This window comes from Klebsiella sp. PCX, assembly GCF_021869705.1.
In the GTDB taxonomy this organism is placed as follows: Bacteria; Pseudomonadota; Gammaproteobacteria; order Enterobacterales; family Enterobacteriaceae; genus Klebsiella; species Klebsiella quasipneumoniae.
This window is the reverse complement of the sequence record NZ_CP091527.1, coordinates 4,621,434-4,678,757: the sequence shown is the minus strand read 5'-3', so window position 1 is coordinate 4,678,757 and position 57,324 is coordinate 4,621,434. Positions and strand designations below refer to the sequence as shown.

Below are 57,324 nucleotides of genomic sequence, written 5' to 3'. Positions count from 1 at the left end.
TTAGCAGGGGAAAAAAGGGGGCGGGAGGCTGGCAGGATGGAAAATTAGCAATAATGTGCGCCGCTGGCGCGGGTTTGCCATCCAGCGTCTAAAATTAAAGCGCTTCTGGCGCAGGCCGCAGGCGGGCGGCGATTGGCAAATTTTTTCTGCCGACTATACTCGCTATCGGCATACTTTCGCCGATAATACGCATTCCATTGCCAGACTCGCCATCTTTGATAGTATGCGTCGCGCTTTAAAAGGTTAATGCTAGCGTCAAGGCGCGCGCCGGCACGGGAGCCTGATGGTTCATCGGGCAGTCATTCACTCGCGGAGTTAACACAGGGATGCGATTAACGACGAAGTTCTCAGCCTTTATCACGCTGCTAACTAGCCTGACCATCTTTGTCACGCTGATTGGCGCTTCGCTGAGTTTTTACAACGGCATTGAGAACAAGGTCGAAAACCGGGTTCAGGCGGTGGCGACCATGCTGGATAACCGGCTCATCACCACCTCTTTTGATAAGCTTGAGCCGCAGCTGGATGAGCTGATGACGCCGATAGAGATCGTGCATATCGATTTCATGCTTAACGGTAAACCGCTCTACAGCCACTCCCGAACCGACAGCTACCGCCCGCTGGGCAGTCATGAGCAATTCCGTGAGATCACGGTCCCGTCGTTGAAACATCCCGGTATCACCCTGCATCTGGTCTACGTTGACCCGATGGTGAACTATTTCCGTTCGCTGTCAATCACCGCCCCGCTGTCGATCTCCATCGGCTTCATGGTGGTGATTATTTTCTTCGCCGTCCGCTGGATACGCCGCCAGCTGGCAGGTCAGGAGCTGCTTGAGCTTCGTTCCACGCGCATCCTGAGCGGCGAGCGCGGGCCGCAGGTGCGCGGGTCAGTCTATGAATGGCCTGCCAGCACCAGTAGCGCGCTGGATATGCTGCTGTCGGAGCTGCAATTCGCCAGCGATCAGCGCAGCCGGATGGATACGCTGATTCGCTCCTATGCGGCACAGGATTCCAAAACCGGGCTGAACAATCGCCTGTTTTTTGACAATCAGTTGGCCACGCTGCTCGAAGATCAGGAGAAGGTGGGGGCGTACGGCATCGTGATGATGATCCGTCTGCCGGAGTTTGATCTGCTGCGGGACAACTGGGGACGAGCGGCGGCCGAAGAACATTACTTCACGCTAATCAACCTACTCTCTACCTTTATTATGCGTTACCCTGGCGCGCTGCTGGCCCGCTATCACCGTAGCGACTTCGCCGTGCTGCTGCCGCACCGCACGTTAAAAGAGGCGGATAGCATCGCTGGACTGTTGCTGAAGGCCATGGACGCGCTGCCTCCGACGCGCATTCTCGATCGTGACGATATGATGCATATCGGCATCTGTTCTTTCCGCAGTGGACAATCGGCGGCGCAAGTGATGGAACATGCTGAAGCAGCAACGCGCAACGCGGTGCTGCAGGGCAGCAACAGCTGGTCGGTCTATGACGATACCCTTCCGGAGAAAGGCCGCGGCAACGTTCGCTGGCGGACGCTGATCGAACAGATGCTGAGCCGCGGCGGGCCGCGGTTGTATCAGAAACCCGCCGTCACTCGCGATGGCCGGGTGCATCACCGTGAACTGATGTCGCGGATGTACGACGGTAAGGAAGAGGTGATCGCCGCCGAGTATATGCCGATGGTGCTGCAGTTTGGCCTGGCGGAGGAGTATGACCGCCTGCAGGTGACGCGCCTGCTGCCATTTTTAGGCTTCTGGCCCGAGGAGAATCTGGCGCTCCAGCTGTCGGTGGAGTCGCTGATCCGTCCGCGATTCCAGCGCTGGCTGCGTGATGCTCTGATGCAGTGCGAAAAATCGCAGCGTCAGCGGATTATTTTTGAACTTGCTGAGGCAGATGTTTGTCAATATATCGGCCGTCTACAGCCGGTTATGCGGTTGGTTAACGCGCTTGGCGTTCGGGTGGCGGTGGTTCAGGCAGGGTTAACCCTGGTGGGAACTAGCTGGATCAAGCAGCTGGATGCGGAGCTGATCAAACTGCATCCGGGGCTGGCGCGCAATATCGAAAAGCGCAGCGAGAACCAGCTGCTGGTGCAAAGCCTGGTGGAAGCCTGTAAAGGCATGCCTATGCAAGTTTTTGCGACGGGCGTACGCAGCCGCAGCGAGTGGCTGGTACTGTCCCAATGCGGTGTCACGGGCGGGCAGGGGGAATTTTTTGCCGCCTCACAGCCACTTGACACAAATGTGAAAAAATATTCGCAAAGATACTCGGTTTGATCTGCCGTTTAGCGTGATTTCACGTAGAATAACGCGCGCCATCGTGAAGGGGGTGTGCTTGTCTACCTGCCGGATCATCGCAATGTAAATGCCAGTGACCCTCCTTTGACAGGTTACAAATTCAGGCGTGGAGCGCTGCTGAAGATTTCAGCAATGAACGGAGTCGGAAAAATTTGTAACAAAGGAAATGAACTGCACTAATTTTCACCGCAGCAGGTGATTTTTGCGCCTTGTCGCTGCTGCGTGTGGTTGGTAAAGTAAGCGGATTTTGTTTTCCGCCCCAGCTTTCAGGATTATCCCTTAGTATGTTAAAAAAATTTCGTGGCATGTTTTCCAATGACCTGTCCATTGACCTGGGTACCGCGAATACCCTTATTTACGTAAAAGGACAAGGCATCGTATTGAATGAGCCTTCCGTGGTGGCCATTCGTCAGGATCGTGCCGGATCGCCGAAAAGCGTCGCCGCCGTGGGTCATGAAGCGAAGCAGATGCTCGGCCGTACCCCGGGTAATATCGCGGCGATTCGCCCGATGAAGGACGGCGTTATCGCTGACTTCTTCGTGACGGAAAAGATGCTGCAGCACTTTATCAAACAAGTGCACAGCAACAGCTTTATGCGCCCGAGCCCGCGCGTACTGGTCTGCGTGCCGGTTGGCGCCACCCAGGTTGAGCGTCGTGCTATCCGTGAATCCGCGCAGGGCGCAGGCGCTCGCGAAGTGTTCCTGATTGAAGAACCGATGGCGGCCGCGATCGGCGCTGGCCTGCCGGTTTCTGAAGCGACCGGTTCCATGGTGGTGGATATCGGCGGCGGTACCACCGAGGTGGCGGTTATCTCCCTGAACGGCGTGGTTTACTCTTCTTCCGTGCGTATCGGCGGCGACCGTTTCGACGAAGCCGTCATCAATTACGTGCGTCGTAACTACGGCTCCCTGATCGGTGAAGCGACCGCTGAGCGTATCAAACATGAAATCGGTTCGGCTTATCCGGGCGATGAAGTGCGTGAAATTGAAGTGCGCGGCCGTAACCTGGCGGAAGGCGTGCCACGCGGTTTCACCCTGAACTCAAACGAAATTCTTGAAGCGCTGCAGGAGCCGCTGACCGGCATCGTGAGCGCGGTCATGGTTGCCCTTGAGCAGTGCCCGCCGGAACTGGCGTCTGATATCTCCGAGCGCGGGATGGTTCTCACCGGCGGTGGTGCGCTGCTGCGCAACCTGGACCGTCTGTTAATGGAAGAAACCGGTATTCCAGTCGTGGTTGCTGAAGATCCGCTGACCTGCGTAGCGCGTGGCGGCGGCAAGGCGCTGGAAATGATCGACATGCACGGCGGCGACCTGTTTAGCGAAGAGTAGTCAGCCTGAAGGTCCGGGGTGGCTTACCCGCTGCCCCAGGTCTTTACTGACACGAGAATACGCATAGCCTATGAAGCCAATTTTTAGCCGTGGCCCCTCGCTACAGATTCGCCTTATTCTGGCGGTGCTGGTGGCGCTTGGCGTGATTATCGCCGACAGCCGCCTGGGTACGTTCAGTCAAATCAGAACGTACATGGATACAGCCGTCAGCCCTTTCTACTTTGTCTCTAATGGTCCCCGGGAACTGCTCGACAGCGTATCGCAGACGCTGGCTACCCGTGACCAGCTCGAACTGGAAAACCGCGCGCTGCGTCAGGAGCTGTTGTTGAAAAACAGCGATCTGCTGATGCTGGGCCAGTACAAGCAGGAGAACGCGCGCCTGCGTGAACTGCTTGGCTCGCCGCTGCGCCAGGACGAGCAAAAAATGGTGACCCAGGTCATCTCAACGGTCAACGACCCCTATAGCGATCAGGTGGTTATCGATAAGGGCAGCGTCAACGGCGTCTACGAAGGCCAGCCGGTTATCAGCGATAAAGGCGTGGTGGGGCAGGTCGTGGCGGTAGCGAAAATGACCAGCCGGGTACTGCTGATCTGTGATGCCACCCATGCGTTGCCGATCCAGGTCCTGCGTAACGACATTCGCGTCATTGCCGCCGGTAACGGCTGCACCGACGACCTCCAGCTTGAGCATCTGCCGGCCAATACCGATATTCGCGTCGGCGATGTGCTGGTGACCTCCGGTCTTGGCGGCCGTTTCCCGGAAGGGTACCCGGTTGGGGTTGTCTCTTCAGTGAAACTGGACACCCAGCGCGCCTACACGGTGATCCAGGCGCGTCCGACGGCCGGTCTGCAGCGTTTGCGCTATCTGCTGCTGCTGTGGGGCGCCGATCGCAATGGCGCTAACCCGATGACTCCGGAAGAGGTTCATCGCGTGGCTAACGAACGCCTGATGCAGATGATGCCGCAGGTGTTGCCTGCGCCGGATGCCATGGGGCCGCAGATGCCGGCGCCCGCCACCGGGCTGACGCCGTCTCAGCCGTCTCAGCCGTCTCAGCCGTCGCAGCCTGCAGGGGGGCAATAGTGGCAAGTTACCGTAGCCAGGGACGCTGGGTTATCTGGCTCTCGTTTCTTATCGCGCTATTGCTGCAAATTATGCCCTGGCCGGCGGACATCAGCGTTTTCCGGCCCAACTGGGTATTATTGATCCTGCTGTACTGGATCCTCGCGCTGCCGCACCGGGTGAACGTGGGGACGGGCTTCGTGATGGGGGCTATTCTTGATCTCATCAGCGGCTCGACGCTGGGCGTTCGCGCGCTGTCCTTGAGCATCGTCGCCTATCTGGTGGCGCTGAAGTATCAGCTGTTCCGTAACCTGGCGCTGTGGCAACAGGCGCTGGTGGTCATGCTGTTATCCCTCGCCGTGGATATCATTGTTTTCTGGGCAGAGTTTTTAGTGATCAACGTCTCTTTCCGTCCGGAAGTATTCTGGAGTAGTGTAGTAAACGGTATCCTCTGGCCATGGCTCTTCCTGCTGATGCGTAAAGTGCGTCAGCAATTTGCAGTGCAATAAGGTTGATATGACAACTCTGTATCTTGCTTCTGGTTCCCCGCGTCGGCAGGAACTGCTGACTCAGCTTGGTCTCGCGTTCGAGCGTCTGGTTCCTGGTATCGAGGAGCAGCGCCAGCCGCAGGAGAGCGCACAGCACTATGTCGTCCGTCTGGCGCGTGAAAAGGCGCAGGCCGGAGTGGCGCTGGCATCGCGGGATTTGCCGGTGTTGGGAGCGGATACGATTGTTATTTTGAACGGCGAAGTGCTGGAAAAACCGCGCGACGCCGAACACGCTGCAGCGATGCTGCGCCTGCTTTCCGGCCAAACCCATCAGGTCATGACCGCGGTGGCGCTGGCGGATAAGCAGCAGACGTTGGATTGTATGGTGGTCACGGAAGTGACCTTCCGAACGCTCAGCGAGCAGGATATCGCCGATTATGTGGCCAGCGGCGAGCCTTTAGATAAAGCAGGTGCATACGGTATTCAAGGGTTGGGTGGCTGCTTCGTCAGGAAGATTAATGGCAGCTATCACGCCGTAGTCGGCTTACCGCTGGTGGAAACGTATGAGTTGCTCAGTAACTTTAACTCACTGCGTAAAGAAAAGGGATAAAGATGACGGCTGAATTATTAGTGAACGTAACGCCATCCGAAACGCGCGTTGCGTATATTGATGGCGGTATTCTGCAGGAAATCCATATTGAGCGTGAAGCGCGACGCGGAATAGTAGGCAATATCTACAAAGGTCGTGTTAGCCGAGTGCTGCCGGGAATGCAGGCGGCTTTTGTAGATATTGGTCTGGATAAGGCGGCGTTCCTCCACGCCTCCGATATCATGCCGCATACCGAATGCGTTGCCGGTGAGGAGCAAAAGCAGTTTACCGTGCGCGATATTTCGGAGCTGGTGCGTCAGGGCCAGGACCTGATGGTTCAGGTGGTTAAAGATCCGCTCGGTACCAAAGGCGCGCGTCTGACCACCGATATTACCCTGCCTTCCCGCTATCTGGTTTTTATGCCAGGCGCCTCCCACGTGGGGGTCTCTCAGCGGATTGAAAGCGAAGCCGAGCGCGAGCGGCTGAAAAAGGTCGTGGCAGAGTACTGCGACGAGCAGGGCGGGTTTATCATTCGCACCGCCGCGGAAGGGGTCCACGAGCAGGAGATGGCCGCCGATGCCGCCTATCTTAAGCGCGTATGGACCAAAGTGATGGAGCGCAAAAAGCGCAACCAGACCCGCTATCAGCTGTACGGCGAGCTGGCCCTGGCTCAGCGCGTGCTGCGGGATTTTGCCGATGCGCATCTCGATCGTATTCGCGTCGACTCGCGGCTGACCTATGAGGCGCTGCTGGAATTTACCGCCGAATATATTCCGGAAATGACCAGCAAGCTGGAACACTACAGCGGCCGTCAGCCGATATTCGATCTCTTTGACGTTGAGAACGAAATTCAGCGCGCGCTGGAGCGTAAAGTCGAGCTCAAGTCCGGGGGCTATCTGATCATCGACCAGACCGAGGCGATGACCACCATCGATATCAACACCGGAGCGTTTGTTGGGCACCGCAATCTTGACGATACTATCTTCAATACCAATATCGAAGCCACCCAGGCGATAGCCCGCCAGCTGCGTTTGCGTAACCTCGGCGGCATTATCATCATTGATTTCATCGACATGAACAATGAAGACCATCGCCGGCGGGTGTTGCACTCCCTGGAGCAGGCCCTCAGCAAAGACCGGGTGAAGACCAGCATCAACGGTTTCTCCCAGCTGGGTCTGGTGGAGATGACCCGGAAACGCACCCGCGAAAGCGTGGAGCATGTGCTGTGCAACGAATGCCCGACCTGCCACGGACGCGGAACGGTAAAGTCCGTGGAAACGGTATGCTATGAGATTATGCGTGAGATCGTTCGCGTGCATCATGCTTATGATTCCGATCGCTTCCTGGTCTATGCTTCCCCTGCGGTGGCGGAAACCCTGAAAGGGGAAGAGTCGCATGCGCTGGCGGAAGTGGAGATCTTTGTCGGCAAGCAGGTGAAGGTACAAATTGAGCCGCTCTATAATCAAGAGCAGTTCGATGTGGTTATGATGTAATACACCGCGTCATTGTGCGGCTGACAAGGAGAGAGGCGTGAGGCGACTGCCCGGGATTTTATTGCTCACCGTGGCAACATTGATTGTTATCGTCGCGCTGCTGGTGAGTGGCTTGCGTCTCGTGTTGCCGCAGCTCGACGCCTGGCGTCCGCAGCTGCTGGAGAAAATCTCCGCCCTCACCGGCACGCCGGTGGATGCCTCGCAGATCGCCGCCAGCTGGCAAACTTTTGGCCCAACATTAGATGTCCGCGATATTCATGTTGGGCTGAAGGATGGCGGGACAATGGCGGTCAAGCGCGTGACCCTGGCGCTGGACGTCTGGCAAAGTCTGCTGCATATGCGCTGGCAGTTTCGCGATCTCACCTTCTGGCAGCTGCAGGTCCATACCAATACCCCGATTCAGACCAATGACGGCGGCGAAAGTCTGAAAACCGACCGCATCAGCGATCTCTTTTTACGTCAGTTCGACCACTTTACTCTGCGCGACAGCCATCTGAGCTTCCTGACCATTTCTGGTCAGCGGGCGGAGCTGGCGGTCCCGCAGCTGACCTGGCTTAACGGCAGGAACCGTCACCGCGCCGAGGGGCAGCTCAGCCTTTCCAGTCTCACCGGCCAGCATGGCGTCATGCAGGTGCGGATGGATCTCCGCGATGAGGATGGCCTGCTGAATAAAGGCCGGGTCTGGCTGCAGGCTGACGATATTGACGTCAAACCCTGGCTGGGCCGCTGGATGCAGGACAATATCGCGCTGAAAAGCGCCCGCTTCAGCCTCGAAGGCTGGATGACTATTGAAAAAGGCGATGTAGCCAGCGGCGACGTATGGCTGAAAAAAGGGGGCGCCAGCTGGCAAGGGGATAGCGAGGTTCATCATCTGTCAGTGGATAACCTGACGGCGCATCTCTCTCACGACAAGCAGAGCTGGGGCTTCTATATTCCCGATACGCGGATCGCGATCGACGATAAACCGTGGCCAAGCGGCGCGCTGGCGATGGCGTGGATCCCGGGGCAGGATGTCGGTGGCGACGGTCATCAGCGTAGCGATGAATTACGTATTCGCGCCAGCAATTTAGCGCTCAGTGGCCTGAGCGGATTACAGCCGTTTGCCGATAAGCTGGCGCCTTCTTTGGGCGAACTCTGGCGCACCACGCAGCCCAGCGGCAAAATCAATCTGCTGGCTCTCGATATTCCCCTGCAGGCGACGGAGAAAACGCGCTTTCAGGCGCAGTGGAGCGATCTGGCGTGGAAGCAGTGGAAACTCCTGCCGGGAGCGGAACACTTTTCCGGCAGCCTGAATGGCAGCGTGGAGCACGGGGAACTGCGCGCCCGCATGACGAAGGCGCAGATGCCGTATGCCGGAGTTTTCCGGGCCCCGCTGGAGATCGCCGCTGGCGAAGCCACCCTCAGCTGGGTGAAAAATGACAAAGGCTTTATGCTTGATGGCCGCGATATTGACGTGCAGGCGACGGGGGTACGCGCCCGCGGCGGCTTCCGCTATCTGCAACCGCAGGGGGACGATCCGTGGCTGGGCATTCTGGCGGGGATCAGCACCAACGATGGCGGCCAGGCGTGGCGTTACTTCCCGGAAAACCTGATGGGCAAAGCGCTGGTGGACTATCTCAGCGGCGCGATTAAAGCCGGGCAGGCCCGCGATGCGACGCTGGTATATGGCGGTAACCCACATCTGTTCCCGTATCCGCACAATGAAGGCCAGTTCCAGGTTTACGTCCCGCTGAAGAATGCCACTTTCGCTTTTCAACCGGACTGGCCGGCGCTGACCGGGCTGAATATCGACCTCAATTTTATCAACAGCGGCCTGTGGATGCGGGCGGATAAAGCGATGCTCGGCAATGTGACCGCCAGCAATCTCGATGCCGTGATCCCGGATTATGCGCAGGAAAAACTGCTGATTGATGCTGACATCAAAGGCCCGGGCAAAGAGGTGGGCCCTTATTTCAACACCACGCCATTGAAAGCGTCGCTCGGGGCAGCGCTGGATTCCCTGCAACTGGATGGGGATGTGAGCGCTCGCTTACATCTGAATATCCCCCTCGACGGCGAGATGACCACCGCGAAAGGCGATGTACGGCTGCAGAATAATACCTTGTTTATCAAACCGCTAGATACTACGTTGCAGAACCTGAGCGGTAATTTCAGCTTCGTGAATGGCGATCTTAATAGTCAAACGTTGAGCGCGACCTGGTTTAATCAGCCGCTGAACCTCAATTTTTCCACCCGCGAAGGCGAAAAAGCGTTTCTGGTGGATGTCGGGATGAATGCCACCTGGCAGCCGTCGCGCACCGGGCTGCTGCCGAAAGCGGTTAATGAGACGCTGAGCGGTAGCGTTCCGTGGGAGGGCAAGGTCGCTATCGAGCTGCCGTACCATGGCAATCCCAGCTATAAGGTTGATATCAATGGCGATCTGAAGAATGTGAGCAGTCACTTACCTTCACCGGTCAACAAGTCCGCTGGCGAACCCCTGCCGGTCAAAATTAACGTCGCCGGCGGTCTGAGCAGCTTCGACCTGACCGGATCCGTTGGCGCGAAGAATCATATCAACAGCCGCTGGTTGCTGAACCGTAAGCTGACGCTGGACAGAGCGATCCTCACGACGGATAGCAAAGGCCTCTCTCCGCTGCCCGACCAGTCCGGCGTTGAACTCAATCTGCCGCCGATGGATGGCGCGCAGTGGCTGGCGCTGTTCCAGAAGGGCGCGGCGAATGAAGTCAGCAGCAGCGTACTCTTTCCACCGCGCATTGTGCTGCGTACGCCGTCGCTGGCGCTGGCCGGCCAGCAATGGAACAACGTCAGCCTGATGTCGCAGCCGGTCGCCGGCGGCTCGCAGGTTGAGGCGCAGGGGCGTGAGATCAACGCCACCCTGACGATGCGCGACAATGCCCCGTGGCTGGCAAATGTGCGTTATCTCTATTTCAACCCGGCCAGCGCCAGCGGCAAGGGCGGAACGGAGAACGTGACTTCTCAGGCGGAGACGCGGCTGGATTTCCACGGCTGGCCCGATCTGCAACTGCGCTGCGCGGAATGCTGGCTGTGGGGGCAAAAATATGGCCGCATCGACGGCGATGTGACGATCAAGGGCGATACCTTAACGCTCTCCAACGGCCTGGTGGATACCGGGTTTGGCCGGCTGACGACCGACGGCGTGTGGGTTAACGCCCCTTCCGGGGTGCGCACCTCGCTGAAAGGCAGACTGCATGGCAATAAAACGGATGAATTTGCGGATTTCTTTGGCGTTTCCACACCGGTGAAGGATTCGCCGTTTGATATCGACTACGATCTCCACTGGCGCGCGCCGCCCTGGTCACCCGATGTCGCCTCGCTCAATGGGATCATTAAAAGCCACCTCGGCAAGGGGCAGTTTACCGACCTGAGTACCGGACATGCAGGCCAGCTGCTGCGTTTGCTGAGCGTCGATGCCCTACTGCGCAAACTGCGCTTCGACTTCAGCGATACCTTCAGCGAAGGTTTTTACTTTGACTCGATTAACAGTACGGCATGGATTAAGGATGGCGTACTGCATACCGATGATACGCTGGTGGATGGTCTGGAGGCGGACATTGCCATGAAAGGGTCGGTCGATCTGGTGCGTCGCCAGCTGGATCTGCAGGCGGTGGTAGCGCCGGAGATCTCCGCGACCGTCGGCGTGGCGGCGGCTTTTGCTGTCAACCCGATTGTCGGCGCGGCGGTGTTTGCCGCCAGCAAGGTGCTGGGGCCGCTGTGGAACAAAGTCTCGATACTGCGCTATCGCATCACCGGCCCGATTGACCAGCCGCAGATCAATGAAGTGCTGCGCCAGGCGCGCAGCAACAAAAAGCAATGATTTGACGATTGCCGGGAATTGCCGCAATCTCAATAGATAGCCTTCTGTATTTCCGCCTGTCAGGCGGCAACAAACGAGTAGCATAACGATGAGTCTGAACCTGGTAAGTGAACAATTACTGTCGGCAAATGGCCTGAATCATCAGGACCTGTTTGCCATTCTTGGTCAACTGACCGAGCGCCGCCTCGATTACGGCGATCTTTATTTTCAGTCGAGCTATCACGAATCCTGGGTTCTGGAAGACAGCATCATTAAAGATGGGTCGTACAATATCGACCAGGGCGTAGGCGTGCGCGCCGTCAGCGGCGAAAAAACGGGCTTTGCCTACGCTGACCAGATCAGCAAGCTGGCGCTGGAGCAGAGCGCCCAGGCGGCGCGGACCATTGTGCGCGAGACCGGCAATGGCAAAGTACAGACCCTCGGCGCCGTAGAGCACAGCGCCCTCTATACCAGCATCGACCCGCTGCAGAGTATGAGCCGGGAAGAGAAGCTGGATATTCTCCGCCGGGTCGACAAAGTCGCTCGCGCGGCGGATCAGCGTGTGCAGGAGGTTTCGGCCAGCCTGAGCGGCGTCTATGAACTGATTCTGGTGGCCGCCACCGACGGCACTCTGGCCGCGGACGTTCGTCCGCTGGTGCGCCTCTCGATCAGCGTACTGGTGGAAGAGGACGGCAAACGCGAGCGCGGCAGCAGCGGCGGCGGCGGGCGTTTTGGCTATGACTATTTCCTCGCCTCTCAGGAGGGCGAAGTGCGGGCCGACGCCTGGGCGAAAGAAGCGGTGCGCATGGCGCTGGTTAACCTCTCGGCGGTCGCCGCCCCGGCGGGAATGCTGCCGGTGGTGCTCGGCGCCGGCTGGCCTGGCGTCCTGCTGCACGAAGCGGTCGGTCACGGCCTGGAAGGCGATTTCAACCGTCGCGGCACCTCGGTCTTCAGCGGCCATATGGGGGAATTAGTCGCCTCTGAACTGTGCACCGTCGTGGACGACGGCACCATCGTCGACCGTCGTGGCTCGGTGGCTATCGATGATGAAGGCACGCCGGGTCAATACAATGTGCTGATCGAAAACGGCATCCTGAAAGGCTACATGCAGGATAAACTCAATGCGCGTCTGATGGGCGTCGCGCCGACCGGCAACGGCCGCCGTGAATCCTATGCCCATCTGCCGATGCCGCGTATGACCAACACCTATATGCTGGCGGGCCAGTCCACGCCACAGGAGATTATCGAGTCGGTGGACTATGGTATCTTCGCGCCTAACTTCGGCGGCGGGCAGGTGGATATCACCTCCGGTAAGTTTGTCTTCTCCACCTCCGAGGCCTATCTGATCGAAAAAGGCAAGGTCACGAAGGCGGTGAAAGGGGCTACCCTGATCGGCTCCGGGATTGAGACCATGCAGCAGATTTCGATGGTGGGTAACGATCTGCGTCTGGATAACGGCGTCGGCGTCTGTGGCAAAGAGGGCCAGAGCGTGCCGGTGGGCGTTGGCCAGCCGACCCTGAAGGTCGATAATCTTACCGTCGGCGGCACCGCCTGATCCTGACCGGGTTCCCGGCGTCGCCGGGAACCGCTTCAGCGGGCGATCCCTCTCCCGTGCATCCCCTGATAGATCTTCGCCACGTCGACAAAATATTCCGTCAGATAGTTGATACAGACCTGCACTTTCAGCGGCAGTTTATCCTTTTCGGTGTACAGGGCGTAAACCGGCCGCGGATCGGACTGGTAGCTCGGCAGCAGGATCTCAAGCTCACCACGATTGATCTCTTCGATCGCCCACATCAACGGCACATAGGCGATACCCACCCCGGCGGTCAGCCAGCGCACCAGCGTCATGGGGTCGTTGGTCACAAAGCGCCCCTGTGGGGTCAGGCGGGTTGAGATCCCTTCCGGCGCGATAATGACAAACTCATTGTCCGGCCGCACGCTATATTCCAGCCAGGCATGCCCGGTAAGATCGGCCGGTTTCTCCGGATTGCCAGCCTGCGCCAGATAGCTTTTCGCGGCGCATAATACCATCGGCATTGATCCCAGGCGGCGGGAAAAAAGGCTGGAATCCTGCAGGGCACCCACGCGGATCACCACGTCAAGACCGTCGGCGATCAGGTCCGGCGCAGGTATGCCGGTGACCAGATTGACGGAGAGCCCGGGGTATTCTTTCAGCATTTTCGCCGTTATGCGCGCCAGAACATTCTGTGCCATAGTTGAAGAGCAGCCGATACGCAGCGTCCCGATGGGGGTGTTGTTAAATGCGTATAATTGCTCATGGACATCCTGCGCTTCAAACAGCATCCTACGGCAGCCCTGATAGTAAATTTTACCCGCTTCCGTTAAGCCAAGGCTGCGGGTGCTGCGGTTGAGCAGCTTCACCTGCAGTTCATCTTCCAGTTTGGCGACGGTCTGACTGATTGAGGAAACGCTCATCTGAAGCTGGCGGGCCGCTGCGGTGAAGGAACCTAATTCGACCACTTTGGCGAAAACGGACATGCGCTTTAATCGTTCCATTATTCACTCTGGCTTAAAAGTGATTTAGATCACACATTGTAGATAATGCGGCAATCGTTACGTTAATATATTGTTAGCTACATAATAAACGCATCTGCTCACTACCTGTACGCTTCTTATTCAAGGTCATCATGAGTCTGTTTCCTGTCATCGTGATTTTCGGCTTATCGTTTCCGCCGATCTTCTTCGAGTTGCTGTTGTCGCTGGCCATCTTCTGGCTGGTGCACCGATTGCTGGTTCCGACCGGCATTTACGATTTTGTCTGGCACCCTGCACTGTTTAATACGGCGCTATATTGCTGCCTTTTTTATTTGATATCGCGCTTGTTCGTTTGAGGTTGATGTGAAAACACTAACAAGAAATATCCTCCGTACTGCTATTACCGTGATACTGGTCATTTTGGCCTTCGTAGCGATTTTCCGCGCCTGGGTTTACTACACCGCCTCGCCGTGGACGCGGGATGCGCGCTTTAGCGCCGACATTGTGGCCATTGCCCCCGACGTCTCCGGGCTGATCTCCCAGGTAAACGTCAAGGATAACCAACTGGTTAAGAAAGACCAGGTATTGTTCGTTATTGACCAGCCTCGTTACCAAAAAGCGCTGGCGCAGGCGGAAGCCGATGTTGCCTACTACCAGACGTTAGCCCAGGAAAAACGTGTCGAAGCCGGTCGGCGTAATAAGCTTGGCGTCCAGGCGATGTCGCGGGAAGAGATTGACCAGGCGAACAATGTGCTGCAGACGGTTGAGCATCAGCTGGCGAAAGCGGTGGCCAGCCGCGACCTGGCCAGACTGGACCTGGAGCGCACGGAGATTCGCGCCCCTGCGGATGGTTGGGTAACCAACCTTAACGTCTATACCGGGGAATTTATCACCCGCGGCTCCACGGCGGTGGCGCTGGTGAAAGAGAATACATTTTACGTCATGGCCTATCTGGAAGAGACCAAACTGGAAGGCGTCCGTCCTGGCTATCGGGCGGAAATTACCCCGCTTGGCAGCAGCAAAACCATTAAAGGCACGGTGGACAGTATCGCTGCGGGGGTAACCAACGCCAGCAGCAGCAGCGACTCGAAAGGGATGGCCTCGGTGGATTCCAACCTTGAATGGGTGCGTCTGGCGCAGCGTGTGCCGGTACGTATTCGTCTTGACCACCAGCAGGGGAATCTGTGGCCATCGGGCACCACGGCGACGGTGGTGATCACCGGTAAAGAAGACCGTGATACCAGCCAGGCCAACTTCTTCCAGAAACTGGCTATGCGCCTGCGCGAATTCGGTTAATCGCTATGGGGACATATACTATTGCTCCCCAGCATCTCCGCTTTGCCATTAAGCTTGCATGCGCGGTGGTGCTGGCGCTGTTCGTCGGCTTCCATTTTCAGCTCGAAACGCCGCGCTGGGCGGTGCTGACCGCGGCAATCGTCGCCGCTGGCCCGGCCTTTGCCGCCGGGGGAGAGCCGTACTCCGGCGCGATCCGCTATCGTGGCATGTTGCGTATTGCCGGGACCTTTATCGGCTGTATTGCGGCGCTGGTTATCATCATCCTGATGATCCGCGCCCCTCTGCTGATGATGCTGGTCTGCTGCCTGTGGGCCGGGTTTTGTACCTGGGTTTCGTCGCTGGTCAAGGTCGAAAACTCCTATGCCTGGGGACTGGCCGGCTACACCGCGCTGATTATCATTATTACCATCCACACCGATCCGATGCTGGCGCCGCAGTTTGCCGTTGAGCGCTGCAGCGAAATTGTCATCGGGATTGTCAGCGCCATCGTCGCCGATCTGCTTTTCTCCCCGCGTTCGATTAAAAAAGAGATCGACCTTGAGCTGGATAACCTGCTGATTGCCCAGTATAAGCTGATGCAGTTATGCGTTGCGCACGGCGAAAAAGAGGAAGTGGATCAGGCCTGGGGAGCGCTGGTGCGTCGCACCACGGCGCTGGAAGGCATGCGCAGTAACCTGATTATGGAATCCTCTCGCTGGGCTAAGGCGAATCAACGCCTGAAGGCGATCAATACCCTCTCGCTAACGCTTATCACCCAGGCTTGCGAAACCTACCTGATTCAGAACTCGCGACCGGAAATGGTGACGGACGACTACCGCGAGCTGTTTGCTGAGCCGGTTGAGACAGTGCAGGATGTTCACCAGCAGCTGAAGCGTATGCGTCGCTTCCTGACCTGGAAAGGCGAGCATAATACGCCGGTCACCATCTACAGCTGGGTAGGCGCAGCCACCCGTTACCTGCTGCTTAAGCGTGGCGTGGTGGGCAATACCAAAATCAGCCGTATCGAAGACGGTGTATTGCGCGGCGAAACGGTGGTTAAAGTGGAGTCCGCCGAGCGTCACCACGCGATGGTGAACTTCTGGCGCACCTCCGTCTCCTGTATCCTCGGGACGCTGTTCTGGCTGTGGACGGGCTGGACCTCAGGCAGCGGGGCGATGGTAATGATTGCCGTGGTTACCGCGCTGGCGATGCGTCTACCTAACCCGAGAATGGTGGCGATAGACTTCCTCTACGGTACTCTGGCGGCGTTACCGCTGGGTACCCTGTACTTTCTGGTGATCATGCCGGCGACGCAGCAGAGTATGCTGCTGCTCTGTATCAGCCTGGCGGCGATGGCGTTTTTTATCGGTATCGAAGTGCAGAAAAGGCGCCTCGGATCGCTGGGGGCGCTGGCGAGCACCATCAACATTCTGGTGCTGGATAACCCGATGCAATTCCAGTTCAGTCAGTTCCTCGACAGCGCGCTGGGGCAGATCGTCGGCTGTTTCCTCGCCTTGATGGTGATTCTGATTGTCAGGGATAACTCCCGGGCAAGAACCGGTCGGGTGCTGCTGAACCAGTTTGTCTCAGCGGCGGTCTCTTCGCTGACCACCAATTCGGCGCGTCGCAAAGAGAATCATCTGCCCGCGCTCTATCAGCAGCTGTTTTTGTTGCTCAACAAATTTCCCGGCGATGTCGCCCGTTTCCGTCTGGCGTTGACGTTAATCATTGCCCACCAGCGCCTGCGCGATGCGCCCGTGCCGGTGAACGAGGATTTATCGGCGTTCCATCGCCAGCTGCGACGTACTGCGGATCATGTGATTTCCGCCGGGAGCGATGATAAGCGTCGGCGCTACTTTACCCGGCTGCTGGCGGAGCTTGATGTTTATCAGGAGAAGCTGCGGGTCTGGGAGGCTTCGCCGCAGGTGACCGAGCCGGTACGGCGACTGGTTGAGATGTTGCACAAGTACCAGCATGTGCTGACCAGCAGTTAACCCATAAACCGACGCCCAGGCGTCGGTTTTTTTATCGCTATACTTAACGGCGACAGGAAGAGAAGCGGGAGGGGCTGTCATGAGCACCTATACGTTTGATTTTGACGAAATCGCCGAGCAACAGGATTTCTACCGGGAGTTCTCCCGGACCTTCGAGCTGGCTCAGGATAAGGTCAACAACCTTGATTCGCTATGGGACGCGGTGACCGGTGGGCTGCTGCCGCTGCCGCTGGACATTGAGTTCATCCATTTAAATGACAAGCAGCGTCGGCGCTTTGGGGCATTAATTTTATTATTTGATGAAGCAGAGGAAGAGCTGGAGGGGGAGTTACGTTTTAACGCCCGGCAGGCATAAAAAAGCCCCCGGCAGGCGGGGGCAAGTCGTCGAAATAAGACGACGAGGGTTTATTTGTACAGCTCAGCGGTGGCGTGCCAGCTATCGCCGGTACGTGCTTCAATAATACGGTAGCTGCTGGCGCCTTCTTTCTCGGCTTTAGCGGCCAGTTCCTGACGCATGTCCATTGGCGCACTACCTACCTGGGAAACCGAGATGGTGCCCATGGACTGCAGGTTTTGTGCTTGTTCAGCGTTCACTTGTTGAACGGCCGCACTTGCGCCGAAAGAGAGAAGGGAAGCCAGGCCAAGGGATGCGATGATCATTGCGCGTTTCATAATCTTTACTCCAGTCTTTGTTTCGCCGCGGCGGGCGATGAATGGGGCCGGGCCGCGGTAGAGAATTTTTGTCGGTTAATCGTTGACGATCTAAAACTTATTTATACAGCTCAGCAGTGGCATGCCAGTGGTCGCCAGTGCGGGCTTCGATAATGCGGTAAGAAGAAGCTCCTTCTTCCTGCGCTTTTTTGTTCAGCATTTCATGCATATCCATCGGGGATGATGCTACCGCGCCGACGGATACTGTGCCGATGGCCTCGCGGCCCTGGGCCTGCTCGCTGTTGATAACGTCAGCGGCGAAAGCGCCAAACGACATGACGGACAGGATGCTGAGAGCTGCTACAGTGGTTTTGATTTTCATGATGTTCACCTCGTCGAATCTTTTTGTTGAGGGTCTTTGTTTCGTGACCCTCATCACAAAAACAAGTATACACTAATCACCAAAAATATTAATACCATGCTAATTGTTTTGTGCGTTAATAGTTACAATGGATTGCGCTTTTTATAACCGATAAGAATTAAAAATGACAAGTCGTAGACGGAGATAAGTTTTATTTCTAATAAAATCATAAAGGTATACGATTTTGATCTTTTGTGCGTTTTAGGCGTTTGCCTTACGTAAAAGAACGTATAGACAGGCTAAATCACACAAAATGTTAAATTTTTGTTGAGTTGAAAGGGGGGAGAGAAGAGGGAGTAATCCACCCTCTGACGGTTGCCAGAGGGGAATGCTCAGAGTTCCTGTTCGAACAGTACCAGGATAGCGTCGTGCAGATCTTTCACTGTGAAACCACGCGCTGGCGTGGTGAAGATGGTGTCATCCCCGGCGATGCTGCCAAGAATACCTTCCGCCTTGCCCAGCGAGTCGAGAAGACGGGCGATCAGCTGCGCTGCACCGGGGCTGGTATGGATCACCACGACGGCATCGTTATAGTCGATATCCAGCACCAGATTTTTCAGCGGGCTGGAGGTGGTCGGCACGCCAAGCTCGGCAGGCAGGCAATAGACCATTTCCATTTTGGCGTTACGGGTACGAACCGCGCCAAATTTGGTGAGCATGCGGGAAACCTTCGATTGGTTGATATTCTCGAAGCCCTCTTCCTGCAGCGCCTGAACGATCTCTCCCTGCGAGCTGAATTTCTCTTCTTTAAGCAGCGCTTTAAACGCTTTAACCAGTTCTTCTTGTTTTGCCGAACTTCGCATAAGTCACCCAGATTATGGTGGTAAAATCAACATCATTATGCATAACAGTGAATTTTTATGCAAATAATCCGCGAAGGGATAGGTCAATAATGTTATGAAGGGGGCATATTTTAGCAAAAAAACCGTATAAGGAACATGTTCTCATCACAACGCTTAAAGCCATGTAAAAGTAAATGAAATGTTATTGAGTTGGTGTTGTTTTGCGCAACTGGCTGGGTGTATTGTAACCAATAGTCGATCCGGTACTTCGCTTTGCTGGATGGTCAGTCAGGAAGCATAACGTGCGCCGCTGTTCTATTGCTACGCACAATCATGCATTCTTCAGCCATAATCATTGTAATTGTTCATCTTGTGAATTAAGGTCCAGGCGACGGAATAACGAAAGACTAAATTAACCATAATAAGGAGTTTAGGATGAAAGTTGCAGTCCTTGGCGCTGCCGGTGGTATCGGCCAGGCGCTTGCCCTACTACTTAAGACCCAACTGCCTTCAGGTTCAGAGCTCTCGTTGTACGACATCGCTCCGGTTACGCCGGGCGTGGCGGTAGATCTAAGTCATATCCCCACAGATGTAAAAATTAAAGGATTTTCCGGTGAAGATGCTACCCCAGCGCTGGAAGGCGCTGATGTGGTGCTGATCTCCGCGGGCGTAGCGCGTAAGCCCGGCATGGATCGTTCAGACCTGTTTAATGTGAATGCGGGTATCGTTAAGAACCTCGTGCAGCAGATTGCCAAAACCTGCCCGCAGGCCTGCATCGGCATTATCACCAACCCGGTGAATACCACCGTGGCTATCGCCGCCGAAGTGCTGAAAAAAGCTGGCGTGTACGATAAAAACAAACTGTTCGGCGTGACTACGCTGGACATCATCCGCTCCAATACCTTTGTGGCGGAGCTGAAAGGTAAATCGGCAACCGAGGTGGAAGTCCCGGTTATTGGCGGTCACTCCGGGGTCACCATTCTGCCTTTACTGTCGCAGATCCCGGGCGTCAGCTTTAGCGATCAGGAAGTGGCCGATCTGACTAAACGCATTCAAAACGCCGGTACCGAGGTCGTGGAAGCGAAAGCGGGCGGCGGGTCGGCGACTTTGTCGATGGGTCAGGCGGCTGCGCGCTTTGGTCTCTCTCTGGTTCGCGCCATGCAGGGAGAAAAAGGTGTAGTGGAGTGTGCCTACGTGGAAGGCGACGGCGAGTATGCGCGTTTCTTCTCCCAGCCGCTGCTGCTGGGGAAAAACGGCGTGGAAGAGCGTCAATCTATCGGCAAACTCAGCGCCTTTGAGCAACAGGCGCTGGAAGGCATGCTGGACACCCTGAAGAAAGATATCGCGCTCGGCGAAGACTTCGTTAACAAGTAACCTCGCACGTGCCAAAAAGCCGGAACCGTTGTTCCGGCTTTTTATTGCCTCACTTTTCGCCTCAATGCGCCAGCGGTCGGGCAAATCTGCTAAAATCCCCCGCGTTTCAAGCCACCAGCCATGAGGACAGCGTGAAAAAGATCGAAAGAAAACAGACCCGGGACCAAATCGCGCAGATGATTCGTTATCAGATCCTCTCCGGCGCCATGAAGCCCGGGGAGGAACTGACTCAGGAGAACATTGCGGAACAGCTGGGGCTTTCACGTATGCCGGTTAGGGAAGCGCTACAGTCCCTTGAACAGGAAGGGTTTCTGGTACGCTTGCCTAACCGACATATGCAGGTCTCCATGCTGGCCGTCGAGGATGTGAGCCATATTTTCCGCGTTATCGCGGTGATGGCTGCGGAACTGTTTGCCCTCGTGCCGGCGAATCAGGGGGAAGCACTTCGCGCACGCGCACAGGAGCTGGCGCGTCCTGGCGATAACGCCCGCGAATTGGCGTTTCATCAGTTGCTGATTTCCTATCTTGATAACCGCTATCTGGCAAAGGCGTATCAGCAATTTTTGGACGGTTATATTTCCTATGTCATTCTGTACCTGAAAGAGGATGGCCAGGAGTCGGGGCAAATACTGGGCGAACTGGCGAGCGCCATTAGCCATGGCGAAGGCGAAAAAATTACCCAGGCAACACAGCGTTATTTCCTTATGCTTGCGGAAATAATGCGTCAACATATGAAGGATTGGGAAAGTGCAGAAGCCTAAATTAGGGAAAATTAAGCTTCTTTCCGCGAAGGAGCAGGTGGCAGCAGTGTTGCGTAAAGCGATCCTTTCGCGGGATTTAGTGGAAGGGCAGGAAATTACCCTTGAAGGGATTGCCAAAATGGTTGGCGTTTCCAGCATGCCGGTACGTGAAGCGTTCCAGATTTTAGCCGCCGACGGTCTGATTCAAGTGCGGCCGAATAAAGGTGCGGTGGTGCTGGGGATTAATGAACAGACCATCCGCGAGCATTACGAAATTCGCGCCGTACTGGAAAGTGAAGCGGTGGCGAAAGCTTCACGTCCAGGGACCGATATTTCACGCATCGCTCAGGTTCACTATGCCGCAGAAAAGGCGCTGGCAGACAATAATGCTGCTGAATATTCCGACCTGAATCAGGCCTTCCACATGGAGATCTGGAACGCGGCGGGAAATGAAAAAATGAAGATGCTGCTCTGCAACATGTGGAACGGACTGTCGATGGGGCACAAGGTGACCGAAGAAGAGTACGCCGTTATTTCCCTCCGGGAACATAAAGCGATCTTACAAGCGCTTGAGCAGCATAATGAAGCGCTGGCCCGTCAGCGAATGCATGAGCATATCATCCGCTCGATGGAGAATATGCTCACGCGTTACCTCCCCGATCCTGCTCCCTGAGCGGACCGATCGCCAGCGAATGGCTGGCGTTTCTTGTATTTATCAACGTTATTAATTCCTCCTCGTGACGATCCGCGCAGGATCTTGATGCAGATCTCATTGCGCGATCATTCCACAAAAACGCATTGACTTACTTTTTGTATGGGAATAATTTCTCTCTCGTCAATATTGGATACAATATCATATATCATTGATAGGAAGAATTATAAGTATGGAACCGATTACCATCACCCTATGTTTGCTGGTGTTCGCTATCGTCATGTTCGTCTGGGAGAAGGTGCCGCTGGCAGTGACTTCCATGGTGGTTTGCGTGGCGTTAGTGGTCACTGGCGTATTGGATCTGAAGCAGGCCTTTGCCGGTTTTATCGACAGCAACGTCATTCTTTTTGTCGCCATGTTTATCGTTGGCGGGGCGTTATTTGAGACCGGGATGGCCAATAAAGTCGGTGGGGTGATCACTCACTTCGCCAAAACGGAGAAGCAGCTGATCTTCACTATCATGGTGGTGGTTGGCGTGATGTCAGGTTTTCTCTCCAATACCGGTACAGCAGCCGTATTGATCCCGGTCGTCATTGGCGTGGCCGCCAAATCGGGATTTACCCGCTCGCGTCTGCTGATGCCGCTGGTGTTTGCTGCCGCGCTGGGCGGCAACCTGTCGCTGATTGGCGCGCCGGGCAACCTGATCGCGCAATCGGCCCTGCAGAAGACCGGTAGCGGTTTCGGTTTCTTTGAGTATGCGAAAGTGGGCCTACCAATGCTGGTCTGCGGCATCCTCTATTTCCTGACTATCGGCTATAAGTTTCTGCCCAATAATCCAAACAGCAGTGAAGTGGGTAGCGTCGGCGAACAGCGGGATTACAGCCACGTTCCGCGCTGGAAGCAGATCCTGTCCCTGGTGGTACTGATCGCCACGATCCTCGGCATGATTTTCGAAAAACAGACCGGCGTTAGCCTGGCGGTGGCCGGCTGTATCGGTGCCCTGGTGCTGGTGGTTACCGGGGTACTGACGGAAAAACAAGCTTACAAAGCCATTGATTCACAAACTATTTTTATCTTCGGCGGCACCCTGGCGTTGGCAAAGGCGCTGGAAATGACCGGGGCGGGCAAGCTGGTGGCTGACCAGGTTATCGGTCTGCTGGGCAACAACTCCTCGCCATTTATGCTGCTGGTGGTGGTCTTTGCCCTCTCCGTGGTGATGACCAACTTTATGTCCAATACCGCCACCGTCGCGCTGCTGGTGCCGGTAAGCCTGTCGATTGCCGCCGGTATGGGTGCCGATCCGCGTGCGGTGCTGATGGCGACGGTGATTGGCAGCTCCTGTGCCTATGCGACGCCTATCGGTATGCCCGCTAACATGATGGTGCTGTCGGCCGGAGGCTATAAGTTCGTCGATTATGCCAAATCCGGCATCCCTCTGATTATCGTTTCCACCATTGTCAGCCTGATCCTGCTGCCAATCCTCTTCCCTTTTCATCCGTAATTTACGGACGCTGTTCTGACTAAGGAGCCTTTATGAGCAAAAGTGAACAGATATCCCGCATGACCGACATTATGGCCAGGTTTGTGGGATATACCGGCAAAGTATTGCCTGATGACGTCACAGCCAAGCTAAAAGAGTTGCATAAGAAAGAGACCAGCCAGCTGGCGGATGTCATTTTCACCACCATGATTGAAAACCAGCGTCTGGCGAAAGAGCTGGATCGTCCCTCCTGCCAGGATACCGGCGTGATCCAGTTTCTGGTGGAGTGCGGCGCCAACTTCCCGCTGATCGGCGAACTGGAAGCGCTGCTACGCGAATCGGTGATCAAAGCCACCGTCGACTCCCCGCTGCGCCATAACAGCGTCGAGACCTTTGATGAATACAACACCGGCAAAAACGTCGGCAAAGGGACGCCCACCGTTTTCTGGGAGATCGTCCCCGATTCCGACCAGTGCAGCATCTACACCTATATGGCTGGCGGCGGCTGCTCGCTGCCGGGCAAAGCGATGGTGCTGATGCCTGGCGCTGGCTATGAAGGGGTGACCCGCTTTGTGCTGGATGTGATGACCAGCTATGGCCTGAATGCCTGTCCGCCATTGCTGGTTGGCGTTGGGGTGGCAACGTCTGTGGAAACCGCGGCGCTGCTGTCGAAGAAAGCATTGATGCGGCCGATTGGCTCGCACAATGACAACGAACGGGCGGCGTCGCTGGAAAAAATGCTCGAAGACGGCATCAACAAAATCGGCCTGGGCCCGCAGGGGATGTCCGGCAATACTTCCGTGATGGGCGTCAATATCGAAAATACTGCTCGTCATCCTTCCACTATTGGCGTGGCGGTTAACGTTGGCTGCTGGTCGCACCGTAAAGGACATATCGTTTTCGATAAAGACCTGAATTACACCATTACGTCTCACACAGGAGTGGCATTCTGATGGCTAAAAAAATACTCACTACGCCCATTAAAGATGAAGATTTAGCCGATATTAAAGCGGGCGATATCATTTATCTCAATGGCCATATTGTGACCTGTCGCGATGTTGCTCACCGCCGTTTAATTGAAGGCGGCCGTGAATTACCGGTTAATGTTGCCGGTGGCGCGATATTACATGCCGGGCCCATTGTACGGCCGATTAAAGGCTCGGAAGATAAATTTGAAATGGTCTCCGTTGGGCCAACCACGAGTATGCGCATGGAGAAATTTGAAAAAGAATTTATTGCCAGGACCGGCGTGAAATTAATCGTTGGTAAAGGCGGTATGGGGAAGGGAACCGAAGAGGGCTGTGCCGAGCATAAAGCCTTGCACTGCGTGTTCCCGGCCGGCTGTGCGGTCGTCGCCGCGGTCTGCGTGGAAGAAATTGAAGATGCGCAGTGGCGTGATTTAGGGATGCCGGAAACCTTATGGGTCTGTCGGGTGAAGGAGTTCGGGCCGTTAATTGTCTCAATCGATACCCACGGCAATAACCTGTTTGAACAGAATAAAGTGATTTTTAATCAGCGCAAAGAAATAGTCGCCGATGAAATCTGCAAACATGTGAGCTTCATTAAATAACCCCGATTGAATATATAGCGCAGTAATGGCAGCGGTAACTGACCGCTAAACAGAGGCTTCTGACCAGGCGGTCCGGGGAAATCCACTCTGCTAGCGCGGTCTGCCGTTAGCCATTATTGCGCCCCCTCCCAAAGGCTATTTTATGACTGACAATGCCGTCCTGTTAGGCGAAGGCTTCACCCTGATGTTTCTCGGCATGGGCTTTGTGCTGGTGTTCCTGCTGCTGCTCATCTTCGCCATCCAGGGGATGTCCCTCGCCGTTAACCGTCTGTTTCCCGAGCCGCTTCCGGCGTCAAAACCGGCACCGGCCGCCGTCGCGCCCGCCGACGACTTCGCCCGCTTAAAGCCGGCGATTGTCGCCGCCATTCACCACCATCGCCGTTTGCACCCTTAATTCACGGAGGAATTCATGACCGTTGCCATTACCGATGTCGTCCTGCGCGACGCCCACCAGTCCCTGTTCGCCACCCGCCTGCGCCTCGACGATATGCTCCCCGTCGCCGCTCAGCTTGACGACGTCGGCTACCGCTCCCTCGAGTGCTGGGGCGGGGCCACCTTTGATGCCTGCATCCGCTTTCTCGGCGAGGACCCGTGGGTCCGCCTGCGCGAGCTAAAAAAAGCGATGCCGAAAACCCCGCTGCAGATGCTGCTCCGCGGCCAGAACCTGCTCGGCTACCGCCACTACGCCGATGACGTGGTGGCGCGCTTCGTGGAGCGCGCCGTCAAAAACGGCATGGACGTCTTCCGTGTCTTCGACGCCATGAACGACCCGCGCAACATGCAGGCCGCCCTGCAGGCGGTGCGCAGCCACGGCGCCCACGCCCAGGGCACGCTTTCGTACACCACCAGCCCGGCGCACACCCTGCAGACCTGGCTCGACCTCACCGAACAGCTGCTGGAGACCGGCGTCGACTCCATCGCCATCAAGGACATGTCCGGCATTCTGACGCCGCATGCCGCCTTTGAGCTGGTCAGCGAAATCAAAAAACGCTACGACGTCACCCTGCACCTGCACCTGCACTGCCACGCCACCACCGGCATGGCGGAGATGGCCCTGCTGAAGGCCATTGAAGCCGGGGTCGACGGCGTGGATACGGCGATTTCGTCCATGAGCGCCACCTACGGCCATCCGGCAACCGAAGCGCTGGTGGCCACCCTCGCCGGCACGCAATATGACACCGGGCTGAATATCCACAAGCTGGAGAGCATCGCGGCCTGCTTCCGCGAGGTGCGTAAGAAGTACCACGCCTTCGAAGGGCAGCTGAAAGGCACCGACAGCCGTATCCTCGTCGCCCAGGTGCCGGGCGGGATGCTCACCAACCTCGAAGGCCAGCTGAAGCAACAGAGCGCCGCCCACCGTCTGGATGAAGTGCTGGCGGAAATCCCTCGCGTGCGCGAGGACCTCGGTTTCATCCCGCTGGTCACCCCGACCTCGCAGATTGTCGGCACCCAGGCGGTGCTCAACGTCCTCACCGGCGAGCGCTACAAAACCATCGCGAAGGAGACCGCCGGCATTCTGAAAGGTGAATACGGCCACACTCCGGCGCCGGTGAACGCCGCCCTGCAGGCGCAGGTACTCGAGGGCGCAGAGGCCATCACTTGCCGCCCGGCGGACCTGCTGAAGCCGGAGCTGGCGCAGCTGGAAGCCGACGTCAGACGCCAGGCACAGGAGAAGGGCATCACGCTTGCCGAAAACGCCATCGACGACGTGCTCACCGTGGCGCTGTTCCCGCAAATAGGCCTCAAGTTCCTCGAAAACCGCCACAATCCGGCAGCCTTTGAACCGCTGCCGCAGCTGGAAGAAGCCAGACCTGCCGCGAAGGCTGAGAAACCAGCCGCCTCCGGCGTCTACACCGTGGAAGTGGAAGGCAAGGCCTTTGTGGTGAAGGTCAGCGACGGCGGCGACGTCAGCCAGCTCAGCGCCGCGCCGGTGGCCGCTACGCCTGCTGCCGCCCCGGCCCCGGCCGGCGCCGGCACCCCGGTGACCGCCCCGCTGGCGGGCAATATCTGGAAGGTGCTGGCCGCGGAAGGCCAGGCGGTGGCCGAAGGCGAGGTGCTGCTGATTCTGGAAGCCATGAAGATGGAGACCGAAATCCGCGCCGCGCAGGCCGGCACCGTGCGCGGTATCGCGGTGAAGTCCGGCGACGCGGTGGCGGTCGGCGACACCCTGATGACCCTGGCGTAAGGACGAGGAGCGGAAATGGAAAGTCTGAACGCCCTGATTCAGGGGATGGGGCTGATGCACCTGGGGTTCGGCCAGGCGGTGATGCTGCTGGTCAGCCTGCTGCTGCTCTGGCTGGCGATTGCCAGGAAGTTCGAGCCGTTACTGCTGCTGCCGATTGGCTTCGGCGGCCTGCTCTCCAATATTCCGGAGGCCGGCCTGGCGCTCACCGCCCTGGAGAGCCTGCTGGCCCACCACGACCCGGCGCAGCTGGCGGTGATTGCCGCGAAGCTCCACTGCGCGCCGGACGTCCACGCCATTAAGGACGCGCTGGCCCTGGCCCTGCCGTCGGTGCAGGGGCAGATGGAGAGCCTGGCGGTGGACATGGGCTACTCCGCCGGGGTGCTGGCCATCTTCTATAAGGTGGCGATTGGCTCGGGCATCGCGCCGCTGGTAATTTTCATGGGCGTCGGGGCGATGACCGATTTCGGCCCGCTGCTGGCCAACCCGCGCACCCTGCTGCTGGGGGCGGCGGCGCAGTTCGGTATCTTCGCCACCGTGCTCGGGGCGCTGACGCTGAACTACTTCGGCATCATCAGCTTCACCCTGCCGCAGGCGGCGGCCATCGGCATCATCGGCGGCGCCGACGGCCCGACGGCTATCTACCTGTCGGGCAAGCTGGCGCCGGAGCTGCTGGGGGCCATCGCGGTGGCGGCCTACTCCTACATGGCGCTGGTGCCGCTGATCCAGCCGCCGATCATGAAGGCGCTGACCACGAATAAGGAGCGGAAGATCCGCATGGTGCAGCTGCGTACGGTGAGTAAGCGGGAGAAGATCCTCTTCCCGGCGGTGCTGTTGCTGCTGGTGGCGCTCCTGCTGCCGGACGCCGCGCCGCTGCTGGGGATGTTCTGCTTCGGCAACCTGATGCGCGAGAGCGGGGTGGTGGAGCGGCTGAGCGACACGGTGCAGAACGCGCTGATCAACATCGTGACCATCTTCCTCGGGCTGTCGGTGGGAGCCAAGCTGGTGGCGGACAAGTTCCTGCAGCCGCAGACCCTGGGGATCCTGCTGCTGGGGGTGATCGCCTTCTGCGTGGGCACCGCGGCCGGGGTGCTGATGGCGAAGCTGCTGAACAGGTTCAGTAAGAACCCGATCAACCCGCTGATCGGTTCAGCCGGGGTGTCGGCGGTGCCGATGGCGGCGCGGGTGTCGAACAAAGTGGGTCTGGAAGCGGACGGGCAGAACTTCCTGCTGATGCACGCCATGGGCCCGAACGTGGCCGGGGTGATCGGCTCGGCGATCGCCGCCGGGGTGATGCTCAAGTACGTGCTGGCGATGTAGGCCAGCCTGTTCCCGCGGCTGGCATACCGGCCGCGGAGATTTCTCATAAGGAGACGGTGATGAATGAAGCCATAGCATGCTGTCCGGAAAACCGGACATCAACACGGGAGGCGGTGGTTGACGCCATGCTGGCGTCAGGCGATGAACTTGCACAACTGCAGCCGGCGCTGAACCTGCTTTCGCCCCCGCTGAACGCCACGCCTGGTGAAGCGCTGCTGGCCAGCTGTTATGAGGCCGGCGCTGACCATAACGCTGACGAGGCGACACGGGCGGTGATCGCCTTACCGGCGGCGGTCGTGCGCTCTGCGACGCCCTCGCTGCAGCGCAGCGGTCTGCTGTGCATGGCGGCCGGGGCGCTCAGCGCCCGGCAACTTCCGCTGACGCACAACCGGCTGTGCGACGTGGCGGGGCAGTTCGCCCGCGCTATTCCTGAAGGCGATGAAGAGGCGGGCAGTGGATTTTATACCGTGCGCAGCGTGTCCCTGCCCGTTTACCGGCGGCTGCGGCGGGATAACCATTCTCACAGCGTCTGTCTGCAGCAGGCGCTGCTGCATTTGCTGGCCTGGAAGAGTGAGTCGCCCTGGGCGCGGCAGCAGGCGCAGCGCCTGCTCTGGCAGGGTGGCGTGCTGGGTGAGAAGGGGGAATTTGCGCTACTGACGCTGGATGATGAGCTTCGCGAGCGACAGATAGTCTGGCCCGGGCTGAGATCGCTGCTGGCGGTGACCGGGTTTCTGGTCAGATTCCCGGCCGGTCCGGTATTTAGCGATTAACGTGGCTCCCCAAACGGGGAGCCGTTTAGTTGGTGGCCGGGTATTCCTGGACGGCGATATGGAGCGTGATTTTCTTATCATCTCGCATGATGACCACCGGAATTTCCGATCCCGGACGGATCTCGGCCACCTGATCCATCGTTTCCAGTGCAGAGACCGCAGGTTTGTCATTCACGGAGATGATCACGTCGTTGGCGCGGATCCCCGCCTGTGCGGCCGGTCCGTCCGGCGCGACATCGTTAACCACGATCCCCTGGATCTGATCGATCCCGCCGCCCTGCGCGTGTAGCGGGGCGATCTCCCGGCCGCTAATGCCGATATAGCCGCGGATCACCCGGCCATCGCGGATCAGCTTATCCATAATTTTGGTCGCTAACTGGAACGGGATCGCAAAGCCAATGCCTTCCGGCGTTTCGCCGTCGTTGCTCTTATCAAAGGAGAGGGTGTTAATGCCCATCAGCTCGCCGAGGGAGTTCACTAGCGCCCCGCCGGAGTTACCGTGGTTGATCGACGCGTCAGTCTGCAGGAAATTCTGGCGCCCGGTGGGGTTGAGGCCAATGCGCCCTGTGGCGCTGATGATCCCCTGGGTGATGGTCTGTCCCAGGTTATAGGGGTTGCCAATCGCCAGCACCACATCGCCAATATGCGGGGTGCGTTTCGGGTTGATCGGGATCACCGGCAGCCCGCCGGTGGCGTTGATCTTCAGCACCGCGAGGTCGGTCAGGGAATCGGAGCCTACCAGCAGCGCTTCGAAGACCCGGCCGTCCTGCAGCGCGACGATAATCTGGTCGGCATCGTTAATCACATGCTTGTTGGTCAGGATATAGCCGCGCTGGTCCATGATCACCCCGGAGCCAAGCGTCAGCTGATTATGGCTGGTGCTGTTCAGGGCGCGGTTATAGACGTTCACTACGGCGGGCGCCGCGCGGCGTACGGCGGCGTTATAGCTCGCAGGGGAGTCGTCTGCCGTATCGTTCTGAGTGGTCGGCGCCAGCTGCCACTGGCGCAGCGAAGGCATCAAGGCCAACAGCAGGCCCCCGACAAGCAAACCGATGAGTACTGAACGTAATAACTTTCCAGGCATGATGCAGATATCGTTAATGAATGGTCAGGCGCAGCATAGCATGAGTTGTTCGGACATCGCACATGGCGGCGATGTCCGGGGAGACAATCAGCGCAGCAGCAGATAGATGCTTTCGTTGCCGCGGATCACGTTCAGGGCGATGACCGGCGGTTTGCCTTCGAGCACTTTGCGTAGTTCGGCAATCGAATGAATACGCTCCCGGTTAAGGCCAATGATAATGTCATCCTTATGCAGGCCGACCTGGGCGGCGGCGCTGCCTTTATCGACATTATCGATCACCACCCCTTTGGTACCATCTTTCATCTGACCGTCGCTAAACGAGGCACCCTGCAGAGCCGGGATAATCAGCTCAGCGCTGGCGGTGGAGGAGGTGCTCTTATCCAGCGTCACTTCGACATCGACCGGTTTTCCGTCGCGCAGCAGGCCCAGTTTGACTTTGGTCCCCGGCTCGGTAGTGGCAATGCGCGAGCGCAGCTCGGCAAAACTGTTCAGCGGTTTGCCGTTCAGGCTAACGATGACGTCGCCGGATTTGATCCCCGCTTTGGCGGAGCCGGAGTTTGGCAGCACTTCACTGACGAAGGCGCCGCGCTGAACGTTGAGGTTCATCGCCTTGGCGATATCGGCGCTCATTTCCATGCCTTTAATGCCCAGCAGGCCGCGCTTGATTTCGCCAAACTGAATGAGCTGGTCGGCGAGGGTTTTCGCCATGTTGCTCGGGATGGCGAAGCCGATGCCGATGCTGCCGCCGCCCGGCGCCAGGATCGCGGTGTTGATCCCGATAAGCTCGCCGTTGAGGTTCAACAGCGCGCCGCCGGAGTTGCCGCGGTTGATGGAGGCATCGGTCTGGATGAAATTCTCCAGCCCTTCAAGGTTCAGGCCGCTACGGCCAAGGGCAGAGATAATGCCGGAGGTGGCGGTCTGGCCAAGGCCGAACGGGTTGCCGACGGCGACGGCGAAGTCGCCGACGCGCAGTTTATCGGAGTCAGCAATGGCGATTTGCGTCAGGTTTGACGGCTTAATCAGCTGCAGTAGAGCAATATCGCTCTGTTCATCGCTGCCGACCAGTTTGGCATCAAATTCACGGCCATCGTTCAGCTGGACGCTAATCTTCTGCGCCTGATTGATGACGTGATTATTGGTCAGCACGTAGCCTTTCGCTGCGTCGATGATGACGCCGGACCCGAGCCCTTCGAAAGGCTGCGCCTGTTCTTGCGGGGCGTTATCGCCAAAATATTTCTTCAGCTCTTCCGGCATATTGAGCGTCGGCGAGGCAGTGCCTTCCACCTGCACGCTGACTACCGCCGGCAGGACCTTTTCCAGCATCGGCGCCAGGCTTGGTAACGCGCCCTGGCCGGGCACCTGAGTCGGTAAGGATGCTGCTGCCGGAGGCAGAACCGACAACGATAACCCAATGCTTAACGCTAACGCACTCAACAGCAAAGTCTGTTTCTTCATTAGATGCTGGCTCTCGTAACCTGAGGTGTATGGAAAAATGTCCTGAATAACCTGATGTTATTGAATTTTTGCGCAGGTAACAATGTGGGGACTGGTTTAAATTGTAGCCGGGAAGTGGGGGAAGGAGCGGGCGCGATGGGCGCGCCCGGAGAATATTTTAGCAGAGGCGATCGATTAATCGCGTTTTGCGCCACCGCGCAGTAAACCGGATGCGCCTTCGGAGTAGTCGCGCGGCATCTGGACCGGCGCCTGATCGTTGCTGGCTTCAGACTCTGCCAGGCGGTTGCGGAACGGGTTGGCGTCTGCCATGGAATCCGGCAGCAGGTTGTTAGAGCTTTTCGCCATATGCTGATACAGCTGACGGTAGTCGTGCGCCATGTTATCCAGCAGCTCGGCGCTGCGCGCAAAATGGCTGACCAGCTCTTCACGGTACTCTTCAAGCTCGGCTTTATTCTTTTCCAGTTCGAACTGCAGCGCCTGCTGCTGGCGCAGTTTGCGGTTGCCGAAACGCATGGCGACGGCACCAATGATGATACCGACGACTAACCCAATTAGCGCGTATTCCCAGGTCATGAACATCTCCCGTTGTATTGTGGTTCCGTAGGGTGGCTCTTAGGCTCTCCGCCTGCGCCCGATAGTGCCACTATAACCGCTAATTCCACAGAAGTGGAATCCTGGCGTATCATCGCGTAGTGTAGAACGGCCTTTTTTTCGTCAATCGTGAGCTTCGACATCACGGTTTTCAAGGAATAACAATTAGATCATGCAAAGCCTGTCTCCAACATCGCGTTACCTTTCAGCCCTGAAAGAGGGCAGCCATCAACCCGACGACGTCCAACAAGAAGCGGTGAGCCGCCTTGATACCATTTACCAGGAGCTGCAGACTCAGCCCGCGCCCGTCGCGTCAGGCGGCGGTTTGCGCGCGAAATTCGGCAAACTGCTGGGTAAGCGCGAACCAGCAGCCGAGGCGACGCCTGTCCGCGGCCTGTATATGTGGGGCGGCGTGGGGCGAGGGAAAACCTGGCTGATGGACCTGTTTTACCAGAGCCTGCCGGGCGAGCGTAAGCAGCGTCTGCATTTCCATCGCTTTATGCTGCGGGTGCACGAAGAGCTGACCACCCTGCAGGGCCATAGCGACCCGCTGGAGATTGTCGCCGACCGCTTTAAAGCGGAAACCGACGTGCTCTGTTTCGACGAGTTTTTTGTCTCCGATATTACTGACGCCATGCTGTTGGGCGGTCTGATGAAAGCCCTGTTCGCCCGCGGCATCACGCTGGTGGCGACTTCCAATATTCCGCCAGATGAGCTCTATCGCAATGGTCTGCAGCGCGCCCGTTTTCTGCCCGCTATCGACGCCATCAAGCAGCATTGCGATATTATGAACGTTGATGCCGGCATCGATTATCGCTTGCGTACCCTGACCCAAGCGCACCTGTGGCTGTCGCCGCTGAATAACGACACCCGCGAACAGATGGATAAACTGTGGCTGGCGCTGGCCGGCGCGCCGCGCGCTGCCGGGCCGACGCTGGAGATCAACCATCGCGAGCTGCCGACCCTCGGCGTGGAAAACCAGACGCTGGCGGCGTCGTTCGCCACGCTGTGCGTGGATGCCCGCAGCCAGCATGACTATATCGCGCTCTCCCGCCTGTTCCACACCGTGATGCTGTTCGACGTGCCGGTGATGACCGCGCAGCTGGAGAGCGAAGCCCGGCGCTTTATCGCCCTGGTGGATGAGTTCTATGAGCGCCACGTGAAGCTGGTGGTCAGCGCGGCGGTGCCGCTGTACGACATTTATCAGGGAGAGCGGCTGAAGTTTGAGTTCCAGCGCTGTCTGTCGCGTCTGCAGGAGATGCAGAGCGAAGAGTACCTCAAGCGCCCGCATATGCCCTGACAGGACACTTTTCCCGGCGAATTCAGGGCCGCAGGGCCGCTCCGGGAGCTGCCTGAAAAATCTCATAAAGGGGTCGATCTTTGACCCCGACTTCTCTATAATCTTGCGACCCCACGTTACGAGAAGGTTTTTTTCCCGAAACTTTCTATGTGCCGGCATAGGCTATTCGAAGGGGTAGGTTTGCTGGACAATGTCGTGTGAACCTCAACTGACTAAACGTTTGGGTGTTCACCAACGTGTAACTTATTATTTGGGTAAGCTTTTAATGAAAACTTTTACAGCTAAACCAGAAACCGTAAAACGCGACTGGTATGTTGTTGACGCGACCGGTAAAACTCTGGGCCGTCTGGCTACTGAACTGGCTCGTCGCCTGCGCGGTAAGCACAAAGCGGAATACACTCCGCACGTTGATACCGGTGATTACATCATCGTTCTGAACGCAGAAAAAGTTGCTGTTACCGGCAACAAGCGCGAAGACAAAATGTACTACCACCACACCGGCCACATCGGTGGTATCAAAGAAGCGACCTTTGAAGAGATGATTGCCCGCCGTCCTGAGCGTGTGATTGAAATCGCGGTTAAAGGCATGCTGCCAAAAGGCCCGCTGGGTCGTGCTATGTACCGTAAACTGAAAGTTTACGCGGGTAACGAGCACAACCACGCGGCACAGCAACCGCAAGTTCTTGACATCTAATCGGGATTATAGGCAATGGCTGAAAATCAATACTACGGCACTGGTCGCCGCAAAAGTTCCGCAGCTCGCGTTTTCATCAAACCGGGCAACGGCAAAATCGTTATCAACCAGCGTTCTCTGGAACAGTACTTCGGTCGTGAAACTGCCCGCATGGTAGTTCGTCAGCCGCTGGAACTGGTCGACATGGTTGAGAAACTGGATCTGTACATCACTGTTAAAGGTGGTGGTATCTCTGGTCAGGCTGGTGCGATCCGTCACGGTATCACCCGCGCTCTGATGGAGTACGACGAGTCCCTGCGTTCTGAACTGCGTAAAGCTGGCTTCGTCACTCGTGACGCTCGTCAGGTTGAACGTAAGAAAGTCGGTCTGCGTAAAGCACGTCGTCGTCCGCAGTTCTCCAAACGTTAATTGTTTTCTGCTCACGCAGAACAATTTGCGAAAAAACCCGCTTCGGCGGGTTTTTTTATGGATAAAACGACTGTTATCCACAAGCTTACCGCCGGTTCTCGCCACTTTTTCAGCATTTCCAGAATCCCCTCACCACAACGTCTTCAAAATCTGGTAAACTATCATCCAATTTTCTGCCCAAATGCTGGTGATTGTTCATTTTTTGTTTTATTCGTGAACGAAGGTGACATCGCGCTAATGGGGTTTTTACATCTGGCTGGCCATGAGTGGCTGGCAGCAGTACAAAATTCTGAATATACCTGGAGGTTTTCATGGCTGTCGCTGCCAACAAACGTTCGGTAATGACGCTGTTTTCTGGTCCTACTGACATCTATAGCCATCAGGTCCGCATTGTGCTGGCCGAGAAGGGTGTCAGTTTTGAGATAGAGCACGTGGAGAAGGACAACCCGCCTCAGGATCTGATTGACCTCAACCCGAATCAAAGCGTACCGACGCTGGTGGATCGTGAGCTCACTCTGTGGGAATCCCGCATCATTATGGAATACCTGGATGAGCGTTTCCCGCACCCGCCGTTAATGCCGGTTTATCCGGTGGCGCGTGGCGAAAGCCGTCTGTATATGCAACGTATCGAGAAGGACTGGTATTCGCTGATGAACACCATCCAGAGCGGTACCGCAGCGCAAGCTGATGCTGCGCGTAAGCAGCTGCGTGAAGAACTGCTGGCCATCGCGCCGGTCTTCACCCAGAAACCTTACTTCCTGAGCGATGAGTTCAGCCTGGTGGATTGCTACCTGGCGCCGCTGCTGTGGCGTTTGCCGGTTCTCGGTGTGGAGCTGGTTGGCGCAGGCGCGAAAGAGCTCAAAGGCTATATGACTCGCGTATTTGAGCGTGATTCCTTCCTCGCTTCTTTAACTGAAGCCGAGCGTGAAATGCGCCTCGGTCGGGGCTAAATAATGGATGTATCACAGCTGACGCCGCGTCGCCCGTATCTGCTGCGGGCGTTTTATGACTGGCTGCTGGATAACCAGCTGACGCCGCACCTGGTGGTGGATGTCACACTGCCGGGCGTGCTCGTGCCGATGGAGTACGCGCGCGACGGGCAAATCGTTCTCAATATTGCTCCGCGAGCGGTAGGTAATCTTGAGCTGGCGAACGACGAAGTGCGCTTCAACGCGCGCTTTGGCGGCGTGCCGCGCAACGTGTCTGTCCCGCTGGCTGCGGTACTCGCCATCTATGCCCGTGAGAACGGCGCTGGCACGATGTTTGAACCGGAAGCGGCCTATGACGAAGACGTCAGCAGCCTCAACGATGATGACGTCGCGCCTGAGAGTGAAAGCGAAACGGTGATGTCGGTGATTGATGGCGATAAGCCGGACAATCACGACGACGATCCTGACGACACGCCGCCGCCGCGCGGTGGTCGCCCGGCGCTGCGCGTCGTGAAATAATCCTTACCAGGCCCTTCGGGGCCTGTTTTATGCTCTCTGCAAAATTCTTGTGTTAAGATGGAACAGCCGTCACATGCTGTCACAAATCACGCAATGGTCCCTATGAGCGCATTTGATCCACAAGCCGAAGATACCCCATCCTCCATTGGCAACAGCCTTGGCCGCCGTCCTCTGGCGCGCAAAAAACTGTCTGAAATGGTGGAAGAAGAGCTGGAGCAGATGATCCGGCGCCGGGAGTTTGCGGAGGGTGAACAGCTGCCGTCCGAACGTGAGCTGATGACCTTTTTTAACGTCGGACGTCCTTCGGTTCGTGAAGCGCTGGCGGCGCTGAAGCGTAAGGGACTGGTGCAGATCAGCAACGGCGAACGCGCTCGCGTTTCCCGGCCTTCAGCGGACACCATCATTGGCGAGCTTTCCGGCATGGCGAAAGACTTTTTGTCTCACCCTGGCGGTATCGCGCATTTTGAACAGCTGCGTCTGTTTTTTGAGTCCAGTCTGGTTCGCTATGCCGCAGAACACGCCAGCAATGAGCAGTTGGAAAAGCTGACGCAAGCGCTAAAGATCAACAGTCAATCGCTGGATGACAATGCGCTGTTTATCCGCTCTGACGTTGAATTTCACCGCGTGCTTGCGGAAATCCCCGGTAATCCAATCTTTATGGCTATCCATGTGGCCCTGCTGGACTGGCTAATCGCCGCCCGGCCAACGGTGCCCGAGCGCGAACTGCACGAACATAACAGCGTCAGCTATCAACAGCATATCGCTATTGTTGATGCTATTCGTCGTCGCGATCCTGACGAAGCCGATCGCGCCCTCCAGACCCACCTCAATAGCGTATCCGCCACCTGGCACGCCTTAGGTCAGAAAGCCTGATCTCATAGTTTACCCTCACGATCCTGAGGATCGTTTAGTGAAGTAGATCGCATTATAAGCGTTCTCTATTACTCTGCTGCTTATTTGATCTGGTATAACAGGTATAAAGGTACATAGTTAATCATTAAAAATTCACAAAGAGGTAGATATGGCGGTCAATTTACGTGGGGTTATGGCGGCGTTGCTTACGCCGTTCGATGGGCAGCAAAAACTGGATAAAGAGAGCCTGCGTCGACTGGTGCGATTTAATCTGCGCCAGGGTGTTGATGGACTATATGTTGGAGGATCTACCGGTGAAGCCTTTGTCCAGAGCGGCACAGAGCGTCAGGAAGTGCTGGAGATCGTAGCGGAAGAGGCGAAAGGCAAAATGACTCTTATCGCCCATGTCGGCTGCGTGAGTACCCTCGAAAGCCAGCAACTGGCAAGGGCTGCGGTAGGTTATGGCTACGATGCTGTCTCCGCCGTCACGCCGTTCTATTATCCGTTTAGTTTCGAAGAACACTGCGCGCATTATCAGGCCATTATTGAGTCGGCTGATGGCTTGCCGATGGTGGTGTACAACATCCCGGCGCTAAGCGGCGTGAAGCTGACCCTTGATCAAATCAATACCCTGGTGACGCTGCCTGGCGTCGGTGCGCTAAAGCAGACTTCAGGCGATCTATTCCAGATGGAACAGATCCGACGGGCTCATCCGGATCTGGTGTTGTACAACGGTTACGATGAGATATTTGCCTCAGGCCTGTTGGCAGGAGCTGATGGCGGTATTGGGAGTACTTACAACATCATGGGCTGGCGTTACCAGGGAATGGTCGCGGCGCTGAAAGTGGGTGATGTTGCCAAAGCACAGCAGCTGCAATGTGAGTGCAATAAGGTAATCGACCTGTTGATTAAAACCGGCGTATTCCGTGGTTTGAAAACCGTATTGCACTATATGGATGTGGTCTCTGTGCCGCTGTGCCGTAAGCCGTTTGCACCGGTAGACGAAAAATTCTTGCCGGAGCTGAAAGCGCTGGCGCAGCAGCTAATGCAGGAACACGGCTGATCGGTAGCCGGGTGGCGACAGTGCTTTCCGGCCTGCGGTTGCTCTTTCCTGGCCGGGCAAGCGAAGCCCCCTGGCGCGACAACAAACATCGTCGGGAGAGTAAAATGAGTACACTGCCCCAGAACATCCCGTGGTACCGCCATCTTAGCCGTCCCCAGTGGCGGGCTTTTTCCGCCGCCTGGCTCGGGTATTTGCTTGATGGTTTTGATTTTGTATTAATCGCCCTGGTGCTCACCGAAGTGCAGGGGGATTTTGGCCTGACGACCGTTCAGGCTGCAAGTCTCATCTCAGCGGCTTTCATTTCTCGCTGGTTTGGCGGTCTGATGCTTGGCGCGATGGGCGATCGCTATGGTCGACGCCTGGCGATGGTGACCAGCATTATTCTGTTCTCTCTCGGTACGCTGGCCTGCGGTTTTGCGCCGGGTTACACAACAATGTTTATCGCGCGTCTGGTTATCGGTATGGGAATGGCTGGAGAGTACGGCTCCAGCGCCACTTACGTTATCGAAAGCTGGCCGAGGCATTTACGCAATAAGGCCAGCGGTTTTCTGATTTCCGGGTTTTCCGTTGGCGCAGTTATCGCCGCGCAGGTTTATAGCCTGGTGGTACCCGTCTGGGGCTGGCGCGCGCTTTTTTTCATCGGCATTGTTCCCATCGTATTTGCCCTCTGGCTGCGGAAAAATATTCCGGAAGCCGAAGACTGGAAAGAGAATCATGAAGGCAAAGAACCGGTACAGACTATGGTCGATCTGCTTTATCGCGGCAAGCATCGGGTTATTAACATCCTGATGACCATCGTGGCGGCGACTGCCCTATGGTTCTGTTTTGCCGGTGGCTTACAAAATGCAGGTATCGTTCTGCTGCTGGGCGTAATGTGCGCGGTGATATTTATCAGCTTTATGGTGCAGAGCAGCGGTAAACGCTGGCCTACGGGCGTGATGCTGATGGTGGTGGTACTTTTCGCCTTCCTTTATTCATGGCCAATTCAGGCGCTGCTGCCGACTTATCTGAAAACCGAGCTGGCCTATGACCCGACGACGGTGGCAAAGATTTTGTTTTTCAGCGGGTTTGGCGCGGCGGTTGGCTGCTGTGTGGGCGGATTTCTCGGGGACTGGCTGGGCACCCGCAAGGCCTATGTTTACAGCCTGCTGGCTTCACAGTTGTTGATTATTCCGGTCTTTGCAATTGGCGGCACAAACATCTGGGTTCTTGGCCTGCTTCTGTTTTTCCAGCAGATGTTAGGGCAGGGGATCTCCGGGATCTTGCCAAAACTGATTGGCGGCTATTTCGATACCGATCAGCGGGCGGCTGGACTTGGTTTTACCTACAACGTGGGGGCGCTGGGAGGCGCGATTGCGCCGGTGCTGGGTGCCTTAATTGCTCAGCGTTTGGATTTGGGTACCGCGTTGGGATCGCTCTCTTTTGGTCTGACCTTCGTTGTAATCCTGCTGATTGGGCTGGATATGCCGTCCCGCGTACAGCGCTGGATTCGGCCGGAAGCGATACGAACTCATGATGCGATCGATGGTAAACCTCTAATCGGAGCGGTGCCTTTTGGTGGTAACAAAAGCGGTTTAGTTAAGACCAGATAACAACAGCCCGGCTGCGGTGCCGGGTGTGCATATTTATCAGGGAGCGAGTATGTCTTTGCTTAAAGAATTGGATTTACGCATTAGCGCTAACGGCGGTCTTATTGTTTCCTGTCAACCGGTACCCGGCAGCCCATTGGATAAGCCGGAGATCGTTGCCGCGATGGCGCTGGCGGCGGAGCAGGCCGGGGCGGTCGCGTTGCGCATTGAAGGCGTAGAGAATCTGCGCGCGGTACGCGCGCAGGTAAAGGTGCCGATTATCGGCATTATTAAACGCGATCTGGATGATTCGCCGGTAAGGATCACGCCCTATCTGGAAGATATCGATGCATTGATGCAGGCTGGCGCCGATATTATCGCCGTTGATGGCACAGAGCGAGCGCGCCCTGTTCCAGTGGCAACGCTACTGGCGCGTATCCACCAGCATAAGCTAGTGGCGATGGCCGACTGCTCCTCTCTTGAGGATGGCCTGGCCTGTCAAGCTCTTGGCGCGGAAATCATCGGCACTACGCTGTCGGGCTATACCATGGCGTATACCCCGGATGAACCAGATCTGGAGCTGGTGAAAGCGCTGGCGGAGGCCGGCTGCAGGGTGAATGCGGAAGGGCGCTACAACACACCGGCTCAGGCAGCGGAAGCCATACGCCACGGTGCGTGGGCGGTGACCGTTGGTTCTGCGATTACCCGCCTGGAACATATTTGCCAGTGGTATAACACGGCGTTAAAAGAGACGAAGTCATGACGACGCTGGCGATAGATATTGGCGGTACGAAGCTTGCTGCGGCGCTGGTAACGGATGACCTGCTGCTCTGCGATCGTCGCGAGCTACCCACTCCTGCCAGCAAAACAGCGGATGCTCTGAACACGGCGCTGGAGGCGCTTGTCAGGCCTCTGTGCATGCGGGCAAAGCGCGTCGCGATAGCCTCGACCGGGATTATTCGTGAAGGAAACCTGATTGCAATTAATCCACAGAATCTTGGCGGACTCATGCACTTCCCGCTGGTAAAAACGTTACGAGAAATAACCGGTCTGCCAACGCTGGCGATAAATGATGCTCAGGCGGCAGCCTGGGCGGAATACCAGGCGATGGCTGATAAGGTCAGCGATATGGCGTTTATTACCGTTTCTACCGGGGTTGGCGGCGGCGTGGTGAGCAACGGTACTTTACTTACCGGGGCCGGAGGCCTGGCCGGACACCTGGGGCACTCGTTAGCCGATCCTGACGGACCGCTTTGCGGCTGCGGTCGCGTCGGCTGCGTAGAGGCTATTGCTTCCGGACGGGGAATCGCCGCGGCGGCAACTGACGATCTCTGCGGACTGGATGCGAAATCTATTTTTACTTTTGCGGCGCAAGGCCACCCGCAGGCGCGTTTACTCATTCAGCACTCGGCACAAACTTTGGCGCGGATGATTGCCGATCTTAAAGCGTTGACCGATTGCCAGTGCGTGGTCGTTGGCGGCAGTATTGGCCTGGCGGATGGGTACTTACCGTTGGTGAAGGACTATCTGGCGCAAGAACCGGCTATTTACCAGGTTCCATTATGCGCAGCACACTATCGCCATGATGCTGGCCTGCTGGGAGCGGCGCTATGGGGCAAGGAGAGAAGCCATGATAATCGGTGATGTAAACAACCCATTGTTGGCTGGCGTGTCGTCGGGACTACAACAGGCGATATCCCTCGCCCTGGATCATGATTTATCGAGTCTTTCTCCCGGAAGCGTTGAACTTCAAGGGGATAATGTCTTTATGAATGTGATGCAGTTTATGACGGAGTTACCGGCAGATAAAAAGGCTGAACTACATACGAAGTTTATCGATATCCAGATATTACTGGCGGGCGAAGAGCAGATTTTTTTCGGTGTAGCCGGCTCCGCAATGCAGTGCGAGGAGATGCACGTTGAGGAGGATTATCAGCTGTGCAACGCGATTGATGGCGAACAGTCGGTCATTCTGAGGCCAGGTATGTTCGCGATCTTTATGCCGGGTGAACCGCATAAGCCAGGATGCGTAATAACCGAGCCCGCAGAGATAAAAAAAGTGGTGATTAAAGTAAGCGCAAATTTGTTAAGCGCATAAATAAGCCCGATGGGATTAACCATCGGGCCTGAGTCCCATACCCGGATAAAACCGCTATCCGGGTATTCGCATTACACTTCCAGGTAGTTCAGGATCCCGTCCGCCGCTTTACGTCCTTCGGCAATCGCGGTGACCACCAGGTCGGAACCGCGCACGATATCGCCACCGGCGAAGATTTTCGGGTTGCTGGTCTGGAAGGCGTTCTCGCTGCCTTCCGGGGCAATGATGCGGCCTTGGGAGTCCAGCTCGACGCTGTGCTTCGCCAGCCACTCCATGCTGTGGGGACGGAAGCCAAACGCCATGACGACGGCGTCTGCCGGCACCACGTGCTCAGAGCCGGGAACGATCTCCGCGCGACGGCGGCCTTTTGCATCCGGCTGGCCCATCTCGGTGCGCGCCATCTTCACGCCGCACACTTTGCCGTTGGCATTCACTTCCACACCCAGCGGCTGGACGTTGAACTGGAACTCCACGCCTTCTTCACGCGCGTTTTTCACTTCGCGTTTTGAACCCGGCATGTTCTCTTCGTCACGACGATAGGCGCAGATCACGTGAGCCGCATTCTGACGGACGGAGGTGCGTACGCAGTCCATCGCGGTGTCGCCACCGCCGAGAACCACCACGCGTTTGCCTTCCATGCTGACGTAGGGCTCATCGGCGGTTTCGCCAAAGCCCATGATCTGCTTGGTATTGGCGATCAGGAACGGCAGCGCGTCGTAGACGCCCTGGGCGTCTTCGTTGTCCAGCCCGCCGCGCATTGACTGATAGGTGCCAACGCCGAGGAACACCGCATCGTACTCTTTCAGCAGGTCGTCAAGCTGCACGTCACGGCCCACTTCGGTATTGAGTTTGAACTCAATGCCCATGCCGGTGAAGATCTCCCGGCGGCGGGTCATCACCTCTTTTTCCAGCTTGAACGCCGGGATACCGAAGGTCAGCAGGCCGCCGATTTCCGGATGGCGGTCAAACACCACCGCCTTGACGCCGTTACGGGTCAGGACGTCGGCACAGGCGAGGCCCGCCGGGCCAGCGCCGATGATAGCGACGGTTTTACCGGTCGGTTTCACGCCGGAGAGATCCGGACGCCAGCCCATCTCGAATGCTTTATCGTTGATATAGCGTTCGATGTTGCCGATGGTCACCGCGCCGAACTCATCGTTCAGCGTACAGGAGCCTTCACACAGGCGGTCCTGCGGGCAAACGCGCCCGCAGACTTCCGGCAGGGTGTTGGTCTGGTGCGACAGCTCAGCCGCCTCAAAAATACGTCCCTCGTTGGCCAGCTTCAGCCAGTTCGGGATGTAGTTATGCACCGGGCACTTCCATTCGCAGTACGGGTTGCCGCAGGACAGGCAGCGATCTGCCTGCGCCTTGGCCTGGCCTTCTGAAAACGGCTCGTAAATTTCCACAAATTCAATTTTACGGATCTTCAGCGGTTTCTTTGGCGGATCAACGCGCTGCAGGTCGATAAATTGATAAACGTTCTGACTCATCTTAACCCCTTACTGCGCCTGCACCCGCAGCTCAGCTGCGGAACGACTACGGTGACCCAACAGTGCTTTAACATCGCTGGACTTCGGTTTAACCAGCGCAAACTTCGCGGAGAAGGCCGGCCAGTTGGCGAGGATCTCTTCGCCGCGTTGCGAACCGGTAAGCTGTACGTGCTCGGTGATTAAACCGCGCAGGTGCTCTTCATGGATGGCCAGAGAGTCAACGTCCAGCACTTCCACCAACTCCGGATTCACGCGCTTGCGGAAGTCGCCATCTTCATCCAGGACATAGGCAAAGCCGCCGGTCATCCCTGCGCCAAAGTTGACGCCGGTTTTACCGAGCACGCAGACGATGCCGCCGGTCATATATTCACAGCCGTTGTCGCCGATGCCTTCCACCACGGTAATGGCGCCGGAGTTACGCACCGCGAAACGCTCACCTGCGCGGCCTGCGGCGTACAGACGACCACCGGTCGCGCCGTACAGGCAGGTGTTGCCGATAATGCTGGCTTCGTGACTGCGGAAAGCGGAGCCCACCGGAGGACGAATGGCCAGCAGACCGCCCGCCATGCCTTTGCCGACATAGTCGTTGGCGTCGCCCGTCAGATGCAGTTCCACGCCGCCGGCGTTCCACACGCCGAAGCTCTGGCCCGCGGTGCCGCTAAAGTGAGCGACGATCGGGTCGCCCGCCAGTCCCTGGTCGCCATGGGTCTGGGCGATATACCCGGACAGCGAGGCCCCCACGGAGCGGTCGGTGTTGCGGATATCGAACCAGAACGTTTTGCTCTGCTTTTCATCAACGTACGGTTTCGCCTGCTGCAGCAGCTGGGCGTTGAGCACGCCGTTATCGAACGGCGGGTTATTTTCGGTGCAGTACAGCGCTTTGCCAGGATGCGGCTCTGCGGTCTCCAGCAGTTTACCCAGATCCAGTTTCTGCTGCTTGGCGGTGAACCCATCCAGCTCTTTGAGCAGATCGGTGCGGCCAATCAGATCCACCAGTCGCTTGACGCCCAGCTGGGCCATCAGCTCGCGGGTTTCACGGGCGATAAATTCAAAGTAGTTGGTCACTTTGAACGGCAGACCGTGATAGTGGTTCTTACGCAGTTTGTCATCCTGGGTCGCCACGCCGGTCGCGCAGTTGTTCAGGTGACAAATACGCAGGTATTTACAGCCCAGCGCCACCATCGGGCCGGTGCCGAAGCCGAAGCTTTCCGCGCCAAGGATCGCCGCTTTGATGATATCGAGGCCGGTTTTCAGGCCGCCATCCACCTGCAGACGGATCTTGTGACGCAGACCGTTAGCGACCAGCGCCTGCTGGGTTTCCACCAGACCAAGCTCCCACGGACAGCCGGCATATTTCACTGAAGTGAGCGGGCTTGCTCCGGTGCCGCCGTCGTAGCCGGCGATGGTGATCAGATCGGCATAAGCCTTGGCTACGCCGGTGGCGATGGTGCCCACGCCCGGTTCAGAAACCAGCTTGACCGAGATCATCGCTTTCGGGTTGACCTGCTTGAGGTCGAAAATCAGCTGCGCCAGATCCTCGATAGAGTAGATATCGTGGTGCGGCGGCGGGGAGATCAGCGTCACGCCCGGTACCGAATAGCGTAGTTTAGCGATGTACGGGGTGACTTTATCACCCGGCAGCTGACCGCCTTCACCCGGCTTCGCGCCCTGGGCGACTTTGATCTGAATAACGTCGGCATTGACCAGATAGGCTGGGGTGACGCCGAAGCGGCCGGACGCCACCTGCTTGATGCGCGACACTTTATTGGTGCCGTAGCGCGCCGGGTCTTCACCGCCTTCACCGGAGTTGGAGAAGCCGCCGATGCTGTTCATCGCTTCCGCCAGCGACTCGTGCGCTTCCGGACTCAGGGCGCCGATCGACATCGCTGCGGTATCGAAGCGTTTAAACAGCTCCTTCGCCGGCTCCACGTCGTCGATGCTGATGGCATCTTCGCCCGGGTTGAGCGCCAGCAGATCGCGCAGCGTGGCCGCCGGGCGTTCGTTAACCAGCTTCGCGTATTGTTGATAATCGCTGTACTCACCGCTCTGCACAGCCTGCTGCAGGGTGCGCACCACGTCCGGGTTGTAGGCGTGATATTCGCCGCCGTGAACGTACTTCAGCAGACCGCCCTGAGCCAGCGGCTTGCGCGCCAGCCAGGCGCGTTTCGACAGATTCAGCAGATCCTGCTGGAAATCGTCGAAGCCGGCGCCGCCGATGCGGCTGACCACGCCCTGGAAGCAGAGATCGGAGACATCGCGATGCAGACCGACCGCTTCGAACAGCTTCGAGCAGCGGTAGGAGGCGATGGTCGAGATCCCCATCTTGGACATGATCTTATACAGACCTTTGTTGATACCGTTGCGATAGTTCAGCATCACCGCACGGTACGGTTTATCGATGGCTTTGCTGTCGACCAGCTTCGCCAGCGTTTCATAGGCGAGGTACGGATAGATAGCTGTCGCGCCGAAGCCCAGCAGCACGGCGAAGTGGTGCGGATCGCGGGCGCTGGCGGTTTCAACGATGATGTTGGCATCGCAGCGCAGACTTTTATCGACCAGACGGGTCTGGATCGCGCCAACGGCCATCGGCGCCGGCACCGGCAGGCGGTCTTTGGCGATGTTACGGTCGGAGAGGACCAGCAGCACGGTACCATCGCGTACCATCTGCTCCGCTTTGTCGCACAGGGCCTTCACCGTCTCGCTGAGGGAAGCCTCTGCCGGGTTGAAGGTGATGTCGAGGACGTCGGCACGATAGTGCTCTTCTTCCATCGTCGTCAGCTGTTTGAAATCGGAGTACAGCAGGATCGGCGATTTGAAGCTCAGACGATGCGCCTGGCCTTCCGCTTCGCAGAAGACGTTCATTTCGCGACCGATGCTGGTGGCCAGCGACATGACGTGCGCTTCACGCAGCGGATCGATAGGCGGGTTCGTCACCTGGGCGAACTGCTGACGGAAGTAATCGTAGATAATGCGCGGCTGGCTGGAAAGGACGGCAAACGGCGTGTCATCGCCCATAGAGCCGACCGCCTCCTGGCCATTTTCGCCGAGCACGCGCAGAACCGAGTCCAGCTCTTCCGCGCTGTAGTTAAACTGTTTCTGGTAGCTGGCCAGCAGATCGTCGTCCAGCTGGCGGCTGCCAACCTCTTCGTCCGGCAGATCTTCAAACGGCACCAGGCGACGAACGTTTTTCTCCATCCACTCTTTATACGGATGGCGGCTCTTCAGATCGTCATCGGTTTCCGCCGAGTGCAGAATGCGTCCGGCACGGGTATCGATAACCATCAGCTCGCCCGGGCCCACGCGGCCTTTTTCAACCACTTCGTCCGGCTGGTAGTCCCAGATGCCGACTTCAGAGGCGCAGGTGATGAGCTTATCTTTGGTAATGACGTAGCGCGCCGGGCGCAGGCCATTACGGTCGAGGTTACAGGCCGCGTAGCGACCGTCGGACATGACGATGCCCGCCGGGCCGTCCCATGGCTCCATATGCATGGAGTTAAAGTCGAAGAACGAACGCAGCTCCGGATCCATATCCGGGTTGTTCTGCCAGGCTGGCGGCACCAGCAGACGCATGGCGCGCACGATGTCCATCCCGCCGGCCAGCAGCAGCTCCAGCATGTTGTCCATTGAACTGGAGTCGGAGCCGGTTTCGTTAACGAACGGCGCAGCGTCGTGCAGGTCCGGGATCAGCGGGGTCTGGAACTTATAGGTACGGGCGCGAGCCCACTGGCGGTTGCCGGTGATGGTGTTGATTTCACCGTTGTGCGCCAGGTAGCGGAACGGCTGTGCCAGCGGCCAGCGTGGTACGGTGTTGGTGGAGAAGCGCTGGTGGAACAGGCAGATAGCCGACTCCAGGCGCAGGTCCGCGAGGTCCAGGTAGAAGCGCGGCAAATCCGCCGGCATACACAGACCTTTATAGATGTTGACCAGGTTGGACAAGCTACAAACGTAGAAATCTTTGTCTTCCTGCAGGCGTTTTTCAATGCGACGACGCGCAATAAACAGACGGCGCTCCATATCGCGCGGGCGCCAGCCGGCCGGGGCGTTAACAAAGATTTGCTCAATACGGGGCAGCGAGGAGAGGGCGATTTCACCGAGCACGCCTTCGTTGGTCGGCACATCGCGCCAGCCGACGATCGACAGGGTCTCAAGCTGAAGTTCTTCTTCAACGATGCGGCGCGCCGCTTTCGCCAGTTCAGGATCTTTATTCAGGAACAGCATCCCAACGGCGTAGTTTTTGGCTAAACGCCAGCCGCGCTCTTCGGCAACGATGCGGAAGAAACGATCGGGTTTTTGCAGCAGCAGACCGCAACCGTCGCCGGTTTTACCATCGGCAAGGATTGCGCCACGGTGCTGCATGCGGGCCAGTGCGTGTATCGCGGTTCGCACTACCTTGTGGCTAGGTTCGCCTTCTATGTGGGCGATCAGGCCGAAACCACAGTTATCCCTCTCAAGGGATTTGTCGTACAACATATCAGTGAACCTCCCCAGGCTCTACGGACCCCCTCCGATACCGATTGCGCACAGGCACAGAAAGAGCATGGCGACGGGGTTTGCACCTCGCATTCGCCCTCTTTAAATCCTTTTCGCATCGGTACACAAGTTTGAGGACTTGCTGTTAAGAGGGAATCTCAATTACTGCATAAATATGATGAGCAGAGTGCTCATCCAGAAAGCTTCCAGCGGATTCCCAACTTATCGGGAATCCACACTTACGTCAAATGGCAATCTTATTAATACAAAAATGTGCTATGCAGGTATTAAATTGTTGTTTTTAAAATAAATAATGCCATTTTTTATGCTTTGGATACGCCTGCAGAGGGTAAGGCTAGTGTGATCTGTCTCACTGTGCGCGCGGCTTTGCATTACCGATCTACGCTGAAATACATTTCATTATTAGCACATTTGACTGCTGTAAATGTTTGTGATGGATATTAATACTGTTTTTTACCATAAAGCAGATTAGGGCCGCGCGATGATGAAATATAAGGAAAACTCATTACCCTGCGGGTGAATGAAATTGCAGTAATCATGATTGTTTATGCAATGGGATGATTCGCCGCGCTGACGATTGATCCAGGTCATCGCCGTCGGTGACGAAAAGTGGCAGGCTTGGCCCCCTTTGTTGAGGCCGGTCTATCAGATTATGCAGTTACAGAAATTAGTCAATATGTTTGGTGGGGATCTTCTGCGCCGCTATGGTGAAAAGGTCCATAAGCTAACGCTGCACGGCGGTTTTAGCTGCCCGAACCGCGACGGCACGCTGGGCCGTGGCGGTTGCACATTCTGTAACGTGGCCTCGTTTGCGGATGAAGCGCAGCAGCATCGATCCATCGCCGAACAGCTCGCCCATCAGGCGCAGCTTGTTAACCGGGCAAAGCGTTATCTGGCCTACTTTCAGGCCTATACCAGCACCTTTGCTGAAGTGCAGGTGCTCCGCTCGATGTATCGTCAGGCCGTCAGCGAGGCGAATATCGTTGGCCTCTGCGTTGGCACCCGCCCGGACTGCGTGCCGGAGGCGGTTCTCGACCTGCTCAGTGAATACCACCAGCAGGGGTATGAGGTTTGGCTGGAGCTGGGGCTGCAGACCGCCCATGATAAGACCCTGCATCGCATTAACCGCGGGCATGATTTCGCCTGTTACCAGCGCACCGCGCGTCTGGCGCGTGAGCGCGGACTGAAGGTATGCGCGCATCTGATCGTCGGCCTGCCCGGGGAGAGCCAGGAGCACGGCCTCGAGACGGTGGAGCGGGTCGTGACCACCGGCGTGGATGGCATAAAGCTGCATCCGCTGCATATTGTGAAAGGCAGCATTATGGCAAAAGCATGGCAGGCCGGTCGTCTCGATGGCATCGAACTGGAGGCGTATACCGTCACCGCCGGGGAGATGATCCGCCATACCCCGCCGGAGGTGATCTACCATCGCATATCGGCCAGCGCCCGTCGGCCGACGCTGCTCGCGCCGCTGTGGTGCGAAAATCGCTGGACCGGAATGGTTGAACTGGATCGCTATCTGAATGAGCAGGGCGCTCAGGGTTCGGCGCTGGGCCGCAGCTGGGTCGCGCCCCAGTCGGCGAAATAGTCTAAGAGGATGCCCGGCGTGATGGCTGCGCCGGGCATGGCTTTCCTGTCAACTAAGCCTGGCTGGCTTTCATCGTCACACGCGGCGTTTTGATCACGAACAGCACCAGCAGGGCGCCGAGCGCGGCGATAGTGCCGGCGAGGACAAAGGCGCTGTCGAATTTACCGGTAGACTGCACGATATAGCCGGTGACAATCGGTCCCACGATGCCGGAGACGCTGCCGATAAGGTGGATAAAGCCGCTGGTGCCGCCAACGCGGGATTTATGCACCACGTCCTGGATAATCGCCCAGTAGATCGCTCCGGTGACATAGAGGAAAAAGATGGAGACTGACATCAGCAGAACGGCAGGAACGACGCTGCTGACGGTACCGGCAAGCCCCACACAGATGGCGGCCATCAGCAGACATACCACCAGCACAATTTTGCGTGACAGCAGCAGGCGTCCGGTGAGTTTAAAAATTTTATCGGAAATATAGCCCCCCAGCGCCAGACCGACAAAGCCGACTATCCATGGGATCATGGTGGTGAGGCTCATCTGTTTAATATCGAGATGGTGCTGCTGAACCAGATAGGACGGAAACCAGCTGAGAAAGAAAAACAGAATATAGTTGTAGCAAAAGAAGGCAAAGGCCGTCACCAGTATAATAGGTTGTTTGAGATAATAACCCAGCGAGTGGGCGGTTTGATTTTCAGTTGATTCCAGCGCAGACTCCTCTTGCTTCATATTATTAATGAGCATGAGCTCTTCCCGGCTGACATGTTTATGTTTTTCCGGCGAGTTAGCGGCAATAAAAAACCACACTATCATCCACACAATGCCGATGGCGAAAATAATCATAAACGCCGGGCGCCAGCCGAATGCCAGGGCCAGATAACCGACGATGGGGCCGGCAACCGCGCCGCCCAGCGGAGAGCCGGCGCTGAGCAGCCCCACGGCGGTGGCCGCTTGCTTCTTGGGAAACCAGCCGTTGATCATCTTGTTCGCCGACGCGCAAATCGGGCCCTCAGCCATCCCGAAGAGGACTCGCAGCATCAGCATGGAATAAAAGCCGGTGGCAAAGGCAGTTAAGCCGCAAAACAGCGACCACATCCCCACCGCCAGCCCCAGGACCAGCGTTGCGCCAAACTTATCTACGGCCAGACCGCCAATAAAATTAAATACCGCATAGCCGAAGAAAAAACTGCCGAAAATAATACCAAATTGTTCAGCGTTTAGCGCCAGATCCTTTTCAATCATTGGTACCGTAATGGATAACGCCACCCGGTCCAGATAATTAATCATATATACTAAAAATAATAACAGGACGATAATCCAGCGGATATTTTTTCCCATGATGACACCATGATGATTATATTATTGAGCTCTTGCGCGACGGATATCAATATTCACGTCGCCCGTTATTTAGCATTTAACCCAGCTGCAGCAATACCTTGCAGCAAGTTTTCCGATCGTTGGCGAAAATCTCCATCGCCTCTTTTACCTGCTCCAGCGGCATGCAGTGGGTGATTAACGCCTCAGGCTGGATAAGGCCTTTCTCCATCCAGTCGATAACCAGCGGAAAACGCCCGCTGTTTAGCCGGGAGGAGAAAATGGAGATCTCTTTGCTGGTGATGCTTTGCTGGGTCAGGGTGGACGGCTCGCCGGAGAAGCCGAGTATGCCGATGCGTGCGGCGGGAGAGGCGAGGAGAATGGCCTCCTGAAGGATCGCCGGATGGCAGGCGGCATCGATGATCAGCGTGGGGGCTATCTGCCGCTGCGCCAGCTGTTCCGCCAGCGGCTGGTGAGTGTTATCCAGCGTCAAATCGGCGCCGTTGTCCCGCGCCATCTGCAGACGTTCGGCAATGCGGTCCACTACGATCACCTGCTTAACGCCATACACCCCCTTCAGCGCCTGGATCGCCGTCAGACCCATCGGACCTGCGCCGTAGATCAGGGCGATATCCTGCGCCGTGGGCTGCAGCTGGGCGGTAATGTTTGCCGCAATGGTAAAAGGCTCAACCATCGTCGCCTGACGATCGCTGATGGCCTCCGGAATGCGCCAGGCGTTTTTCGCCGGCACGCAGGCGTAGTCGCTGAATCCGCCGTCGCGGTGAACCCCGATGACCTGGAGCTGCGCACAGACATTCGGCCGCCCCACCGAGCAGGGATAACAATGGCCGCAGCTGACGACAGGGTCGACCGCGACGCGCTCGCCGATGCGTGCCGAAGAGACCTGCTCGCCGACGGCATCAATGATGCCGAAGAATTCATGGCCGATAACGCGAGGATATTTCGCGAAGGGGTTATGGCCTTGATAGATATGCACATCGGACCCGCAGATCCCGGCAAAGGCGATTTTCACCCGGACTTCGTGGGCGCCCGGAGCGGGAACCGGACGGGATTCGATGTTCAGTTGGCCTGGCTCTTTGACAACGACGCTTCTCATTTCTGTTTCTTCCCTTGTCTGTTTTCTGAACAAATAGCGTTATTTTTATTACCATACAAGTATGCAATTGATCATAACTAGCTCTGGATCACATTTGGCGAAGGTCGTCAGAAAAAGCCCGGGAATGATTAATTTATTGAAATAAATTGAGAAAAATTATGAATGCCGCGAAAGCGACCTTACCGACGAGCCGGTCAGCAGGAATGTGATCGTCATCACGACAGTTAAGGCTCAATCAATTATGATTACTGGTATGGTAGTAGGGTGAAATTAAACTATGTTGAGCAGGTGATGACGATGCAGATGACAATGCGCTGGTTTGGACCAGAGGAAGATAAGGTTTCATTAGAGCATATACGCCAGGTGCCCGGCGTGGAGGGAGTGGTCGGCGCGCTCTATGACGTCGCGGTCGGCGAGGTATGGCCGGAGGATAAAATTGAGCGTCTGGTCAGCCAGGCCCATGCCGCAGGCCTGAAAATGGAGGTGATAGAGAGCGTCAACATCCATGACGACATCAAAATCGGCCTCCCTTCCCGTGACCGCTATATTGCCAACTATCAGCAGACCATTCGCCACCTTGCCCGCTTCGGCGTCAAAGTCATCTGCTATAACTTCATGCCGGTGTTTGACTGGATGAAGACGGATATGAACTACGTCCTGCCGGATGGCTCTTTGACGATGGCTTTTGAGAAGAAAGATATCGATAAGCGGCTGGAAGACGTAGTGAAGGAGGTCCTGGAGAATTCAAACGGCTTCGCGTTGCCGGGCTGGGAGCCGGAACGGCTGGCGGAGGTGCAGACCCTGTTTGCCAAATATAGCGCGGTGGATGACCACAAGCTGCGGGAGAACCTGGTCTATTTTCTGCGGGCGGTGATCCCGGTTTGCGAAGAGGTGGGCGTGAAAATGGCGATCCATCCTGACGATCCGCCGTACTCGATATTTGGCCTGCCGCGTGTGGTCAAAAACCGCGACGATCTGGACTGGATCTGCCGGGCTGTCGATTCACCCGCCAACGGCATTACCCTCTGCACCGGCTCGATTGCCGAAGATCCGGATAACGACGTATACGCTATTCTGGCTGAGTTTACCCGCCGTAAGCGGATCCATTTTGCCCACGTCCGCAATATTAAACTGATGCAGGATAAAGACTTTTACGAGTGCGCCCATCCGTCAGAATACGGCTCCCTGGATATGTACAAGGTGATGCAAGCGTTGCACGACAACGGCTTCGACGGCTATATACGCCCGGATCATGGCCGTTTTATCTGGGGAGAGACCGGACGCCCGGGCTATGGTTTATACGATCGCGCACTCGGGGTGACCTACCTCAAAGGTCTCTGGGAGGCGCTAAGCAAGCGCTAGCCTCCTCCTGACCATGCCTCTTTTTAGCGGCTGGTTCGCCTTGGCGGCCAGCCGTCATATCGGCTCCTTCCCGCATTTTTTGCACAACTTACAGCGCATTGCTCAGAATTGAGTATTATTGTGCGGAGTTGTCGTGAAGGAATCCCCTATGAAGCAAATTCGTATGCTGGCGCAGTATTATGTCGACCTGATGATGAAGCTGGGTCTGGTCCGCTTTTCAATGCTGTTGGCTCTTGCGCTGGTGGTGCTGGCCATTGTGGTACAGATGGCGGTCACCATGGTGCTGCATGGCCAGGTTGAAAGCATCGACGTTATCCGCTCTATCTTCTTCGGTCTGCTCATCACCCCGTGGGCGGTCTACTTTCTCTCGGTGGTGGTGGAGCAACTTGAAGAGTCCCGCCAGCGTCTGTCGCGGCTGGTGGAGAAGCTGGAGGAGATGCGCGAGCGCGATCTGAAGCTGAACGTGCAGCTGAAAGACAATATTGCGCAGTTGAATCAGGAGATTGGCGAACGTGAAAAGGCGGAAGCCGAGCGTGAGACCACCCTTGAGCAGCTGAAGATCGAGATGAAAGAGCGTGAAGAGACGCAGATCCAGCTCGAACAGCAATCCTCCTTTCTGCGCTCTTTCCTCGACGCCTCCCCGGACCTGGTCTTTTACCGCAATGAGGATAAAGAGTTTTCCGGCTGTAACCGGGCGATGGAACTGCTGACCGGCAAAAGCGAGAAACAGCTGATCCACCTCAAACCACAGGACGTCTATAGCGAAGAAGCAGCGGAAAAGGTGCTGGAAACCGATGAGAAGGTGTTCCGCCACAATGTATCGCTGACCTATGAGCAGTGGCTGGACTATCCCGATGGCCGTAAAGCGTGCTTCGAAATCCGCAAGGTCCCGTACTACGATCGCGTCGGTAAGCGTCGCGGCCTGATGGGCTTCGGGCGCGATATCACCGAACGAAAACGCTATCAGGACGCACTCGAACGCGCCAGCCGGGATAAAACCACCTTCATCTCCACCATCAGCCATGAGCTGCGTACCCCGCTGAACGGGATCGTCGGGCTGAGCCGAATTTTGCTGGATACCGAACTGACCAGCGAGCAGGAAAAATACCTGAAAACCATCCATGTCTCGGCGGTGACGCTGGGGAATATCTTCAATGATATTATCGACATGGATAAAATGGAGCGCCGTAAGGTACAGCTCGATAACCAGCCGGTGGACTTCACCAGCTTCCTTGCCGACCTTGAAAACCTTTCCGGTCTGCAGGCGCAGCAGAAGGGACTGCGCTTTGTGCTGGAGCCGAGCCTGCCGCTGCCGCACAAGGTGATCACCGACGGCACCCGCCTGCGGCAGATCCTGTGGAATCTTATCAGCAACGCCGTGAAATTTACCCCACAGGGCGGTGGGGTGAACGTCCGCGTGCGCTATGACGAAGGCGATATCCTGCACTTCGAAGTGGAAGACTCCGGGATTGGTATTCCTGAAGCGGAACAGGACAAAATATTCGCCATGTATTACCAGGTCAAAGACAGCCACGGCGGCAAACCAGCCACCGGCACCGGGATTGGCCTCGCCGTATCGCGCCGCCTGGCGCGCAATATGGGCGGCGATATCAGCGTCACCAGCCAGCCGGGTAAAGGGGCGACCTTTACGCTCACCGTCCATGCGCCTGCCATTGCGGAAGAAGTGGAAGATACCCTGGCGGAAGACGACATGCCATTACCGGCGCTCAACGTGCTGCTGGTAGAAGATATTGAGCTCAACGTCATCGTGGCGCGCTCGGTGCTGGAAAAGCTGGGTAACAGCGTGGATGTCGCGATGACCGGTAAAGCCGCGCTGGAGATGTTTGAGCCTGGCGAGTACGACCTGGTGCTGCTGGATATCCAGCTGCCGGATATGACGGGTCTGGATATCTCTCGTCAGCTAAAACAGAATTTTGCCGCGGATGAGCTGCCGCCGCTGGTAGCCCTGACCGCCAACGTGCTGAAGAATAAGAAAGAGTATCTTGATGCCGGCATGGACGATGTGCTGAGCAAGCCGCTATCGGTGCCGGCGCTGACGGCCATGATCAAAAAATTCTGGGATGCGCCGGAAGAGGAGGCGCAGGAAGCGCCGGCGGCCGATCTGCATAAAGCCGACGCGGTGCTGGATACCGATATGCTGGAGCAATACATCGAACTGGTGGGACCGAAGCTTATCAACGATGGCCTTGCGGTGTTTGAGAAGATGATGCCGGGCTATATGTCCGTCCTTGAGTCTAATCTCACCGCCCGCGATCAAAAAGGGATCGTCGAAGAGGGGCATAAGATCAAAGGGGCTGCGGGTTCTATTGGCCTGCGCCACATCCAGCAGCTGGGTCAGCAGATCCAGACGCCGGACCTGCCTGCCTGGTCTGATAATGTCGCTGAATGGGTTGAAGAGATGAAATCCGAGTGGCAAAACGACGTGGCGATTCTGAAGGCATGGGTGGCGAAGGCCGGGAAAAAATGACCCCGGACAGACCGGGGTGCGCGAATACTGCGCCAACACCAGGGAACTGGTGGTTGAGCCAGTGTGATTTGAGTGATGTTGTTACGTGGCGCAACCTGAGAAGTGGATTGCTCGCTCATTAAGATAGCAAAGCTTAACTAATTTGTTACATGAATCAGTAAAATATGTGAAGCATAGCGAGTAAATCGACATTTTTGACTGGTTTCAGCGAGTTGCATGGAGGAGCGAAGGCGATGAAAAAAATTGGTGTGGTACTGAGCGGCTGCGGCGTGTACGACGGCAGTGAAATTCATGAGGCAGTGATTACCCTGCTGGCGATCGCGCGCAACGGCGCGCAGGCGGTCTGCTTTGCGCCCGATAAACCGCAGCGCGACGTCATCAACCATCTGACGGGTGAACCGTTGACGGAGCAGCGCAACGTGCTGGTGGAAGCGGCGCGCATCGCCCGCGGCGACATCCTGCCGCTGGCGCAAGCGCGTGAGGAGACGCTGGACGCGCTGATCGTCCCCGGCGGCTTCGGCGCGGCGAAAAACTTAAGCAGCTTCGCTGCCGAGGGCAGCAAATGCGAGGTGGACCACGATCTGCGGGCCCTGGCGCTGGCGATGCATCAGGCCGGCAAGCCGCTGGGCTTTATGTGCATCGCTCCGGCGCTACTGCCGAAGATCTTTGCGTTTCCGCTGCGGATGACTATCGGGACCGATCTCGACACTGCCGATGTGGTGGAGGAGATGGGGGCGGAGCATGTGCCTTGCCCGGTCGACGACATCGTGGTGGATGAAGAGAATAAAGTGGTCACCACCCCGGCGTATATGCTGGCGGAGAATATTGTGCAAGCCGCCACTGGGATCGAAAAACTGGTCGCCCGCGTGCTGGCGCTGAGCGCATGAAGCTCCGCATTGCGCCCTTCGCGCTGCTCAAACGACTGGCGCTGCGTCTGCTGCTGATCGCCGCCGTCTTCTGGGGCGGGGGGATCGCGCTGTTTAGCGTGCTGCCGGTGCCCTTTTCGGCAGTCATGCTTGAGCGGCAGGTAAGCGCCTGGCTGTCCGGCGATGTCCACTATCTGGCGCACTCCGACTGGGTCGCCATGGATAAGATCTCCCCGTGGATGGGGCTGGCGGTGATTGCCGCCGAAGATCAGAAGTTCCCGGAACACTGGGGGTTTGACGTCTCGGCAATCGAAAAGGCGCTGGCGCACAATGAGCGTCACGATACCCGCATCCGCGGCGCGTCAACGCTGTCGCAGCAGACGGCGAAAAACCTGTTTTTGTGGGATGGTCGTAGCTGGCTTCGCAAGGGGCTGGAGGCCGGATTGACCGTCGGCATGGAAACCGTGTGGAGTAAAAAGCGAATCCTGACCGTCTACCTGAATATTGCCGAGTTTGGCGAGGGGATTTTTGGTGTGGAAGCGGCCGCCCAGCGCTATTTTCATAAGCCCGCCAGCCAGTTGACGCCGGGGGAAGCGGCTCTGCTGGCCGCGGTGCTGCCAAACCCGATCCGCTATCGCGCCGACGCGCCTTCGGGCTATGTGCGCAACCGCCAGGCCTGGATCTTACGCCAGATGCGACAGCTGGGTGGGGAAGGGTTCATGCGTGAGCATAAGCTCTATTAGCGGGTAAATCCGGCGCCGGGGCTGGTACCGTCGCCAGTCTCCGTCGCCGGGAAGCGTCACCTTTAGTCTTCGTCAAACCCGGCATTAAACAGGGCAATCACCGCGGCGAGGGCTTCCACTTCCTGCGGACCGCTGGCCTCCACCTCTATCTGCCGTCCTTTCGCCGAGTCCAGCATCAGCAGGGCAATGACGCTGTTGGCTTCCGCCTCCGTGCCTTCATCGTTGCGCAGCAACACCTCGGCATCGAAATTCTGCATCAGTTCGAACAGCTTCATCGCCGGGCGGGCGTGCATGCCCAGCTTATTGGTGATTTCAACGGTCTGCTTTACGGTCATGATTTACGTTTTTCCAGCGTCCGATGACGAGACTGCACGTTTTTGCCGCGCGAGCGGAAGTAGTCAGCCAGTTGTTCAGCAATATAAACCGAACGATGTTTACCGCCGGTACAGCCAATGGCCACCGTCAGATAGCTGCGATTGTTGGTCTCCAGCATCGGTAACCATAGCTCAAGATAGCTCCGGGTCTGGTAAATAAAG

Annotated in this window: 53 protein-coding genes (1 of these 53 cut by a window edge); 40 read left to right on the top strand and 13 right to left on the bottom strand. The window is 57.0% G+C overall.

Going from position 1 to position 57,324, the window contains the following annotated elements; translation table 11 throughout:
* The first annotated feature begins 55 nt into the window (after positions 1 to 55).
* The 9 genes from GQR96_RS22380 (at position 56) to tldD (ending at position 12,615) form a co-directional block, all read left to right on the top strand.
* A complete protein-coding gene (locus GQR96_RS22380; protein WP_032429221.1) occupies positions 56 to 247 on the top strand; it encodes a hypothetical protein in 192 nt (63 codons plus the stop codon).
* Between the two features lie 79 nt (positions 248 to 326).
* On the top strand, positions 327 to 2,267 hold the full coding sequence (gene csrD / locus GQR96_RS22375; RefSeq protein WP_004206243.1) for an RNase E specificity factor CsrD: 1,941 nt from the start codon (positions 327 to 329) through the stop codon (positions 2,265 to 2,267).
* Positions 2,268 to 2,572: 305 nt separating this feature from the next.
* The gene (mreB, locus tag GQR96_RS22370) at positions 2,573 to 3,616 is read left to right on the top strand and encodes a rod shape-determining protein MreB (protein ID WP_002918653.1); all 1,044 of its coding nucleotides are present in this window, start codon (positions 2,573 to 2,575) and stop codon (positions 3,614 to 3,616) included.
* 70 nt (positions 3,617 to 3,686) lie between these two features.
* Positions 3,687 to 4,697, top strand: a complete 1,011-nt coding sequence (gene mreC, locus GQR96_RS22365; protein WP_065905119.1) for a rod shape-determining protein MreC — start codon at positions 3,687 to 3,689, stop codon at positions 4,695 to 4,697.
* On the top strand, positions 4,697 to 5,185 hold the full coding sequence (gene mreD, locus GQR96_RS22360) for a rod shape-determining protein MreD (RefSeq protein WP_002918648.1): 489 nt from the start codon (positions 4,697 to 4,699) through the stop codon (positions 5,183 to 5,185). The genes mreC and mreD overlap by 1 nt, the downstream gene beginning before the upstream one ends.
* 7 nt (positions 5,186 to 5,192) lie before the next feature.
* Positions 5,193 to 5,774, top strand: coding sequence for a Maf family protein (locus GQR96_RS22355; protein WP_049003413.1), 582 nt, complete (start codon positions 5,193 to 5,195; stop codon positions 5,772 to 5,774).
* Positions 5,775 to 5,776: 2 nt separating this feature from the next.
* The gene (gene rng / locus GQR96_RS22350; RefSeq protein WP_004206239.1) at positions 5,777 to 7,246 is read left to right on the top strand and encodes a ribonuclease G; all 1,470 of its coding nucleotides are present in this window, start codon (positions 5,777 to 5,779) and stop codon (positions 7,244 to 7,246) included.
* A gap of 37 nt (positions 7,247 to 7,283) precedes the next feature.
* Positions 7,284 to 11,081 (top strand): AsmA2 domain-containing protein YhdP, encoded by a 3,798-nt coding sequence (gene yhdP, locus GQR96_RS22345; RefSeq protein ID WP_065905117.1) that lies wholly within the window; start codon positions 7,284 to 7,286, stop codon positions 11,079 to 11,081.
* Positions 11,082 to 11,169: 88 nt separating this feature from the next.
* Positions 11,170 to 12,615, top strand: a complete 1,446-nt coding sequence (gene tldD, locus GQR96_RS22340; protein WP_065905115.1) for a metalloprotease TldD — start codon at positions 11,170 to 11,172, stop codon at positions 12,613 to 12,615.
* Between the two features lie 35 nt (positions 12,616 to 12,650).
* On the opposite strand, the gene aaeR is transcribed toward tldD, so the two are convergent.
* Positions 12,651 to 13,580, bottom strand: coding sequence for an HTH-type transcriptional activator AaeR (gene aaeR, locus GQR96_RS22335; protein WP_004206235.1), 930 nt, complete (start codon positions 13,578 to 13,580; stop codon positions 12,651 to 12,653).
* A 131-nt stretch (positions 13,581 to 13,711) separates the two neighbouring features.
* Here aaeR and aaeX point away from each other — a divergent pair, with 131 nt between their 5' ends.
* From aaeX to GQR96_RS22315, 4 genes are all read left to right on the top strand, one after another.
* Positions 13,712 to 13,915, top strand: coding sequence for a p-hydroxybenzoic acid efflux pump operon protein AaeX (aaeX, locus tag GQR96_RS22330; RefSeq protein ID WP_002918640.1), 204 nt, complete (start codon positions 13,712 to 13,714; stop codon positions 13,913 to 13,915).
* A 7-nt stretch (positions 13,916 to 13,922) separates the two neighbouring features.
* The gene (gene aaeA / locus GQR96_RS22325; protein WP_004206234.1) at positions 13,923 to 14,855 is read left to right on the top strand and encodes a p-hydroxybenzoic acid efflux pump subunit AaeA; all 933 of its coding nucleotides are present in this window, start codon (positions 13,923 to 13,925) and stop codon (positions 14,853 to 14,855) included.
* 5 nt (positions 14,856 to 14,860) lie between these two features.
* On the top strand, positions 14,861 to 16,828 hold the full coding sequence (gene aaeB / locus GQR96_RS22320) for a p-hydroxybenzoic acid efflux pump subunit AaeB (RefSeq protein ID WP_004206233.1): 1,968 nt from the start codon (positions 14,861 to 14,863) through the stop codon (positions 16,826 to 16,828).
* 79 nt (positions 16,829 to 16,907) lie between these two features.
* The gene (locus GQR96_RS22315; RefSeq protein ID WP_049116167.1) at positions 16,908 to 17,183 is read left to right on the top strand and encodes a barstar family protein; all 276 of its coding nucleotides are present in this window, start codon (positions 16,908 to 16,910) and stop codon (positions 17,181 to 17,183) included.
* Positions 17,184 to 17,233: 50 nt separating this feature from the next.
* On the opposite strand, the gene yhcN-B is transcribed toward GQR96_RS22315, so the two are convergent.
* The 3 genes from yhcN-B to argR all read right to left on the bottom strand — a co-directional run bounded on the left by yhcN-B (position 17,234) and on the right by argR (position 18,703).
* Positions 17,234 to 17,500, bottom strand: coding sequence for a DUF1471 family stress response protein YhcN-B (yhcN-B, locus tag GQR96_RS22310; RefSeq protein WP_002918627.1), 267 nt, complete (start codon positions 17,498 to 17,500; stop codon positions 17,234 to 17,236).
* 97 nt (positions 17,501 to 17,597) lie between these two features.
* Positions 17,598 to 17,861 carry a peroxide/acid stress response protein YhcN gene (gene yhcN / locus GQR96_RS22305; RefSeq protein WP_017899932.1) on the bottom strand — a complete coding sequence of 88 codons (264 nt, stop codon included), beginning with the start codon at positions 17,859 to 17,861 and terminating at the stop codon, positions 17,598 to 17,600.
* 371 nt (positions 17,862 to 18,232) lie between these two features.
* Positions 18,233 to 18,703: a transcriptional regulator ArgR gene (gene argR / locus GQR96_RS22300; protein WP_002918625.1), complete on the bottom strand. Its 471-nt coding sequence runs from the start codon at positions 18,701 to 18,703 to the stop codon at positions 18,233 to 18,235.
* Between the two features lie 414 nt (positions 18,704 to 19,117).
* Between argR and mdh the strand changes: the two genes are divergently transcribed.
* From mdh to GQR96_RS22250, 10 genes are all read left to right on the top strand, one after another.
* Entirely contained in the window at positions 19,118 to 20,056 is a 939-nt protein-coding gene (gene mdh, locus GQR96_RS22295; protein WP_004206230.1) for a malate dehydrogenase, read from the top strand.
* A 131-nt stretch (positions 20,057 to 20,187) separates the two neighbouring features.
* On the top strand, positions 20,188 to 20,817 hold the full coding sequence (locus GQR96_RS22290; RefSeq protein ID WP_064188077.1) for a GntR family transcriptional regulator: 630 nt from the start codon (positions 20,188 to 20,190) through the stop codon (positions 20,815 to 20,817).
* A complete protein-coding gene (locus GQR96_RS22285; RefSeq protein WP_064188078.1) occupies positions 20,804 to 21,469 on the top strand; it encodes a GntR family transcriptional regulator in 666 nt (221 codons plus the stop codon). The genes GQR96_RS22290 and GQR96_RS22285 overlap by 14 nt, the downstream gene beginning before the upstream one ends.
* A 211-nt stretch (positions 21,470 to 21,680) precedes the next feature.
* Positions 21,681 to 22,949, top strand: coding sequence for an SLC13 family permease (locus GQR96_RS22280; RefSeq protein WP_064188079.1), 1,269 nt, complete (start codon positions 21,681 to 21,683; stop codon positions 22,947 to 22,949).
* Positions 22,950 to 22,981: 32 nt separating this feature from the next.
* A complete protein-coding gene (ttdA, locus tag GQR96_RS22275; RefSeq protein ID WP_012540456.1) occupies positions 22,982 to 23,881 on the top strand; it encodes a L(+)-tartrate dehydratase subunit alpha in 900 nt (299 codons plus the stop codon).
* Positions 23,881 to 24,498, top strand: coding sequence for a L(+)-tartrate dehydratase subunit beta (gene ttdB / locus GQR96_RS22270; RefSeq protein ID WP_064188080.1), 618 nt, complete (start codon positions 23,881 to 23,883; stop codon positions 24,496 to 24,498). The genes ttdA and ttdB overlap by 1 nt, the downstream gene beginning before the upstream one ends.
* A 142-nt stretch (positions 24,499 to 24,640) precedes the next feature.
* Entirely contained in the window at positions 24,641 to 24,892 is a 252-nt protein-coding gene (locus GQR96_RS22265) for an oxaloacetate decarboxylase subunit gamma (RefSeq protein ID WP_069135623.1), read from the top strand.
* Between the two features lie 15 nt (positions 24,893 to 24,907).
* Positions 24,908 to 26,683, top strand: a complete 1,776-nt coding sequence (gene oadA, locus GQR96_RS22260; protein ID WP_236948536.1) for a sodium-extruding oxaloacetate decarboxylase subunit alpha — start codon at positions 24,908 to 24,910, stop codon at positions 26,681 to 26,683.
* Between the two features lie 15 nt (positions 26,684 to 26,698).
* Positions 26,699 to 28,000, top strand: coding sequence for an oxaloacetate decarboxylase subunit beta (locus tag GQR96_RS22255; RefSeq protein WP_004204249.1), 1,302 nt, complete (start codon positions 26,699 to 26,701; stop codon positions 27,998 to 28,000).
* A 59-nt stretch (positions 28,001 to 28,059) separates the two neighbouring features.
* Entirely contained in the window at positions 28,060 to 28,770 is a 711-nt protein-coding gene (locus tag GQR96_RS22250; RefSeq protein ID WP_008806668.1) for a hypothetical protein, read from the top strand.
* A 25-nt stretch (positions 28,771 to 28,795) separates the two neighbouring features.
* On the opposite strand, the gene degS is transcribed toward GQR96_RS22250, so the two are convergent.
* The 3 genes from degS to zapG all read right to left on the bottom strand — a co-directional run bounded on the left by degS (position 28,796) and on the right by zapG (position 31,882).
* Complete coding sequence (gene degS, locus GQR96_RS22245) at positions 28,796 to 29,854, bottom strand: outer membrane-stress sensor serine endopeptidase DegS (RefSeq protein WP_002918568.1); 1,059 nt, start codon at positions 29,852 to 29,854, stop codon at positions 28,796 to 28,798.
* Between the two features lie 87 nt (positions 29,855 to 29,941).
* The gene (gene degQ / locus GQR96_RS22240) at positions 29,942 to 31,309 is read right to left on the bottom strand and encodes a serine endoprotease DegQ (RefSeq protein ID WP_017899931.1); all 1,368 of its coding nucleotides are present in this window, start codon (positions 31,307 to 31,309) and stop codon (positions 29,942 to 29,944) included.
* 174 nt (positions 31,310 to 31,483) lie between these two features.
* The gene (zapG, locus tag GQR96_RS22235; protein ID WP_004206227.1) at positions 31,484 to 31,882 is read right to left on the bottom strand and encodes a Z-ring associated protein ZapG; all 399 of its coding nucleotides are present in this window, start codon (positions 31,880 to 31,882) and stop codon (positions 31,484 to 31,486) included.
* A gap of 190 nt (positions 31,883 to 32,072) precedes the next feature.
* On the opposite strand from zapG, the gene zapE reads away from it, so the two are divergent.
* The 12 genes from zapE to nanQ all read left to right on the top strand — a co-directional run bounded on the left by zapE (position 32,073) and on the right by nanQ (position 41,331).
* Entirely contained in the window at positions 32,073 to 33,200 is a 1,128-nt protein-coding gene (zapE, locus tag GQR96_RS22230) for a cell division protein ZapE (protein ID WP_004206226.1), read from the top strand.
* Positions 33,201 to 33,465: 265 nt separating this feature from the next.
* Positions 33,466 to 33,894, top strand: a complete 429-nt coding sequence (gene rplM / locus GQR96_RS22225) for a 50S ribosomal protein L13 (RefSeq protein WP_002918559.1) — start codon at positions 33,466 to 33,468, stop codon at positions 33,892 to 33,894.
* 15 nt (positions 33,895 to 33,909) lie between these two features.
* The gene (gene rpsI, locus GQR96_RS22220; protein WP_000829818.1) at positions 33,910 to 34,302 is read left to right on the top strand and encodes a 30S ribosomal protein S9; all 393 of its coding nucleotides are present in this window, start codon (positions 33,910 to 33,912) and stop codon (positions 34,300 to 34,302) included.
* A 57-nt stretch (positions 34,303 to 34,359) separates the two neighbouring features.
* A complete protein-coding gene (locus tag GQR96_RS22215) occupies positions 34,360 to 34,644 on the top strand; it encodes a hypothetical protein (RefSeq protein ID WP_136023330.1) in 285 nt (94 codons plus the stop codon).
* On the top strand, positions 34,614 to 35,252 hold the full coding sequence (gene sspA, locus GQR96_RS22210) for a stringent starvation protein SspA (RefSeq protein ID WP_002918467.1): 639 nt from the start codon (positions 34,614 to 34,616) through the stop codon (positions 35,250 to 35,252). Before GQR96_RS22215 ends, sspA begins: the two co-directional genes overlap by 31 nt.
* A 3-nt stretch (positions 35,253 to 35,255) precedes the next feature.
* Positions 35,256 to 35,750, top strand: coding sequence for a ClpXP protease specificity-enhancing factor (sspB, locus tag GQR96_RS22205; RefSeq protein ID WP_002918465.1), 495 nt, complete (start codon positions 35,256 to 35,258; stop codon positions 35,748 to 35,750).
* A gap of 93 nt (positions 35,751 to 35,843) precedes the next feature.
* Positions 35,844 to 36,623, top strand: coding sequence for a transcriptional regulator NanR (nanR, locus tag GQR96_RS22200; RefSeq protein ID WP_004206225.1), 780 nt, complete (start codon positions 35,844 to 35,846; stop codon positions 36,621 to 36,623).
* A 148-nt stretch (positions 36,624 to 36,771) separates the two neighbouring features.
* Positions 36,772 to 37,665, top strand: a complete 894-nt coding sequence (gene nanA, locus GQR96_RS22195; protein WP_004206223.1) for an N-acetylneuraminate lyase — start codon at positions 36,772 to 36,774, stop codon at positions 37,663 to 37,665.
* 104 nt (positions 37,666 to 37,769) lie between these two features.
* The gene (locus tag GQR96_RS22190) at positions 37,770 to 39,257 is read left to right on the top strand and encodes an MFS transporter (RefSeq protein ID WP_004206222.1); all 1,488 of its coding nucleotides are present in this window, start codon (positions 37,770 to 37,772) and stop codon (positions 39,255 to 39,257) included.
* Positions 39,258 to 39,306: 49 nt separating this feature from the next.
* Complete coding sequence (locus tag GQR96_RS22185; RefSeq protein WP_004206221.1) at positions 39,307 to 39,996, top strand: N-acetylmannosamine-6-phosphate 2-epimerase; 690 nt, start codon at positions 39,307 to 39,309, stop codon at positions 39,994 to 39,996.
* A complete protein-coding gene (locus GQR96_RS22180) occupies positions 39,993 to 40,877 on the top strand; it encodes an N-acetylmannosamine kinase (protein ID WP_023319220.1) in 885 nt (294 codons plus the stop codon). Before GQR96_RS22185 ends, GQR96_RS22180 begins: the two co-directional genes overlap by 4 nt.
* Positions 40,864 to 41,331 carry an N-acetylneuraminate anomerase gene (gene nanQ / locus GQR96_RS22175; protein WP_032431149.1) on the top strand — a complete coding sequence of 156 codons (468 nt, stop codon included), beginning with the start codon at positions 40,864 to 40,866 and terminating at the stop codon, positions 41,329 to 41,331. The genes GQR96_RS22180 and nanQ overlap by 14 nt, the downstream gene beginning before the upstream one ends.
* A gap of 71 nt (positions 41,332 to 41,402) precedes the next feature.
* Here nanQ and gltD read toward each other — a convergent pair whose 3' ends face one another.
* Together gltD and gltB are read right to left on the bottom strand one after the other, a co-directional pair.
* Positions 41,403 to 42,821, bottom strand: coding sequence for a glutamate synthase subunit GltD (gltD, locus tag GQR96_RS22170; RefSeq protein ID WP_004206218.1), 1,419 nt, complete (start codon positions 42,819 to 42,821; stop codon positions 41,403 to 41,405).
* 9 nt (positions 42,822 to 42,830) lie between these two features.
* Positions 42,831 to 47,291 (bottom strand): glutamate synthase large subunit, encoded by a 4,461-nt coding sequence (gltB, locus tag GQR96_RS22165; protein WP_017899925.1) that lies wholly within the window; start codon positions 47,289 to 47,291, stop codon positions 42,831 to 42,833.
* 673 nt (positions 47,292 to 47,964) lie between these two features.
* Between gltB and GQR96_RS22160 the strand changes: the two genes are divergently transcribed.
* Positions 47,965 to 48,900, top strand: coding sequence for a tRNA modification radical SAM protein MnmL/YtqA (locus tag GQR96_RS22160; RefSeq protein ID WP_004206216.1), 936 nt, complete (start codon positions 47,965 to 47,967; stop codon positions 48,898 to 48,900).
* Positions 48,901 to 48,952: 52 nt separating this feature from the next.
* Here the strand turns inward: GQR96_RS22160 and GQR96_RS22155 are convergent, their stop codons facing one another.
* Positions 48,953 to 50,236 carry an MFS transporter gene (locus GQR96_RS22155; protein WP_004206215.1) on the bottom strand — a complete coding sequence of 428 codons (1,284 nt, stop codon included), beginning with the start codon at positions 50,234 to 50,236 and terminating at the stop codon, positions 48,953 to 48,955.
* A gap of 76 nt (positions 50,237 to 50,312) precedes the next feature.
* Positions 50,313 to 51,329 carry a Zn-dependent oxidoreductase gene (locus tag GQR96_RS22150; RefSeq protein WP_004206214.1) on the bottom strand — a complete coding sequence of 339 codons (1,017 nt, stop codon included), beginning with the start codon at positions 51,327 to 51,329 and terminating at the stop codon, positions 50,313 to 50,315.
* Positions 51,330 to 51,626: 297 nt separating this feature from the next.
* On the opposite strand from GQR96_RS22150, the gene uxuA reads away from it, so the two are divergent.
* From uxuA to mtgA, 4 genes are all read left to right on the top strand, one after another.
* Entirely contained in the window at positions 51,627 to 52,691 is a 1,065-nt protein-coding gene (uxuA, locus tag GQR96_RS22145) for a mannonate dehydratase (RefSeq protein WP_044524869.1), read from the top strand.
* A 148-nt stretch (positions 52,692 to 52,839) separates the two neighbouring features.
* Complete coding sequence (arcB, locus tag GQR96_RS22140) at positions 52,840 to 55,179, top strand: aerobic respiration two-component sensor histidine kinase ArcB (RefSeq protein ID WP_023319214.1); 2,340 nt, start codon at positions 52,840 to 52,842, stop codon at positions 55,177 to 55,179.
* A 233-nt stretch (positions 55,180 to 55,412) separates the two neighbouring features.
* Positions 55,413 to 56,066 carry an isoprenoid biosynthesis glyoxalase ElbB gene (gene elbB / locus GQR96_RS22135; protein ID WP_004206211.1) on the top strand — a complete coding sequence of 218 codons (654 nt, stop codon included), beginning with the start codon at positions 55,413 to 55,415 and terminating at the stop codon, positions 56,064 to 56,066.
* Complete coding sequence (gene mtgA, locus GQR96_RS22130) at positions 56,063 to 56,788, top strand: monofunctional biosynthetic peptidoglycan transglycosylase (protein WP_004206209.1); 726 nt, start codon at positions 56,063 to 56,065, stop codon at positions 56,786 to 56,788. Before elbB ends, mtgA begins: the two co-directional genes overlap by 4 nt.
* 62 nt (positions 56,789 to 56,850) lie before the next feature.
* On the opposite strand, the gene npr is transcribed toward mtgA, so the two are convergent.
* Positions 56,851 to 57,123, bottom strand: coding sequence for a PTS phosphocarrier protein NPr (npr, locus tag GQR96_RS22125; RefSeq protein WP_002918431.1), 273 nt, complete (start codon positions 57,121 to 57,123; stop codon positions 56,851 to 56,853).
* Positions 57,120 to 57,324, bottom strand: partial view of an RNase adapter RapZ gene (gene rapZ, locus GQR96_RS22120; protein WP_004206208.1) — the 3' portion only. 650 nt of this gene lie beyond the right edge of the window; 205 of the gene's 855 nt are visible here — the last part of the coding sequence; its start codon lies off the right edge, out of view; its stop codon occupies positions 57,120 to 57,122. Before rapZ ends, npr begins: the two co-directional genes overlap by 4 nt.

What these genes read in the sequence shown, in the direction of transcription:
- gltD (WP_004206218.1), bottom strand. Translation starts at nt 42,821, where the DNA reads ATGAGTCAGAACGTTTATCAATTTATCGACCTGCAGCGCGTTGATCCG.
- uxuA (WP_044524869.1), top strand. Translation starts at nt 51,627, where the DNA reads ATGCAGATGACAATGCGCTGGTTTGGACCAGAGGAAGATAAGGTTTCA.
- tldD (WP_065905115.1), top strand. Translation starts at nt 11,170, where the DNA reads ATGAGTCTGAACCTGGTAAGTGAACAATTACTGTCGGCAAATGGCCTG.
- rpsI (WP_000829818.1), top strand. Translation starts at nt 33,910, where the DNA reads ATGGCTGAAAATCAATACTACGGCACTGGTCGCCGCAAAAGTTCCGCA.
- oadA (WP_236948536.1), top strand. Translation starts at nt 24,908, where the DNA reads ATGACCGTTGCCATTACCGATGTCGTCCTGCGCGACGCCCACCAGTCC.
- nanR (WP_004206225.1), top strand. Translation starts at nt 35,844, where the DNA reads ATGGTCCCTATGAGCGCATTTGATCCACAAGCCGAAGATACCCCATCC.
- GQR96_RS22185 (WP_004206221.1), top strand. Translation starts at nt 39,307, where the DNA reads ATGTCTTTGCTTAAAGAATTGGATTTACGCATTAGCGCTAACGGCGGT.
- sspA (WP_002918467.1), top strand. Translation starts at nt 34,614, where the DNA reads ATGGCTGTCGCTGCCAACAAACGTTCGGTAATGACGCTGTTTTCTGGT.
- zapE (WP_004206226.1), top strand. Translation starts at nt 32,073, where the DNA reads ATGCAAAGCCTGTCTCCAACATCGCGTTACCTTTCAGCCCTGAAAGAG.
- aaeB (WP_004206233.1), top strand. Translation starts at nt 14,861, where the DNA reads ATGGGGACATATACTATTGCTCCCCAGCATCTCCGCTTTGCCATTAAG.
- GQR96_RS22265 (WP_069135623.1), top strand. Translation starts at nt 24,641, where the DNA reads ATGACTGACAATGCCGTCCTGTTAGGCGAAGGCTTCACCCTGATGTTT.
- GQR96_RS22280 (WP_064188079.1), top strand. Translation starts at nt 21,681, where the DNA reads ATGGAACCGATTACCATCACCCTATGTTTGCTGGTGTTCGCTATCGTC.
- rng (WP_004206239.1), top strand. Translation starts at nt 5,777, where the DNA reads ATGACGGCTGAATTATTAGTGAACGTAACGCCATCCGAAACGCGCGTT.
- aaeR (WP_004206235.1), bottom strand. Translation starts at nt 13,580, where the DNA reads ATGGAACGATTAAAGCGCATGTCCGTTTTCGCCAAAGTGGTCGAATTA.
- degQ (WP_017899931.1), bottom strand. Translation starts at nt 31,309, where the DNA reads ATGAAGAAACAGACTTTGCTGTTGAGTGCGTTAGCGTTAAGCATTGGG.
- yhcN-B (WP_002918627.1), bottom strand. Translation starts at nt 17,500, where the DNA reads ATGAAACGCGCAATGATCATCGCATCCCTTGGCCTGGCTTCCCTTCTC.
- gltB (WP_017899925.1), bottom strand. Translation starts at nt 47,291, where the DNA reads ATGTTGTACGACAAATCCCTTGAGAGGGATAACTGTGGTTTCGGCCTG.
- GQR96_RS22255 (WP_004204249.1), top strand. Translation starts at nt 26,699, where the DNA reads ATGGAAAGTCTGAACGCCCTGATTCAGGGGATGGGGCTGATGCACCTG.
- zapG (WP_004206227.1), bottom strand. Translation starts at nt 31,882, where the DNA reads ATGACCTGGGAATACGCGCTAATTGGGTTAGTCGTCGGTATCATCATT.
- GQR96_RS22155 (WP_004206215.1), bottom strand. Translation starts at nt 50,236, where the DNA reads ATGGGAAAAAATATCCGCTGGATTATCGTCCTGTTATTATTTTTAGTA.
- npr (WP_002918431.1), bottom strand. Translation starts at nt 57,123, where the DNA reads ATGACCGTAAAGCAGACCGTTGAAATCACCAATAAGCTGGGCATGCAC.
- GQR96_RS22150 (WP_004206214.1), bottom strand. Translation starts at nt 51,329, where the DNA reads ATGAGAAGCGTCGTTGTCAAAGAGCCAGGCCAACTGAACATCGAATCC.
- mreB (WP_002918653.1), top strand. Translation starts at nt 2,573, where the DNA reads ATGTTAAAAAAATTTCGTGGCATGTTTTCCAATGACCTGTCCATTGAC.
- elbB (WP_004206211.1), top strand. Translation starts at nt 55,413, where the DNA reads ATGAAAAAAATTGGTGTGGTACTGAGCGGCTGCGGCGTGTACGACGGC.
- ttdB (WP_064188080.1), top strand. Translation starts at nt 23,881, where the DNA reads ATGGCTAAAAAAATACTCACTACGCCCATTAAAGATGAAGATTTAGCC.
- ttdA (WP_012540456.1), top strand. Translation starts at nt 22,982, where the DNA reads ATGAGCAAAAGTGAACAGATATCCCGCATGACCGACATTATGGCCAGG.
- argR (WP_002918625.1), bottom strand. Translation starts at nt 18,703, where the DNA reads ATGCGAAGTTCGGCAAAACAAGAAGAACTGGTTAAAGCGTTTAAAGCG.
- rplM (WP_002918559.1), top strand. Translation starts at nt 33,466, where the DNA reads ATGAAAACTTTTACAGCTAAACCAGAAACCGTAAAACGCGACTGGTAT.
- GQR96_RS22160 (WP_004206216.1), top strand. Translation starts at nt 47,965, where the DNA reads ATGCAGTTACAGAAATTAGTCAATATGTTTGGTGGGGATCTTCTGCGC.
- GQR96_RS22215 (WP_136023330.1), top strand. Translation starts at nt 34,360, where the DNA reads ATGGATAAAACGACTGTTATCCACAAGCTTACCGCCGGTTCTCGCCAC.
- mtgA (WP_004206209.1), top strand. Translation starts at nt 56,063, where the DNA reads ATGAAGCTCCGCATTGCGCCCTTCGCGCTGCTCAAACGACTGGCGCTG.
- GQR96_RS22180 (WP_023319220.1), top strand. Translation starts at nt 39,993, where the DNA reads ATGACGACGCTGGCGATAGATATTGGCGGTACGAAGCTTGCTGCGGCG.
- csrD (WP_004206243.1), top strand. Translation starts at nt 327, where the DNA reads ATGCGATTAACGACGAAGTTCTCAGCCTTTATCACGCTGCTAACTAGC.
- degS (WP_002918568.1), bottom strand. Translation starts at nt 29,854, where the DNA reads ATGCCTGGAAAGTTATTACGTTCAGTACTCATCGGTTTGCTTGTCGGG.
- arcB (WP_023319214.1), top strand. Translation starts at nt 52,840, where the DNA reads ATGAAGCAAATTCGTATGCTGGCGCAGTATTATGTCGACCTGATGATG.
- mdh (WP_004206230.1), top strand. Translation starts at nt 19,118, where the DNA reads ATGAAAGTTGCAGTCCTTGGCGCTGCCGGTGGTATCGGCCAGGCGCTT.
- GQR96_RS22190 (WP_004206222.1), top strand. Translation starts at nt 37,770, where the DNA reads ATGAGTACACTGCCCCAGAACATCCCGTGGTACCGCCATCTTAGCCGT.
- aaeX (WP_002918640.1), top strand. Translation starts at nt 13,712, where the DNA reads ATGAGTCTGTTTCCTGTCATCGTGATTTTCGGCTTATCGTTTCCGCCG.
- mreC (WP_065905119.1), top strand. Translation starts at nt 3,687, where the DNA reads ATGAAGCCAATTTTTAGCCGTGGCCCCTCGCTACAGATTCGCCTTATT.
- GQR96_RS22250 (WP_008806668.1), top strand. Translation starts at nt 28,060, where the DNA reads ATGAATGAAGCCATAGCATGCTGTCCGGAAAACCGGACATCAACACGG.
- GQR96_RS22355 (WP_049003413.1), top strand. Translation starts at nt 5,193, where the DNA reads ATGACAACTCTGTATCTTGCTTCTGGTTCCCCGCGTCGGCAGGAACTG.
- sspB (WP_002918465.1), top strand. Translation starts at nt 35,256, where the DNA reads ATGGATGTATCACAGCTGACGCCGCGTCGCCCGTATCTGCTGCGGGCG.
- yhcN (WP_017899932.1), bottom strand. Translation starts at nt 17,861, where the DNA reads ATGAAAATCAAAACCACTGTAGCAGCTCTCAGCATCCTGTCCGTCATG.
- nanQ (WP_032431149.1), top strand. Translation starts at nt 40,864, where the DNA reads ATGATAATCGGTGATGTAAACAACCCATTGTTGGCTGGCGTGTCGTCG.
- nanA (WP_004206223.1), top strand. Translation starts at nt 36,772, where the DNA reads ATGGCGGTCAATTTACGTGGGGTTATGGCGGCGTTGCTTACGCCGTTC.
- GQR96_RS22315 (WP_049116167.1), top strand. Translation starts at nt 16,908, where the DNA reads ATGAGCACCTATACGTTTGATTTTGACGAAATCGCCGAGCAACAGGAT.